The 54,435-nt window shown below is 64.4% G+C and carries 44 protein-coding genes and 1 pseudogene; 24 read left to right on the top strand and 21 right to left on the bottom strand.

The features are described from left to right. Positions 1-149 precede the first annotated feature (149 nt). Complete coding sequence (locus Q0817_RS15795) at positions 150-1,151, bottom strand: LacI family DNA-binding transcriptional regulator (RefSeq protein ID WP_298590338.1); 1,002 nt, start codon at positions 1,149-1,151, stop codon at positions 150-152. A gap of 255 nt (positions 1,152-1,406) precedes the next feature. On the opposite strand from Q0817_RS15795, the gene Q0817_RS15790 reads away from it, so the two are divergent. The 8 genes from Q0817_RS15790 to Q0817_RS15755 all read left to right on the top strand — a co-directional run bounded on the left by Q0817_RS15790 (position 1,407) and on the right by Q0817_RS15755 (position 8,952). Continuing rightward, positions 1,407-2,225, top strand: a complete 819-nt coding sequence (locus Q0817_RS15790; protein WP_298590335.1) for a substrate-binding domain-containing protein — start codon at positions 1,407-1,409, stop codon at positions 2,223-2,225. A 117-nt stretch (positions 2,226-2,342) separates the two neighbouring features. Continuing rightward, on the top strand, positions 2,343-3,023 hold the full coding sequence (locus tag Q0817_RS15785; protein WP_298590332.1) for an ATP-binding cassette domain-containing protein: 681 nt from the start codon (positions 2,343-2,345) through the stop codon (positions 3,021-3,023). 9 nt (positions 3,024-3,032) lie between these two features. Then, positions 3,033-4,034: an ABC transporter permease gene (locus Q0817_RS15780; RefSeq protein ID WP_298590329.1), complete on the top strand. Its 1,002-nt coding sequence runs from the start codon at positions 3,033-3,035 to the stop codon at positions 4,032-4,034. Beyond that, positions 4,031-5,077 carry a phosphotriesterase gene (locus Q0817_RS15775; RefSeq protein WP_298590326.1) on the top strand — a complete coding sequence of 349 codons (1,047 nt, stop codon included), beginning with the start codon at positions 4,031-4,033 and terminating at the stop codon, positions 5,075-5,077. Before Q0817_RS15780 ends, Q0817_RS15775 begins: the two co-directional genes overlap by 4 nt. Positions 5,078-5,097: 20 nt before the next feature. Next, positions 5,098-5,847 carry a glutamine amidotransferase gene (locus Q0817_RS15770; RefSeq protein ID WP_298590323.1) on the top strand — a complete coding sequence of 250 codons (750 nt, stop codon included), beginning with the start codon at positions 5,098-5,100 and terminating at the stop codon, positions 5,845-5,847. Further along, positions 5,847-6,791 (top strand): nucleoside hydrolase, encoded by a 945-nt coding sequence (locus tag Q0817_RS15765; RefSeq protein WP_298590320.1) that lies wholly within the window; start codon positions 5,847-5,849, stop codon positions 6,789-6,791. Before Q0817_RS15770 ends, Q0817_RS15765 begins: the two co-directional genes overlap by 1 nt. Then, positions 6,788-7,702: a ribokinase gene (locus Q0817_RS15760; RefSeq protein WP_298590317.1), complete on the top strand. Its 915-nt coding sequence runs from the start codon at positions 6,788-6,790 to the stop codon at positions 7,700-7,702. Before Q0817_RS15765 ends, Q0817_RS15760 begins: the two co-directional genes overlap by 4 nt. Further along, on the top strand, positions 7,699-8,952 hold the full coding sequence (locus tag Q0817_RS15755) for a M20 family metallo-hydrolase (RefSeq protein ID WP_298590314.1): 1,254 nt from the start codon (positions 7,699-7,701) through the stop codon (positions 8,950-8,952). The genes Q0817_RS15760 and Q0817_RS15755 overlap by 4 nt, the downstream gene beginning before the upstream one ends. 220 nt (positions 8,953-9,172) lie before the next feature. Here the strand turns inward: Q0817_RS15755 and Q0817_RS15750 are convergent, their stop codons facing one another. Genes Q0817_RS15750 through mobC form a run of 3 tightly spaced genes read right to left on the bottom strand, consistent with a single transcriptional unit; the run spans position 9,173 to position 11,848 of the window. Further along, positions 9,173-9,943 (bottom strand): hypothetical protein, encoded by a 771-nt coding sequence (locus Q0817_RS15750; protein ID WP_298590311.1) that lies wholly within the window; start codon positions 9,941-9,943, stop codon positions 9,173-9,175. Positions 9,944-9,947: 4 nt separating this feature from the next. Next, positions 9,948-11,462 (bottom strand): relaxase/mobilization nuclease domain-containing protein, encoded by a 1,515-nt coding sequence (locus Q0817_RS15745; protein ID WP_298590308.1) that lies wholly within the window; start codon positions 11,460-11,462, stop codon positions 9,948-9,950. Then, on the bottom strand, positions 11,459-11,848 hold the full coding sequence (mobC, locus tag Q0817_RS15740) for a plasmid mobilization relaxosome protein MobC (RefSeq protein ID WP_298590305.1): 390 nt from the start codon (positions 11,846-11,848) through the stop codon (positions 11,459-11,461). Before mobC ends, Q0817_RS15745 begins: the two co-directional genes overlap by 4 nt. A 214-nt stretch (positions 11,849-12,062) precedes the next feature. Here mobC and Q0817_RS15735 point away from each other — a divergent pair, with 214 nt between their 5' ends. After that, positions 12,063-12,392 (top strand): hypothetical protein, encoded by a 330-nt coding sequence (locus Q0817_RS15735; protein WP_298590302.1) that lies wholly within the window; start codon positions 12,063-12,065, stop codon positions 12,390-12,392. Between the two features lie 35 nt (positions 12,393-12,427). Further along, positions 12,428-12,574 (top strand): hypothetical protein, encoded by a 147-nt coding sequence (locus tag Q0817_RS15730; RefSeq protein WP_298590299.1) that lies wholly within the window; start codon positions 12,428-12,430, stop codon positions 12,572-12,574. A 209-nt stretch (positions 12,575-12,783) separates the two neighbouring features. On the opposite strand, the gene Q0817_RS15725 is transcribed toward Q0817_RS15730, so the two are convergent. Further along, entirely contained in the window at positions 12,784-17,763 is a 4,980-nt protein-coding gene (locus Q0817_RS15725) for a helicase-related protein (RefSeq protein ID WP_298590296.1), read from the bottom strand. A 113-nt stretch (positions 17,764-17,876) separates the two neighbouring features. After that, a complete protein-coding gene (locus Q0817_RS15720; protein ID WP_298590293.1) occupies positions 17,877-18,266 on the bottom strand; it encodes a TnpV protein in 390 nt (129 codons plus the stop codon). A 737-nt stretch (positions 18,267-19,003) separates the two neighbouring features. Here Q0817_RS15720 and Q0817_RS15715 point away from each other — a divergent pair. Both Q0817_RS15715 and Q0817_RS15710 read left to right on the top strand, forming a co-directional pair. Continuing rightward, positions 19,004-19,774: a hypothetical protein gene (locus tag Q0817_RS15715; protein WP_298590290.1), complete on the top strand. Its 771-nt coding sequence runs from the start codon at positions 19,004-19,006 to the stop codon at positions 19,772-19,774. Positions 19,775-19,948: 174 nt separating this feature from the next. After that, positions 19,949-20,380 carry a DUF732 domain-containing protein gene (locus tag Q0817_RS15710; RefSeq protein ID WP_298590287.1) on the top strand — a complete coding sequence of 144 codons (432 nt, stop codon included), beginning with the start codon at positions 19,949-19,951 and terminating at the stop codon, positions 20,378-20,380. 429 nt (positions 20,381-20,809) lie between these two features. Here Q0817_RS15710 and Q0817_RS20110 read toward each other — a convergent pair whose 3' ends face one another. The 3 genes from Q0817_RS20110 to Q0817_RS15700 form a co-directional block, all read right to left on the bottom strand. Further along, entirely contained in the window at positions 20,810-21,283 is a 474-nt protein-coding gene (locus Q0817_RS20110; protein ID WP_366139885.1) for a restriction endonuclease, read from the bottom strand. Positions 21,284-21,784: 501 nt separating this feature from the next. After that, positions 21,785-23,023, bottom strand: a complete 1,239-nt coding sequence (locus Q0817_RS15705; RefSeq protein WP_298590284.1) for an ABC transporter permease — start codon at positions 23,021-23,023, stop codon at positions 21,785-21,787. Further along, positions 23,023-23,976, bottom strand: a complete 954-nt coding sequence (locus Q0817_RS15700; protein WP_298590281.1) for an ABC transporter ATP-binding protein — start codon at positions 23,974-23,976, stop codon at positions 23,023-23,025. The genes Q0817_RS15705 and Q0817_RS15700 overlap by 1 nt, the downstream gene beginning before the upstream one ends. Positions 23,977-24,391: 415 nt before the next feature. Here Q0817_RS15700 and Q0817_RS15695 point away from each other — a divergent pair, with 415 nt between their 5' ends. After that, positions 24,392-25,525, top strand: a complete 1,134-nt coding sequence (locus tag Q0817_RS15695; RefSeq protein WP_298590278.1) for an excalibur calcium-binding domain-containing protein — start codon at positions 24,392-24,394, stop codon at positions 25,523-25,525. 88 nt (positions 25,526-25,613) lie between these two features. On the opposite strand, the gene Q0817_RS15690 is transcribed toward Q0817_RS15695, so the two are convergent. The 5 genes from Q0817_RS15690 to Q0817_RS15670 form a co-directional block, all read right to left on the bottom strand. Then, positions 25,614-25,853 carry a hypothetical protein gene (locus Q0817_RS15690; protein WP_298590275.1) on the bottom strand — a complete coding sequence of 80 codons (240 nt, stop codon included), beginning with the start codon at positions 25,851-25,853 and terminating at the stop codon, positions 25,614-25,616. A gap of 499 nt (positions 25,854-26,352) precedes the next feature. Next, positions 26,353-27,891, bottom strand: coding sequence for an NAD-dependent succinate-semialdehyde dehydrogenase (locus tag Q0817_RS15685; protein WP_298590273.1), 1,539 nt, complete (start codon positions 27,889-27,891; stop codon positions 26,353-26,355). 411 nt (positions 27,892-28,302) lie between these two features. After that, on the bottom strand, positions 28,303-28,731 hold the full coding sequence (locus Q0817_RS15680; protein ID WP_298590270.1) for a riboflavin kinase: 429 nt from the start codon (positions 28,729-28,731) through the stop codon (positions 28,303-28,305). A gap of 247 nt (positions 28,732-28,978) precedes the next feature. After that, complete coding sequence (locus Q0817_RS15675; RefSeq protein ID WP_298590268.1) at positions 28,979-30,709, bottom strand: BCCT family transporter; 1,731 nt, start codon at positions 30,707-30,709, stop codon at positions 28,979-28,981. A gap of 192 nt (positions 30,710-30,901) precedes the next feature. Next, complete coding sequence (locus Q0817_RS15670; protein ID WP_298590266.1) at positions 30,902-31,846, bottom strand: flavin reductase; 945 nt, start codon at positions 31,844-31,846, stop codon at positions 30,902-30,904. A 165-nt stretch (positions 31,847-32,011) separates the two neighbouring features. Here Q0817_RS15670 and Q0817_RS15665 point away from each other — a divergent pair, with 165 nt between their 5' ends. The 7 genes from Q0817_RS15665 (at position 32,012) to Q0817_RS15635 (ending at position 37,658) form a co-directional block, all read left to right on the top strand. Next, positions 32,012-32,683: a GntR family transcriptional regulator gene (locus Q0817_RS15665; protein WP_298590264.1), complete on the top strand. Its 672-nt coding sequence runs from the start codon at positions 32,012-32,014 to the stop codon at positions 32,681-32,683. Positions 32,684-32,807: 124 nt separating this feature from the next. Beyond that, positions 32,808-33,434: an amino acid synthesis family protein gene (locus tag Q0817_RS15660; RefSeq protein WP_298590262.1), complete on the top strand. Its 627-nt coding sequence runs from the start codon at positions 32,808-32,810 to the stop codon at positions 33,432-33,434. Beyond that, positions 33,431-33,982: an amino acid synthesis family protein gene (locus Q0817_RS15655; RefSeq protein WP_298590259.1), complete on the top strand. Its 552-nt coding sequence runs from the start codon at positions 33,431-33,433 to the stop codon at positions 33,980-33,982. The genes Q0817_RS15660 and Q0817_RS15655 overlap by 4 nt, the downstream gene beginning before the upstream one ends. Before the next feature lie 2 nt (positions 33,983-33,984). Then, a complete protein-coding gene (locus tag Q0817_RS15650; protein WP_298590257.1) occupies positions 33,985-34,737 on the top strand; it encodes an alpha/beta fold hydrolase in 753 nt (250 codons plus the stop codon). Next, entirely contained in the window at positions 34,730-36,211 is a 1,482-nt protein-coding gene (locus Q0817_RS15645) for an aldehyde dehydrogenase (protein ID WP_298590255.1), read from the top strand. The genes Q0817_RS15650 and Q0817_RS15645 overlap by 8 nt, the downstream gene beginning before the upstream one ends. A gap of 13 nt (positions 36,212-36,224) precedes the next feature. Then, a complete protein-coding gene (locus Q0817_RS15640; protein WP_298590252.1) occupies positions 36,225-36,431 on the top strand; it encodes a tautomerase family protein in 207 nt (68 codons plus the stop codon). Between the two features lie 162 nt (positions 36,432-36,593). Continuing rightward, the gene (locus Q0817_RS15635) at positions 36,594-37,658 is read left to right on the top strand and encodes an LLM class flavin-dependent oxidoreductase (RefSeq protein WP_298590249.1); all 1,065 of its coding nucleotides are present in this window, start codon (positions 36,594-36,596) and stop codon (positions 37,656-37,658) included. 480 nt (positions 37,659-38,138) lie between these two features. On the opposite strand, the gene Q0817_RS15630 is transcribed toward Q0817_RS15635, so the two are convergent. Further along, a complete protein-coding gene (locus tag Q0817_RS15630) occupies positions 38,139-39,008 on the bottom strand; it encodes a deaminase (protein WP_298590246.1) in 870 nt (289 codons plus the stop codon). 179 nt (positions 39,009-39,187) lie between these two features. Here Q0817_RS15630 and Q0817_RS15625 point away from each other — a divergent pair, with 179 nt between their 5' ends. After that, a complete protein-coding gene (locus Q0817_RS15625; protein ID WP_298590243.1) occupies positions 39,188-40,699 on the top strand; it encodes a HEPN domain-containing protein in 1,512 nt (503 codons plus the stop codon). A gap of 505 nt (positions 40,700-41,204) precedes the next feature. Here the strand turns inward: Q0817_RS15625 and Q0817_RS15620 are convergent. The 5 genes from Q0817_RS15620 to Q0817_RS15600 form a co-directional block, all read right to left on the bottom strand. Beyond that, positions 41,205-41,798 (bottom strand): recombinase family protein, encoded by a 594-nt coding sequence (locus tag Q0817_RS15620; RefSeq protein ID WP_298590240.1) that lies wholly within the window; start codon positions 41,796-41,798, stop codon positions 41,205-41,207. A 710-nt stretch (positions 41,799-42,508) separates the two neighbouring features. Next, complete coding sequence (locus tag Q0817_RS15615; RefSeq protein ID WP_298590237.1) at positions 42,509-43,192, bottom strand: pentapeptide repeat-containing protein; 684 nt, start codon at positions 43,190-43,192, stop codon at positions 42,509-42,511. A gap of 449 nt (positions 43,193-43,641) precedes the next feature. Continuing rightward, entirely contained in the window at positions 43,642-44,022 is a 381-nt protein-coding gene (locus Q0817_RS15610; protein WP_298590234.1) for a DNA-binding protein, read from the bottom strand. Beyond that, a complete protein-coding gene (locus Q0817_RS15605) occupies positions 44,022-44,633 on the bottom strand; it encodes a nucleotidyltransferase domain-containing protein (protein WP_277552079.1) in 612 nt (203 codons plus the stop codon). The genes Q0817_RS15610 and Q0817_RS15605 overlap by 1 nt, the downstream gene beginning before the upstream one ends. 361 nt (positions 44,634-44,994) lie before the next feature. Beyond that, positions 44,995-45,342, bottom strand: a complete 348-nt coding sequence (locus Q0817_RS15600; protein ID WP_298590227.1) for a hypothetical protein — start codon at positions 45,340-45,342, stop codon at positions 44,995-44,997. 199 nt (positions 45,343-45,541) lie between these two features. Here Q0817_RS15600 and Q0817_RS15595 point away from each other — a divergent pair, with 199 nt between their 5' ends. After that, positions 45,542-49,228, top strand: coding sequence for a P-loop NTPase fold protein (locus Q0817_RS15595; RefSeq protein WP_298590224.1), 3,687 nt, complete (start codon positions 45,542-45,544; stop codon positions 49,226-49,228). 106 nt (positions 49,229-49,334) lie between these two features. Here Q0817_RS15595 and Q0817_RS15590 read toward each other — a convergent pair. Next, positions 49,335-49,541, bottom strand: a pseudogene (locus Q0817_RS15590) (DUF4913 domain-containing protein); the annotation flags it as partial. A gap of 295 nt (positions 49,542-49,836) precedes the next feature. On the opposite strand from Q0817_RS15590, the gene Q0817_RS15585 reads away from it, so the two are divergent. Together Q0817_RS15585 and Q0817_RS15580 are read left to right on the top strand one after the other, a co-directional pair. Continuing rightward, entirely contained in the window at positions 49,837-51,783 is a 1,947-nt protein-coding gene (locus Q0817_RS15585) for a site-specific DNA-methyltransferase (RefSeq protein ID WP_298590221.1), read from the top strand. After that, entirely contained in the window at positions 51,783-54,251 is a 2,469-nt protein-coding gene (locus Q0817_RS15580) for a DEAD/DEAH box helicase (RefSeq protein WP_298590218.1), read from the top strand. Before Q0817_RS15585 ends, Q0817_RS15580 begins: the two co-directional genes overlap by 1 nt. The last annotated feature ends 184 nt before the right edge of the window (positions 54,252-54,435 follow it).

Here is a 54,435-nt window from a genome sequence, read left to right as displayed (position 1 = left end):
TCGCCGCACGCCAGAAGCCCCGAGAACGCTGACGACGTCGCCAACTCCCGCCTCATCAACATCCGTGCCTACCGGTTAAGTAGGACGAGTAGAAACAGGTGAGAGAACTCGTCCCATCCTGCCTACGGGCGTCTGTCCAGTGCAGGTGTTCACGACTCTGGACTGGATCTCCCGATGACCAACGACGGCTCCAGGCGGATGTTCGTCTCCGCCTCTGATCTCGGACCTTCACTGACAAGGCGCAGGATGGTGAGGCTCATTTCCTCCACGGGTTGCCGCACCGTCGTCAGCTCCGGATAGGCCAGCGGCGTCACCCCGATGCCGTCGAATCCGATGACACGGAAGTCCTCCGGCACCCGAAAGCCCTTCGACTGCAGGCGGCCGAGGAGGCCGAGAGCGATGACGTCGGCTGCGGTCACTAGAGTGCCGCGCCGAAAGCCCCTATCCACCAGCTCGTCAGCAGCCCTTTGCCCCCAACGGACGTTGAAGTCACCGAGCAGGATGGGAGCGTCGGGGAAATGTTGGCGAAAACCATCGAGCCGTTCGTGCGCCGATGATGACCGGGGGTCGGCCCCCACGAACACGACCGGTTGCTCCGACACCGCCACATGTGTTCGCACATGATCTCGGATCAAGGACATCCCGTGGAAGTTGTCGCAGCCGACGTACAGGGCTCCGGACGCGAGGACATGACGGTCCAGCTGCACGGTGACGACCTCGGCCATTGCCGTATCCAGACTCGCTCTGCTGTCGTGCTCATCGCAGGGAATCATGACCAGGGATTGCATCTGGCGGCCTAGGAATGACTGCACTCTGCGCTGCTCGGCTTCCAGGCTGCCGCCGGCACTGGTGACGAACAGGTCTATGCCCGCTGGCTCTGCTGCCCGACTCAGATGCTCGACGAGGGCGGCGAAGAACGGATTGTCCAGGTCTGGCACGATCAGCCCGACGGTACCGGTGTGCTGCTGCCGTAGCGCACGACCCAGCAAATTGACCCGGTATCCCAGTTCGGTGGCCGCCTGTAACACCTTGCCGCGGAGTTCCAGAGACATGGGTCGATTGCCGTTCAACGCGCGAGAGACCGTCGCGACAGAGACTCCCGCATGAGCTGCGACGTCTTTGACGGTGACGCGTGTCGTACGAGCCTGCACCCGTCCCCCGTTCGGCCGTTACCTAACCGTTATATGTGGCGTCTTCTGCCCGCAACAATGCACAGGCTACCGTCAGGGTACCTCGGTAATCGATTACCGAGTATCTGCTTGGAGGTAGCTATGAACCAGAACCGACGCTCGTCCGCCCCTCTTCGTCTTGGCGTAGGCCTAGCCGCTGTCGTGTCCTTGTCGGCTTGCGGCTCCGGGAGCGAGGAATCGTCAGCCGCCGGCGAAGGCGAGTCCTGCAAGATCGGCATGACGCAGATCAACCAGACAGCGGTCTTCTTCACGCAGATGAACGAAGGTGCGCAGGAAGCGGCCGAAGCTGCTGGGTGCGAGCTGACTATCGCGAATGCGAACAATGATTCGGCCACCCAGAGTTCGCACATCGAGAACTTCGTCTCTCAGGGGATGGACGGCATCATCGTCGTTGCCATCGACGTCAACGGCGTGACACCTGCCGTTGAAGCGGCCCAGGGACAGGACATCCCTGTTGTGGCCATTGATGCGGAGGTCGAAGGCGTGGACACCTTCGTAGGCGTCGACAATGAGGCCGCCGGCACCGAGGCCGCGCAGTGGATGATCGACGAGGGACTGGTCGACGGACAGAGCTACGGAGTCGTCGACGCCAAGAACTCCTTCATCCAGAACCAGCGCGAGGACAGTTTCCGCGCCGTCATCGATGACAACGGCGCGGAGTACACCCAGAGCGTCAACGGCGACAACGTCCAGGAGACCGCCGCCAATGCAGCACAGGACCTGATCACGGCTCAGCCGGATCTGGACTTCGTCTACACCACGGGCGAGCCCGCGACCGTCGGTGCGGTGGCAGCCCTGGAGGGCAGTAACGACACCCAGATCATCGGCTGGGATCTCACCAAGGAAGTGATCAGCGGCATCGACAGCGGACTGGTTCGCGCGGTGATCCAGCAGAACCCGAAGCAGGAAGGCGTCGAAGCCGTCAACGAACTCGATGCCATCCTCGGTGGCGCTGAGCCCAAGGGATTCATTGGCGTCCCGATCGAGATCGTCACCAGCGAGAACGTCGACGAGTACCGCTCCATCTTCCCCTGATCGACCACCCACCACCTTTGACCCGGAGGTTCATCGCAGATGACCCAAGCAACCACGGAGACGCAACGGCCTCCAGCACGCGTAGAGATGAGAGAGATCCGTAAGCGTTTCGGTGCCATGGAAGTTCTGCGGGGGGTGAACCTCCGGGTCGAGCCCGGCGAAGTGATTGGACTCGTCGGGGACAACGGCGCCGGCAAGTCGACGCTGATGAAGATGCTGGCTGGTGCCGTCACCCCGGACTCCGGAGAGATCCTCATCGACGGGGACGAAATGACCGGCTCCGGCCCGCGAGCTGCACGCACTCATGGAATAGAGATGGTCTATCAGGATCTCGCACTGTGCAACGACCTGGATGTGGCCGCCAACCTGTTCCTCGGCCGGGAGTTGTATCACCCGTTGACCCGGCGCCTGGACAGCGCCCGCATGCATGCAGAAGCCGCTGAGGATCTGGCCAAGCTACACATCCGCATCAGCGACACCACACAGGAAGTCGGAACGCTATCCGGCGGCCAGCGCCAAGCGATTGCGATCGCCCGGGCTGTCACGTTCGACCCGAAGGTTCTCGTTCTCGACGAACCCACGGCCGCTCTCGCGGCCAAGGAGGTCGAGATGGTGCTCCAGCTGATACGCGATGTCTCCGCCCGGGGCGTGAGCGTCATCCTCATCACCCACCGGCTCCAGGACCTCTTCGAGGTGTGTAACCGCTTCGTCGTCCTCTACGAAGGCATCCAGCACCGTCAGCTTGCCCCGGCCGAGACCGACCTGACCGAACTCGTGAACGCCATGATGGGGAAGTGATCTGAGGCAATGTCCACTACAACAGCCGCACCCGCCAACCGACAGAAGGCGAAAGGGTCCCGCTCCGCTTTTGCCACCAAGCACTTCGGTGTCCTGTCCATCAGCCTGGTCTTCGTCGTGCTTTTCATCTTCTTCTCCGTCCAGGCCGATGCGTTTATGAGCGCCGACAACCTCGTCAACGTCCTGCGCCAGATCGCTCCCACCGTGATCGTCGCGATGGCCATGACCTTCGTCATCACTACAGGCCAAATTGACCTTTCCGTGGGCTCCGTCCTCGGGTTGTCGGCCGCCGCGCTGGGGCTGTGGGCCTCCTCCGGGAGCGCCGTACTGGCCCTGCTGCTGGCTTTGGTGCTGGGCCTTGGCATCGGGATGCTCACCGGCGCACTGACCGCCTACGGTCGCCTGCAGTCGTTCATCGTGACGCTGGCGGCCCTCACCGCTGTGCGGGGGGTCGCGTTGCTCGTCACTGAGGGCTACAGCGCGCCGATCGAGTCGCCGCTGATCACGTCCTTGGGGCAGGCGAAGTTCCTCGGGCTCTACATCCCGACGTGGATCGCTATCGGCGTCGTGCTACTGGCGTGGTACGTCTTCGGCAAGACACGATTCGGACGCTACGTCATCGCTGTGGGATCCAACGCTGAGTCGCTGCGCCGCTCCGGTGTCGACATCCGACGGATCCGGATGGCAGTGCTCGGCATGACCGGAATCGCGGCCGCTCTTGCCGGCATCCTGACCGCGGCTCGTCTCTCCAGCGGATCGCCCAACTCAGGGACAATGTTCGAACTCGAGGTCATCACCGCTGTCGTTTTGGGCGGCACCAGCCTGATGGGCGGCAGGGGCTCGATCATTGGGTCGGCGATCGGGGCACTGACGTTGGGCATCATCAGCAACGGCCTGGTGCTTCTCGGGGTGGATGTCTACTGGGTGCCGATCGTGCAAGGCATCATTCTGGTGGTCGCCATCCTGCTCAACAGCAAGATCTTCAGCCGCTTTGCGGGGAACACCGCGTGACTGCGGTCATGACGGTGACCGGGCCTGTCAGCGCCGCCGAACTCGGTGTGACCCTGACCCACGAACACATCCTCAACGATGTCCGCTCCTGGTCCCACAGCACCACCTCCCGCGGGTGGGATCCTGCCGACTTCGCCACACGTCCAGTCACGCCTGACATCCTGTGGGACCTCAAGCAGGACCCTTTCGGCAATCAGGACAACTGCACACTGGACGATCACGAGGCCGCGATCGAGGAAGTCGCCCGGTTCGCCGCACTCGGCGGACGAACGATCGTCGAGACCTCCGGTCTGGGCAGCGGCCGCGATCTCGCCGGCCTGTCCGAAATCAGCCGGCGCACGGGCGTGAACATCGTCGCCGGCACCGGCTACTACTTGGAGGCCAGCCACCCGGCGGAGGTCGCCCACCTGGACAGCGAGCACATCGCCGAGCGGATTCTCGAGGACATCACCCACGGTGAGTCCGGGGTACGCCCGGGGATTATCGGGGAGATCGGGGTCAGCGCGGACTTCACCCAGGCCGAGCGACGCAGCCTGACCGGAGCGTTCCTCGCGCAGAAAGAAACCGATCTGCCGATCCAGGTGCATCTGCCTGGCTGGTACCGACTCGGCCACGAAGTGCTCGACATCGCCGAAGGCCTCGACGTGGCCATGGAACGAGTCGTCCTCTGCCACATGGGCCCCTCCGGTGCGGACTCGAGCTATCAGGAAAGCCTGTTGGCCCGCGGTGCCTGGCTCCAGTTCGACATGATCGGCATGGAGGTGTTTTACGCCGACCAGGGCGTGCAGTGCCCCTCCGACGAACAGAACGCCGCCTGGTTGGCGCGCCTGATCGAGCGCGGACACGCGGCCCAGTTGCTGATCTCTCAGGACATCTTCCTGAAGTCGCTGCTGCGCAGCCACGGAGGCCCCGGATACGGGCACATCCTGCAGTACTTCGTCCCCCGGATGCACCGGCACGGCATCGATCGTGGCACTACCGACCAATTGCTCGTCGACAACCCCCGCGCCCTCTTCGAGGGGCGCGTCACAGCCGCTGGCTGACCTACCTGAAGGAGACCCCGATGACCCGTGTTCTACTCGCCGGCGAGAGCTGGATCGTCCACGAAACCCACCACAAGGGCTTCGACCACTTCAACAGCACGACCTTCGACACCGGCGCGGACGCCTTCATCGCAGCCGCCGGTGAACAGGGCATCGAGATCGAACAAATGTATGGGCACGACGTCCCAGCCCATTTTCCTCGCACAGCCCAAGCCCTGTCGGCCTATGACGTCGTCATCATCTCGGACATCGGGTACAACTCCTTCGTGCTGACCCCGGAGACGTGGAAGAAGGGTGAGCGCAGCGAAAACTCCTTGGTGGCGCTGCGAGAGTGGACCCATGATGGCGGCGGCCTCATGATGGCCGGGGGCTACCTCAGCTTTCAGGGAATCCAAGGCATCGCCAATTTCGCCCGCAGCCCCATCGCCGACACCCTGCCTGTGACCATGATCGCCGGAGACGACCGGGTCGAAGCGCCGCAGGGCGCGCCGGTGAACGTGCTGCAGCCGGACCACCCTCTGGGACAAGCGTGCCTCGGGGCTCCAGCGCTGCTCGGCTACAACGAGGTCCACGCAACGCCTGACGCCTCAGTCATCGCCACCGTTGGCGACGACGTCCTGCTGGCGACGCGAGAGGTCGGATCAGGGCGGAGCCTGGTGTGGACCTCCGACATCGGTCCGCACTGGTGCCCGCAGGAGTTCCTGGACTGGGACGGCTTCGCACCGCTCGTGGGGTCCACGCTGCGTTGGCTGGCTGGGGAGGGCAAGTGATGACCACGCCGATCATCATCGACTGCGACCCCGGACACGACGACGCGGTCGCCCTGCTGCTGGCCGTCAGCTCTCCCGCCGTGGAACTGCTCGCCGTCACCACGTGCTTCGGCAACTGCTCTGTTGAAGACGCCACTCGCAACGCCATCCAGGTCCTCACATTGGCCGGCGCTACCGACATCCCAGTAGCCGCCGGCGCCGGCGGTCCATTGGATGGGGCGACTGCTCTGGGCAACTACGTGCACGGCGTCAGCGGTCTGGACGGGCCGCCCATGCCAGATCCGGGATTCGAGCCGCAGAGCGAGGACGCGGTGAGCCTGCTTTCTAGAACGCTTCGTGCCTCCATCGAACCGATCACGCTCGTGGTCACCGGGCCGATGACCAACGTCGGCAGACTTCTCCGGGACACCCCCGAACTCGCGGAACGGATCCGCGAGGTGATCTTCATGGGTGGTTCCACGGAACGGGGCAACCACACCCCTACGGCCGAGTTCAACACCTACGCTGACCCAGAAGCGCTCGACATCGTCCTGGCCTCCGGGGTTCCCATCCGGATGGTCGGTCTCAATCTCACCCATCAGGCACTGGCCACTCAGGACGTTGTTGACCGGATGGCGGCCATGACGCATGAGATCGGAAAGGTGTGCGCCGGGTGGATGGGCTTCTTCGGGTCCTCCTACCACCGCGTCTGGGATTTCGACGCCCCGCCGGTGCACGACCCTTGCACGATCGCGGCCCTCATCGATCCCGCGGCCATCGTCTGGTGCCCGGCCTTCCTGGCCGTCGAGCTGGACGGCACATGGACGCGCGGCACCACCATCGTCGACCTGCACAGGCGGTATCCCGAGCAGGCACCCAATGCCCAGGTCGCCATGACACTGGACACCGAGCGCTACTGGTCCCTGGTCCTGGAGGCCCTCGACTCCCTGGGCCGGCGGTCGTGAACAGCGCCGCGGGTCAGGTCTGCATCGTCGGTTCCCTCAACATCGACACGACGCTGCGGGTGGCCCGTCTCCCCGGAGCCGGAGAAACCGTTCTCGCCCGGAGTCGCCACAGTTCCCCCGGGGGCAAGGGCGCCAATCAAGCGGCTGCCGCGGCTGCGTTGGGAAGCCGGGTGCGCTTCGTCGGAGCAGTCGGCGCCGACGCACACGGTGAGCACGGCCTGGCCGCGCTGCAGGCTCGAGGCATCGACACCTCTGACACGCTCCGCGCGAAGGACACCCCTACGGGAACCGCAGTCATCCTGGTGTCGGACGATGGAGAGAATCTCATCGTGGTTGACCCGGGGGCCAACGCGGACCTCGATGAGGAGTGGGTCTCACGAACGGTCCGCTCCGGCACCGAGGACGTGCTGCTGGCACAGCTCGAAGTTCCGGTGCCAACGCTGCTGGCGGCGGCTCGAGCACGCACGCCGCATCGTTTCATCTTGAATCCTGCCCCGATGCCGGACCTCAAGACGCTGATGCCACTTCTGAAGCATGTCGACGTCCTAGTGCCTAACCGGACGGAGTTGGGTCAACTCGCCGGCAGGCCCACCCCGACCTCGATGGAGCAGGTGCAAGAGTGTGTGGCCCACCTCGCGTTCCAGGGGACGCTCGTGGTGACCCTCGGCGCCGATGGGGCCGCGATCTTCGATCCGACCGGCGCAATGGTCGAGTGGGTACCGGCGCCCCCAGTCGACGTGGTCGACACCAGCGGAGCCGGTGACGCTTTCTGCGGTGCGCTGGCTCACGAACTGGCCCAGCCGGGCACGACCATCTCGTCAGCTGTCCGGCGCGCGGTAGACCTGGCGGCAACCAGCACCCAGCACGTCGGAGCGCAGGTGTCGCCGGCCTTCGGAAGCGTGGTGTCGTGACCACGCACATGGACCCCGAGATCGATTTCATCCAACAGGGGCTCTCGCACCTGGCGACAGTGGTCGACCCCGACCTGCCTGGATGGTCACGGGTCGGGTACAGCGAGTACGACGTCGCCGGGCGGGCATGGGTGGCGACTCAGATGCGCGAGGCGGGTCTCCGCACGCACGTCGACGCTGTCGGCAATGTCATCGGCGTGCTCGAAGGCGCGGACTCGGCGGTCCCGGCCATCGTCATCGGCAGCCATACAGACACAGTGCCCGGCGGTGGCCGCTTCGACGGAATCATCGGTGTTCTCGGAGCCATCGAAGTGGTCCGCACGCTCCAGCGAGCCGGAATCCGCCTGCATCACCAGTTGAGAGTCGTCGACTTCGCCAACGAGGAAGGCAATGCTCAAGGGGTGAAGCTGGTCGGGTCACGCGCCATCGCGGGCGCCCTCACCCCAGAGCATCTCAGTGCGGCGGACGACACCGGCTTCACGCTGGCCGAGCTGTTGAGTTCCGCAGGACACGCCCCGGAGCGTGCGTCGAGCTGCCGATGGGACACCAAGGAAGTCGCGGCCTACCTCGAGCTGCACATCGAGCAAGGGCCGGTTCTGGAGCAGGAGGGAGTGGGCATCGGCGTAGTGACGCGAGTGTGTGGGATCAGCACCTTTGTTCTCGACGTCCACGGACGTCGCGACCATGCCGGCACCACACCGATGGAAACCCGCCAGGATGCCATGTGCTGTGCCGCCGATGCAGTACTGGCCGTACAACGCATAGCAGCCGCCGGCCGGGACACGGTCGGGACGGTAGGTACTGTCACCACTTCGAGTCCGCTCACGAACGTCATCTCCGAACAGGCACGAGTGACCGGAGAGTTCCGCAGCCCGGAGGGCACCGTGCTCGACGCGTTACAGGACCAGTTGGCACAGGAGATGCATCGGATTGATGGCAGGCACCGCACGTCCAGCTCCCTGAGGTGGGGGCACACAGACCTCCCGGCCATCATGGACGGCGATCTCTCCGGGATCATTGCCGATGCGGCCGCCCAGATCGGGCATGATGCCGTCCGGCTCTACTCCGGCGCCACTCACGACAGTGTCGAAATGGCGCGGCTTGCCCCGGCAGGAATGATCTTCGTTCCATCAGCGGGAGGACGGAGCCACTGCCCGGAGGAGTGGACCGATATCGCCCACATCGAGGAGGGCGTGCGCGTACTCACACAGTCTGTGCTGAACGTCGATGCGGTCCCCACCCGACGGTGACCTTGCGCGCTGTGCAGGGGCTTCCGGTTGAGTCTCAGTACGGATTTCGTCGGCACCCCGCCAGACGAGTGGCCGGCTGAGCTGCACCAGCAGGAGCTCGCACAACCCGCTCCAGGCGCAAAGCGCACTGACGTTCACCAGCCCGACGTGCGGGCCCGGAACGAACACGCGCGGCGGGCGATGAAGCCGCGGGTGGCACGCGGCTACCCCGTTCTCGGCCTCAGCTGAGGCCGAGATCGCGCTCTCGCCCTGCGCCACGCCCGGTGTTCTTGCGAGCTCTGGGACCACGTTCAGTGGATCGCGCTGCCTCTATGGGGGGAGCGCCCTGATCCCGCTCCGCAGCCATTCGGGCTTGCACCCCGTCGCGGCCCTCCTCGGTGCCGCCGAGGGCGGCCATGAGGCTGTCGGCCAGGCGCGCCCTACGGTCTCCTGAGTCCCAGAACTCTTCGGCCTCGGCGGCCGCGTGGCGGACGTCCGTGTCGTTCTGCAGGTCGCCTTGTGCGGCCACGGCGGCGTGGCGGGCGGCTTCGGCGTGGTCGCGTTGCGCATCGACAGTTTCGCGGGCGGTGGTCTTTTGCTCAACAGATTCCGTGCGCTGAGGCTCTGGGGTACGTTCCTCGAGGTAGTCCTCCACGCTCAGCCCGTGGCGATCCTTCACCTCCGACTCAATCCGTCCGCGTGCGGCCTTGGCGGCCTCGTCGTGGTGCTCCCACTGGCGGGCCAGCCCGTAGTGGCCGGCCATGTCCTCAGCTTTCGCGGTCTCCCAGAACCGGTCCTGGTCCACCGGCGCCAGCTCGGCGCGCATGATGGCGCGTTCGGCCTCGAAGCGCTCCTCGAGCTCGCGCCGCCGGTGCTGCTGTTCCATGACTCGTTGGCGGAGTCGTTCGGCGCGTTGGCGGGCCATCATCTCGCCCCAGCGCCCGGCCACGGCCATCGCCGCTTGGAGGTCCCGGGAGAGCAGCTCATTCACGCCGTCGGGTTGTGTGCTCATGTCGCTACAGCTCCATTCCGTGCTCTGGGCGGGTGTGGTCAACGTAGGGGCGCACCGTGGCGGTGGGTCCTTGGGTTTCCCGCAGCGCACCGCGCTCACGCGCGGGGCCAGCGTGGGAGGCCGAACGCGCCGGCGCGGAGGTCCCGACCTCCGGCAGAGGCTCGGCGACGGCGGCCAGGTGCTGCTCGAAGGCGTCGTTGATGAGCTGGGTCTCGCGCAGGTCTTTGTTGGCCTGGTGCATCTCGTAGAACGCCTGGGTCATCCGCAGCATCTGGTTCATGATCAGCGCCTGGGCCGCCGGGGACGGGGCGCGCGTGGCCGCCAGCAGGAACGCGGTGGTGCCACTGGTACGCAGCGGCGCCTCCAATGGGGTGGTGATCTTCACCCCGGATCGGTGCGCCGACCGGGCGAGCACGCGGGCGGTGCGTCCCAAGGGGCCTTGGCCGTCCTCAGTGGCATGGGACCACGCCGCGAACACCCCGGAGGCTTCGCGGGCCGCGTGCGCCCAGGACTGGTGGTCGTCCGGGGCGATGGTGACCAGCCGCCGGCGCACCTCTTTTAGTTCCCCGGCCAACCGTCGGGCGGTCTCCTCGTCCAGGGCCGCACCGGGGGCGTCGGGGTGCACGATGCGACGGTGCCGCTTGGCCGCCATCCACTCCTCGGATGCCTCTTGGGCGGACTCGGGGGTGTCCGGCCAGCGGGTCCGCAGGGACGGGAGGGTGAGGTCCTGGGCGAGCTTGCCGCCGCCGAACCACAGTGGCCGCATCCCTTTCGGTGGGCGCTCCGCCACGGAGTACCCGGTGACCACCGAGTCGGTGCCGGCGGCGAACCGGGGATGCACGAGCAGCTTCGCCCGGCGCATCAAACGGACGAACTGGGCCTCCGATTCGGCAGCCACCGCGCACGCGCGCACGGTGCGCTCCAGCGCGAACCGGGTCGGCTCCCGGGTGCTGTCCCGGACGAGCTCGCCCTGCTGCAGCCACCGTTCGGAGTGGTTGCCGAGCTGGATGAGGTTGAAGTCCTTCTCGATCCCCCGGGCGACCTTCTGCGCCCGGGAGAAGTCGTTGCCATCGGCCCACTTCGTCCCGTCCTCCCGGATCGTGGAGGCCATGATGTGGATGTGATCGTTGCCCTTGGTCGAGCGCCCGTGATGCACCGCAACCCACTGGCACGGAGCCTTGGCCCCAGCCTCGGTAAAGTCCATCTCGTCCATGAACCGGGCCGCGATGTCCGACCATTCCTGGTCGGTGACCTCCCGGTCCTGGTACGGGATCGACAACGAGCAGTGCCAGATGTGCTTGGTGTCTGCATCAAAGCCCAGCATCCGCCGGTTCAGATCCACCTCGCGGGCGATCGACACCGCGGCGTCCTCGTTGAGCTGCACATCGTCGTACCACGACATGATGAGCGGGGAGCCGCCCACCAGGTGCGGGTCGGTGTGCTCGTTAGACCGGCCCGGACCCACCAGGTACTTCATCAGCCCGACCGGCTTGTCACCCTTGGTGATGTTCGGGATCACGGCGCGAGCTCCTCGAGCTTCGCCAGCACTTCCTCACCGAACCGCCGAGCCTCACGCATCGTCTCGACCGCCTCCGGCAACACCTCACCGGTGCTGTTGGCGTGCCGGGCGATCTGGTTCACGTTGTTCGAGATCGTGGCCATCAGCCGGCGCATCGCTAGCAACTCGACCAGCTGGTTCCGCCGCAGCTGCACCGTCACTGGATCCGCCGAACCGAACACGGCCTCGACCATCAGCGCCGAGGGTGAAAGCCCGGTCTGCTGCTCCAGCACCATCAACTGAGCACGTTCGGCCTCGGACATGGACACCCGGACGTACTGGGTCTTGCCCTCGATCCGCTTCCGTCTCGACTTCCACACCCGACGCGGATTCTCCTGCTCCACCACAGCACCTCCTCTCCTTGCCGGCCCAGCGCAGCGCCCCCACACCGTGGGCCCCACACGACCAGTGTGCCACCGCAAAACCGGCAGGGCCAGCGGTGCACCCGTTTTATGGCACATAAAACATAGCTTTGCTCCGCTGGGGCACCACGGGTGCGAAGCGGCAGCTGAGCAGGCGTGGTCTCTGGAACGAACGGTGTGCGTCCGTTAACCTGGGGGCATGGCGAAGCTCACCGACCCCCAGCAAGCAGAAGAAGCCGCGCAGCGGCTGCTCAACGACCGGATGGACTACATCCGCCGGGCGATCACCGCACGCGGCGCCCTCGACGAGGCACGAGACGCGCTGAAGGAGGCAGAGAAGAACGACACCGCCGCGTTCCAGGCCGCCGTGAACAGCGGCGGCTGGACCGCCGACGAACTGAAAAAGATCGGGCTGGCGGCACCCGATAAGGTGCAGCGGGTGCAGCGCCGGCGGAAGACCACCCAGACCACCTCGGGCGCGCACTCCTCGTCCGCTCAGAACGACGGCGGCACTGAGCCGGAGCAGTGACGGCCAGTCGCTGGGTTCTCACAGCCAGCTACGGCGTGCTCCTGATCGTCTCCATCATCTTGGTGACCCGAGGCTCGAGAATCGGATTGTTCTCCGGCCTGATCCTGGTGGTCTCGCTACTCGTCATCTGGCGCGAAGCACGCCAGACTCGAGCGGACCGCGAGGTGGGCAACCGCGGCTGAGCTCCTGGCCCCGTGCCCACATGGGCACGGGGACCCCATCCGACCACCCACCCACAGCCGGCAGGTCACCTCCCCCGCGACCGTGGCACTTCCGTAACCGCCGACTGTGGACGGCTTCCCGCACACGTAGTCACCACGCAACAACGGTGCCCGCTCCCCGAATGGGGAACGGGCACCGTCCATCTGAACAGACCAAACAGAGCGAGTATTTACAGCTCCAAACCGCCCTGCCGGGGACGCTGCTCGTCGTACCGCCGCGCCACCTCGAGCGGACGCCCGGCACCGTTTCCACCACGCCCGGCACTGCTGCGACCCGCACTGGAAGCATCGGGGAAGTTGATGCGCATCCGCTTCTTCAACGCCTCCAGCTCCGGGTCCAGGGTCGGCTGCGGCGTCTCTTCCCCGCGCATCGCGCGCCCGATCCGTTCGACCTCCCACCGGGCGGCTTCCAGTGCGTCCTGGTGCTTGAAGGGCACGTCCAACGCCTCCCGGGCGTCCTCGACTTCCTGATGCGCGGCTACCAGCCGGGCTTCGCGTTTGGTCACTTCCTCGGGCAACTTCATCACCTGGTTCTCGAGCCGCTGGATCATCCCCACGCTCGGGTTCAATGACGTGGCGCGGGTGACTTCCACGGCGATACCGGGGGCGTCATCGATGCGCAGCTCGACCGGCGACGCACTGAGGTCGGCCAGGTTCCCTGGACGCTGCACGACCCGGATGTCGTGGCCACCGATGCGCCCGGCAACCCCGAGGTCGCTCTCCCCGCCCCGGGGCGGGCGCGAGGTGGCGTGCACCCCAGCCCACCGTTGCCACGCCTGCGCCGCGTCGGCGCGCTTGTCGTAGCTGGCCCCGTCGATGGTCATCCGGAACCGTTCACCGCCCACCTCATCGGTGGTCCGCTGCGCCGCTGCGCAGAGCACGGGGATCTCCTGCTCGAGTGCATCGGCGCGCACCTGGGCGGCGTCCTTGCGGAACACCAGCGAGGACTGGTTGCGGTGCCAGGCCCGGTTCAACCGCTCCAACCGGGCGAGCTCCTGATCGGCCTTCGACTTCTCCAGGATCAACGGATTGCCGCTGGAGATCGCCTTCACCTCGGCGAAGGACAGCGTGTTGTCCCCGACGTCTTCGATCTCGCGCACGTCCAACCGGCCGCGCATGATCTGGTCGATGAACTTCGACTTCCGCTCCAGGGTCTGCCACATGAAGGTGTCAAAGGACCCCCTCGTCACCACCTGCGAGATCGCGACCTCCGGGTTCTGATTGCCCTGCCGGATGATCCGCCCGTGGCGCTGGGCGACATCGGCCGGGCGCCACGGGGCGTCCAGGTCCACCAGGTGCACCGCCCTCGCCTGAATGTTCGTGCCCACCCCCATCTTCTGCGTGGACCCGATCAGCACCGCCACCTCCCCCGTGCGCGCGGCCGAGAACAACCGGCCCTTCTCCGCATCATTGCGGGCTTCGTGCATGAACCGGATCTTCTCCGCCGGCACCCCACGCTCAGCCAGCTGGGCGCGCAGTTCCTCGTAGACGTTCCAGGACTCCGATGGGGTGCCCAGGTCGCAGAACACGATCTGCAGGCCACCGCGGGTGGGGTGCTCCTCCCCGGTGGAGGGATCCGTGAACACGTCGTTCCGGTGGTCCTCGTACACGCGGGCCATCCGGTCCGCGGCGGCGCTGATCTTGGTCTCCGCCACAACCGAGCCCAGCTCCGGGTCGACCAGGCGCAGGTCCAAGGCGGCTTTGCGCCCGTCGGAGCTGATCTTGAGCATGTTGTCCTCGGTCGGAGGCACCAACCGGGCCTGGATCGCCTCGGCGCGGCGGCCGATCTCCCCGATGTAGTCCTGCAGCTGTGCCGAGGCCTCCACGGCCACCATGCGCGGCAGCCGCTTCCCGTCCTCCCGCACCACCAAATCCGGGGTCGGTAGTTGCAGATCCTCGGCGGTCTTCACGTCGGCGAAAGTGTGGAACATCTTCAACAGCTCCGGGACGTTCTGGAACTTCGCGAAGCGCTCCTTCATCTTGAAGCTGTCCCCGCCGGCCACCGAGAGCTCCATCTCGGACACCACCTGACCGAAGGTCGCCGCCCAGGTGTCGAAGTCGTGGATGCCCGCCCGCTCCAACAGCTCCGGGCCGAGGTAGCGCTGCATCACGTACATCTCCGTGACCGAGTTGGCGATCGGTGTGGCCGTCGCCCCGGTGATCACCCGGTCCCCGTGCTGGGATCGGAGGTACTCCACCTTGGCGTGCAGGTCGCTGGCGCGCTTGGACCCGTCGATCGCCGCGTCCTGGATGTTGGAGGCGGTGTCGAGGTTCTTGTACTCGTGCAGCTCATCAACCAACAGGTAGTCGATGCCGGTCTGCTCGAAGGTGATCCCCGGATCCGTCGCCCGGTCGGACTTGGCCTTGAGCTTCTCCTCCCTCGCCTGGAGTCGGGCCTCCATGCGCTTGATCGACATGGTGTCCGCCCCGCTGGCCGCTGCCCGTTCGTTGGCGGCCTCCAGCTCGGCCAGTTGGCGGCCCATCTCGGCGAGATCGTAGGCGGCCTTGGACTCCTCGGAGAGCTCGATGCGCTCGAACGCGGTGCGGGTCATGATGATCCCGTCCCAATCACTTGCCGCCGCCCGGGCCACGAACACCCGCCGCTTGTCCCCGGCCAGATCCTCCGAGGACGCCGCCAGGATCTGGGCCTGAGGGTAGAGCTGCAACCACTCCCGGGAGAACTGATCGAGCATGTGGTTGGGCACCACGATCACCGGTTTGCGCGCCATCCCCAACCGGCGCAGCTCCATCGCACCGATCACCATCTCGGCCGTCTTGCCCGCCCCGACCTCGTGGAAGAGCCCCACCGAGGGCTCCGAGAGCATCCGCGCCACTGCCGCCCGCTGGTGGGGCCGGGGGGTGAAGTTCTTCACCAGCCCGGGGAAGGACAGCCGTTCCCCCTCGACCGTGTAGTCGCGTAGCACGATGGAGTTGAACCGCCGGTTGTACTCATCCACCAGCCCGGTCGCCCTTCCCGGGTCCTCCCACACCCACTCCCCGAAGCGCTCCTGCATCAGGGACGCCTTCTCCTGGGCGGCGGTGGTCTCGGTGGCGTTGACCACCCGGCGGTTGCCCTCCGGGTCTGAGGGGTCCGGGTCGGTGACCTGCACCCGGCGCTGCTCCAGCAGCTTCTTGAAGATGTCTCCGGCCGCCATCCGCTCGGTACCCCAGTCGTTGCGGGCCGCGAAGACATGGCGGCTGGCCTTCACATCCCAACTCGCCCCGCTGATCCGATCCACCCGCGCAGCAGAGTCCCTGATGATGTGGCGCAAGAACTGCTCGTGGATCTCCGGAGACACCCACACGGCGCCGATCCGGGCTTCGATCTCATCGGCCCCCAGCGGGGCCGGCAGCACCGCCTCCAGTGCCGCGACGTTGGGCTGGAACCGGTCATCGGCGGCTGTCGCGGCTCGGGCGGTGTCCAGCTTCTCGCGCACATCCCCGGACAGGTACTCCGCGCGGGTCTCGTAGATCCCGTCCTCGCCGGGCACCTCGTAGACCAGCTCCCCTAAGGATTCCCGTGCCCCGGTCTCGTCGGTGCCCAGCAGCCGGGCGATATGGGGCAGGTCCACGGCGCCCAGCGTGTCCAGGGTGACGGCCAGGGCCTCATCCGGGGTGTCCACCCCGAGCACAGGACGGCGCGGTTGCACCTGCCGCTCCGAGAGCAGACCGGCCGCCACCGCGGTGCCCGCACCCTCGTCGAAGTGCTCCAAGCCCAGCACCAGCGGCCCGAACGGGTCCCTGCGCAGTAGCCGTACCGCCGGCGGGGTGACCCGGGCCAGGATGTCCGCCCCTGCCTCGTCGTACTTGCCGGTGCGGCGTTCAGTGAACCGGTTGATCGGCCCATATCGCCCCGCGTACGTCTCATAGTGGGCCGCCAGCTGGGACCTCATGGCGTCGAGCTCCGGGGTGTCCTCGACGTTGGCCGCCTCGAGGGTCAACACCGCCCGGGCCGCATCCCGCAGACCCAACAGAGCCCGCAGCTCGCCCTCCTGGGTGCGGGGAACCCTCAGCGGTGCGTGCACCCCCTCCACGGTGACCTGAGTGAAGCCCGCCTCCCCACGGTCGGCGATGTGCCCAATCTGCTCCTGCTCACCAGCCGGCACCAGGGCCGCGACCTCCAGGTCCTGCTCGCCCGTGCGTTCGGCCATCCCCCGCCCGGCGGCCAGGGCCAGTTCGGTGATGTCCGATAGCTGCTCGCGCAGCCGGGCCCCGGTGACCGCCAAGTCATCGGACCGCACGGTCAGCGTGGCGGAGCCGTACATGCCGTGGCCGATCACCGGCTCACCGAGCACCCGCTCGGGATGGGCGAGGAAGTAGGCGTTCATCCGCCCCTGCTGGCCATCCAGCTCCACCGGAGCGATCTCCACCCAGGACTGATCCAGCGGCTCCTCCCCGGGCAGGCGGCGGCGGAAGATCAGCACGTCGGTCAGCGCGTCCGTGCCGGCAGCCCGCCGGTGGGCGCCGGTGGGCAGGCGCACCGCACCGAGCAGGTCGGCGGTCTCGGCCATCTCCCGGCGGGCCGCGGGGTTCTGCGCGTCCAGGGTGAAGGCCGAGGAAATCACCCCGACCAGCCCGCCGGGGCGGGTCAGGGCCAGGGGCTTGAGGATGAAGTGGTTGTGCATCGAGTGCCCGGCCGCGTTGTGGCGGGGATCGTGCAGGGAATTCTTCGAGAAGGGGACGTTGCCCACCGCGGCGTCGAAGGTGCTACCGGGCATCCGGGTGTCGGCGAAGGACTCGGTACGGATCGTGGCGTCCGGGTAGATCGCCTGGGAGATGGCCGCGGTCACCGGATCCAACTCCACCCCGGTCATCTGGGCTCCTTCCGGGGCCAGGCCGATAAAGGTGCCGGCACCGGAGCCGGGCTCCAGCACCCGGCCGCCCTCAAAACCCAGCCCGGTCAGGGCGCCCCATACCTCGGCGGCGATCGCCGGGTCGGTGTAGTGGGCATTGATCACCGTGCGCCGGGCGGCCGCGTACTCGGCCTCATCCAGCAGCTCGCGCAGTTCGGCCCGCTCGGCCTCATACTCGCTGCGGGACTCGTCGAAGACCTCCGCGACCCCACTGGCACCCCAGGAACCCCAGCGGGCCAGGGTGGTGCGTTCGACCTCGGTGGCGGCCCGCTCCTCGGCCTGCAGGGTGCGCAGCACCCGCAGCGCTGCCAGATTGGCTCGGAACCTTGCTTGCGCCCCAGACGGGGCCAGATCGTCCTGGGTGCGGGGGACGAATCGCCCCGGGCCCACGGACTCTGAGGAAGCCGGGGCTATGCCTGTTCGGCGTCCAGCCGGGCCACCTCTTCCCAGTACTCCCGGTCCTCCCGGTTCAGCTGCTGCACGATCCGTAGCCTCCGCGCCACCCCGGACTCCTCCTCGTCCTCCTCCGGCTCCTGCTGCACCGACGGGTCCGGAGTCAGCATCTCCGCGCGCACGATCTCCTCGGCCTGCATCTTCGACGCGTTCAACCGCCCCACCTTCTCCAGATAGGTCTCCCCCACCGGATCCGGGCCGGCCAGCTCCATCATCAGCTCGCCCACCCGCTGCGCCGCCTCCTCCCCCAGCGCCTCGAACCACTGATCCGGGTCCGGGATCAGGGCGTACTCCGCCGGCGCGGTCGTCTTCCACGCTTCCTGCGCGAACTTGCCGTACGTGTTCATCACGAACCTCCTCGGGTTCCGGGAAGAGAAAGGCATCAATGCTCAGCTGCCCCTCAACTTGCTGTTTCTTGCGCGCTCTGGCCATGGGGCGTACTCCTGGTGCGGCGAATTGAACATGTTCACCGTATCCACAGCCCCGCAACCCTGGTGCCATCTTCGAGAACACGCACCAGCTAACCTCCATTATGTTGATATGTCAACATTTAGGTTGATCGCCTGTTACCCCCTCGCCCACAGGAGGGCCCCATCGCAGCGGCGCAGTCCCTGCAGTCAACCAGCACTTCAGCACCCCCTTGCTGTTCATCGTCATTGTGATCACCGCTGGTCTGGCTGAAAACAGAAGAACCGCTCCCGATGGGCGCGGTTCCATATCTCGCTGCTTCTTGGGCGCTTGCTACCGCGCTGAGCGTCATCCAGGGGCTACCAGATCCGAGTGCCCCGCGGATGTCGCACGGCAGCGGCTGGAAGAGCCCCGGACAGCGGTTGCCGGGGAGCCGCGCTCCGCAATTGTTACCTCGGGAAAGGTCTTGCACTGCGGCGGCTTCGTGTCTTGAATCTGCGGGGGCTTTTGCATCTGCGAATATAGAGCAATGACACCACCAGGACCCCCCGGGGACGGCTCACAACAAGTTCCGCCCCACCAGCCACAGCGACCATTTCCCGCGCATTTTGGCCATGGGTCGTCAACACAGACGCTTCCGCCTCAGCAGACCAAGGCGAAAAAGCAGTCGAACGTCGTGGGGCTCATTGCGCTGATTACAGCAGTGCTCGGCTTCATTTTCGCCTGCATTCCCGGTGCTCTCATCGTCGGCTGGATCCTGCTGCCGATTGCCTTTGTTCTGGGCCTCGTTTCCCTGTTCCTCAAGGACAAGTCCAAATGGATGGGCATCACCGCTGTGATCCTCTCGATCGTGGGAACGATTGTCGGAGTCGTCGTGTTCTTGACCGTCGTCACGACCTCTTTCGATGAAGCTCTCGGCAGCGGGAACACCACAGTCGTCGAACCGTCTGAGGACGCGGCTGCTGATGACGAGGCAGCCGAAGAAGACGTCGCCGAGGAAGACGCGGCTGCCGATGCAGGAACGCGCGAGGACCCCTACCCGATTGGCTCGGTCATCGAGTCCGACGATTGGCGCGTCGTAGTCAATTCCGTCACCCTCGCTGCCACGGACGCAGTTGTCTCTGCCAATCAATTCAACGAGCCGCCTGCCGAGGGGTCGGAGTACATGCTCGTGAATTACTCCACGACCTACTTGGGCGATGACCCAGATGGGCAGATGCCGGTTTTCGTCACAGTCGAGTACGTGACAACAGACAGTACGACGGTCAACAGCTTCGACAACTCCGTCGTCGCACCGGAGGCTATCGATACCACGAGCACGCTCTACACGGATGGCACTGCAACAGGAAATATCGCCTTTGAAGTGCCGACCGCCACGGCTGACCAAGGCGTTCTTGCAGTCAGTCCAGGCATGCTCGGAGACAAGGTATTCGTCGCCGTGCAGTAACAAATGCAAGAAAGAAGCAAAGCCCCGTTAAATTACCGAGAGCTAAAGGCCATCCTAGGCATCACATCGTGATTCATTGTTCGTTGTTTCCGGTTGGTAAGCGGTGGGCTAATCACTCGCGCTCTCGGTGCGCAGTCGTAGCATGTGAGCCATCATCACTCGCTGGAGAACCATATGAGAGCTATTCTTGCCGCCGTCGCGGCTGTCCTCGTCCTTTCCGGATGCGCCGCCGAGCAAGAGCAGCCAGCAACCGAGGCCTCGCCGACACCAACCGCAACAACAGCGTCGCTGAAGTCCTCGACAACCAAGCCTGCTCCAAAGACCACCAAGGCCGAACCGGCGCTCTCACGAGACGAGCAGATCGAACAAGTTTTCCTGGGTTCCGTGCGCGATGAATACCCGGAACTACAGTTCTCAGAAGACGGCGACCTGGTCTCTGTCGGCGAGGGACTCTGCCAGTTGTACGACGGCGGGGCGAAGACCTCGGACGTCAATGACTTTATTCTCACTGCAGCTGGTGTCGAATACACCCTCAACGAACTGGTCGCCATGCATGGTGCGGCCGTCGGTGCTTTCTGCCCTGAGCACATCGACAAGCTGGGCTGAGAGTAACCGTCACAGCCCACGCCTTCTACCAGGCGCATTCTGGACCTGATGGTCCAGCGTCGTGATGACCAGTGTCATTTTCCGGAGTCGGCTGCACAGAGTTCCGAAGTCCTCTGCACTGGGGGCTCAGGTACCGAGATCCAAGGCCCGGTGGAGCGACGAGCGGGCGACCTTGGTCTGGGGCGGTGCATCGTCGAGCCAATTGGCTCTTACTGGACAGGGGCCCTCAAGTGGCACGAGTCAGTTCTGGGATGAGTTTTGCAGCTAAGCCTCGTCGTCCGAGGTGCTGTGATTGAGACTGAGCTTCTCGCCCTTCACGTACTTCACTGCGATGTCTTCCTGATCGTCGGGATTGAAGCACTCAACTGCGTCGTGAGTCAGCTACATCTGCTGCCCAGAACTCCCATTCGGCCTTTATCAGGTTTAAAACTAAACCACCCTCCTCCAGTCCGAGCCCGCATGGGCAAACAGTTGGACTCCAAGCTCTTGGCCAGCACGCAATGCCTGGGGCGTAAATCCACGAGTTGAAAAGAACACCCGTGTTCGTCCCCTATAACGGGGCGCAGATGCCGCGCCCGCAAGTCGTTGAATGTCGGGGGCACCAATCGGCTTTCCGTGGTGCTTTACCTGCCCGACGACAGTCGGCCCCACCACATCTATGCCGCCATCGGCGCCACCGCTGGTGACTCTCGCGCCAGAGTGCCCATGGCGCACAAGCCATAAAGCTGCAGAACGCTCAGCAGCTTCCCACGACCTAGGGAAAGGAAAGTTGGTAACAGGTCGGACGCGTTGCTGGGTTGGCGCGGCTTGTCCTTTGACAACGCGTTCCTCTGCGACCTTTTTGTAGCGGGCAACCGCCTCTGGATCTGTAGGCGTCCATCGTTGCGCCCGCAACCTGCCCATATGAACCTCAGCTCGCGGACCCCGGATGAGGTACACAGTGGATGGCACCGCGCCAATCAGCGGAAATACGCCCATATACCAAAATGGGGCATAGCCGCCCGTTGCCTTGGAAACAACATCGACGAGAATTGTGACTACGCCAATAGCTCCTAAAACCCCAATTACGGCCCAGGATACGATCTTGTCGGCTCGGGTAAGATTGCGGCGATTCATGGCTCCATTATCCCGCATTCGTTCAACCCAACCGCAATAGCATCTCGCCGTAACCACTAGGACAGGGCTGCCGCATAGACAGGCAACTTCCGAGCTGGCTTGGTGGCCGTTATCCGGGCCTTCCGTCAACCACAGGACGCTCACACACCGTATTTCTGGTAACCCCACGGACGTCACGAACCACGCGCGGAGACCCCTGACTCCAGAAAGACCTCAGGCCCCGGGCGCTCGATGCACACGGGGCCTGAGCCGTTGACCGTCCACCAACCAGGAAGGCGGCCATGGGGGTTAATTCTTTGCCGTAGCCGGGCGCCGGCGCCCCAGGACAGTACGGGGGTTGAGCTTGTCGGTGTAGGCAATGGAGCCGTAGCGGAACAGCTGCACGGCCACCCGCAACACCAGCACCCCGAACACGAACAACTCGGCGATCACGATCCCGGCGGTGAGCGGGTCGAGGGTGCCGAAGCCGTTGCGCAGCATCGCGGTCACCGGGGCCGTGAGCGGGAAGAACGTGAACACCTGCACGATCAGCGCATCCGGGTCGGAGATGATGAGGCTGATGGCGTAGAAGGGGATGAACATCGCGAAAATCAGCGGCCCGAAGATCACCCCGGCGTCCTTGGCGGTGGGCATGATCGCCCCGATCGCCACCAGCACCCCGGTGAACAGCACGAATCCGCCGACCAGCAGCAGCAACGCCACGACCATGGTCCCCGCATCCAGGGGCAGCCGACTCAGGTCGAGGTCGGGGATGTTCATCCGGTCGCGGAAGAAGACGTAGCCGATCACCATCGGGGCCAGCAGCACCAGGATCTGCACCGCCCCGACGGCGAAGACCGCCAGGATCTTGCCCATCACCAAGGTGGTGGGGTTGACGGTGGTGAGGATCATCTCGGTGACCCGGTTCTCCTTCTCCTCCAGGGTGGAGTTGAGCATCTGGTTCGACAGCATCACGATCACCAGGAAGAACACCACCAGCAATCCCAGTGGGGCGATGGCCTCGGTGAACCCGCCGGTGACCTCCCCGTCGCGGAAGATCGTGGACTCCACGCTGAGCTCGCCGGCCGCGGCCGCGGCCAGACCCGGATTCCCGATCTGGGCCTGGGCTGCAGTGGTCAGCAGGGACTCGGCCACTGCCTCATAGGTCCCGTTGTCGAAGAGCCCCCGGTCGGCACCGGTGACCTCGATCGGCTGTTCAGCCGGGTCACTGGGGTAGGCGAAGTACGCATCCAGCTCCCCGGCCTTCACCGCCTCGATCGCCTCAGTCGGGTCAGTGGCGGGTTGCCCGCCGTAGCCGGCGGCCAACTCGTCCGGGATCGTCCCGGAGGCGTCCGTGTAGGCGAAGGTCACCTCGGCCTCTGCCTGAGCGTCCGCGGAGTCGCTGATCGAGGAGTTGGAGGTGAACGACAGGGCGAAGATGATCGCGATGACCACCGGCACCGCCAGGACCGCGATCCAGAACCCGCGCTTGCGCACGGTCCGGATGAACTCGAACCCGACGACCGTGGAGAGGTTGTGCTGCGCCATCAGGCCCCCACCCCCACGCTCTCGGGCTGGGTAGCGTCCTCGAGGCTGTCGGCGCCGTAGACCCGGATGAAGACCTCCTCCAACGAAGTGCGGGCCGTGGTGAACCCGGACACCGGCACCCCGGCGCCCACCAGCTCGGTCAGCACCGTGGCCTCATCGGCACCCGGCGCCGGGGCGAGCTCGGACACCTGCCCCTCCCCCACTGGCTGGCTGCTCACGACGGTGTAGTGGTGTGAAGCTGGTACCACACCGGTGTGGGTGACCCGGTAGGTGGTGCCGCCGAACTGCTCCTGCACATCTCGGACGGTGCCGTAGGCGTGAGAGGTGCCGTCCTTGAGCAGGATCACCCGGTCACACAGTCGTTCGACCTCTTCCATCTGGTGGGTCACCATCACCACCGTCGCCCCTGCGCGTTGCTGGTCTTCGATGATGTCCATCAGCAGCCGGCGGTTGACCGGGTCGAAGCCCTTCGTCGGTTCGTCCAGGATCAGCAGTTCCGGGGTGTTCATGATCGTCACCCCCAACTGCACCTTCTGTTGCTGGCCCCCCGAGAGCTTGTCCAGGCGGGCGGTCGCTTTTTCGGCCAGTCCGACGCGTTCGAGGTATTCCAGCGACCAGGACCGCGCCTTGGACTTGTCGAGGCCTTTGAGTCGGCCGAAGTAGGCCATGGTCTCGAGCACCGGCTCCTTCTTGTACAGCCCCCGCTCCTCCGGCAGGTACCCGAGCCGGGCTCCGTCGGCGGGTTCGAAGGGCTTGCCGTTGATGTGCAGGACCCCGGCGGTGGGCTGATAGATCCCCAACAGGGCCCGCAGGGTCGTGGTCTTCCCGGACCCGTTGGAGCCGAGGAAACCGAAGGTCTCCCCCGCGTGCACGTCGAAGGCCAGGTCGTCGATCACGGTGGTGTTCCCGAAGGTCATCCGGTAATCCTGAATGTGGACCAGCGGCTCACTCATGGTGTTCTCTTTCGCATACGTCCAGCCTACGGAGGCGCTGCCCACCGCCGCCGGAGCCTTGACTCTGGCACCTCAGGGGAATGCTCGGGCCAAGTCCGTGCTCCGCATGACACATCGGAGCCCTCCTCCTGCCCGGTCATCGGCACCAGCGGTGGTGGGGGCGTCCCTTCGCTCCGGGACACCGCGCTATCGCCCGGTGTCCTTCAGCCGGTCTCCTTGCACCGGTTATTGGTGGCAGCAGGCCGTTACAGGGCCGCACGAGAGCGTGTGGTGGTGACGTGCTGCGGCTGGACTGTCACATCCGCGGCCTGTTCGCTTTGGTGACCAGCCGGCAGGAAGATGAGAGACGCCTCGATCCCCGTGCCGGTCGCCTTCGTGATCCCCGAGATGACCCGGCCCCTCCCCCAGGAGCGACATGCCCCTCTTCCTTTCCGCCTCCCGCCGCGCCCGCGGCCGCACCGCCGCGGCCTGGACCTCGGCGGCCATGGCCTTGGCCCTGCTCGCCGGCTGCTCCAGCGCCCCGGCCGACCCCGGTGGCAGTCCCGCCACCACTGCGCGCACGGCGGCTGGCTCTCCCACGGCATCCAGCGCGCCTGCGAAGCCCGCGACTACTCCGGCGCGGACCCCGGCCGCGCCCGCGGCCGCCTCCTCCGAGGCTCTGACTGCGCTCAACGGGCTGAAGGTCGCCGCCCGGGGCACCATGTCCGACTACGACCGTGACGGCTTGTTCGGCGGGTGGATCGACGCCGACGGCGACTGCGAGGACACCCGCCAGGAAATCCTCAACCGCGACCTCGACGACGTCGTCTCCGCCGACGGGTGCCGGGTCGACTCCGGGGTCCTGGACCCGGATCCCTACACCGACACGACGATCAACTTCGTGCGCGGGCCGGCCACCTCCTCCGACGTCCAGATCGACCACGTGGTGTCGCTCGGCAACGCCTGGATCACCGGGGCCCGCAACCTTTCCCAGGACCAGCGCGTGGACTTGACGAATGACCCGCTGAACCTGCTGGCGGTGGATGGACCGACCAACCAGGCGAAATCCGACAAGCCCGCCGATCAGTGGCTGCCGCCGAACGTGGACTTCCGCTGCGAGTTCGTCGCCATCCAGATCGCGGTCAAGGCCAAGTACGACCTCTGGGTCACCGCCCCGGAGAAAACCGCCATGACCGAGGTACTCGCCGACTGCGAAGGCCAGGAGGTCCCGATCGCCGCGGTCCTCACCGACCTCGACGCCAACGTCCCGGCCCCGGCCGATGAGGCGCCCGAGCCGGCACCGGCCCCGGTGCAGAAGGCCCCTGAGCCGGCCCCGGTGGTGCCCGAGCCGGTCGTCCCCGAGCCTGCCCCGGTGGCACCGGCCCCGGTCGCTCCTGCCCCGAAGCCCGAGCCGGTGCCCGCGGCGCCGGCCGCCCCGGCCGCCCCGGCCGGGGGGTTCGCCAACTGCTCCGCGGCTAAGGCCGCTGGTGCAGCTCCGCTCTACGCCGGGTCCCCGGGCTTCGCCCCGAAGCTCGACCGTGATGGCGACGGCGTGGCCTGCGAGAGCTGAGTCCGTCCCCAACCAATACGGAGCCCCGCTTCTCCTCGTCCCAGCAAGGATCAGGAGGGCGGGGCTTCGCCGTGTCATCGGTCGGTACTCAGGAGCTCCAGGAGTTCCCGGGCTGCTGGGGCCGGCCAGCAGCGAACGCCTCGCGCACCGCGGACTGCTGTCGTTCGAGCGGGGCGGTCTCGGCCTCGGCGATCACCGTGACGAACGCCTTGGTGTCCTCTACCAGGGAGGTAATCTTCTCGGGGTTGTCCACTGCCCAGCTGTAGGCGGTGGCGTAGTCGACAGGCTGGCCAGCAGCCACGACGACACCGACTTCGGTGATCTCCACGGACACTGGTGCGCTCCTCTGCTGCGGTGAACTGCTGGGAGCTCAAGCGTAGTTGGCTCACCGGCACCGGCCTGGGGTGCCGCGCTGAGCCTAGGCGGACCTAGGTCCCTTGAACCAGTGACGGCGACGGCATGACCGGAGCGACTTGCCTAGCGATGATCGGCGCACGTACGGCGATCCGCACAACTTGGTCGCCTCGTCCGGGCATATGTTCCCAAGAAGGGCCTCGTCCTCACACAGCTCGCGGCGACCCCCCTCGGCTTCACATACACCCGACCGTGTCAGCAATGTGATGCCCTCATACCCGTGTTAGAGGCCGTGCGGGCCTACAAGAGGTGCCCTTACCGACCTCACCCTGTCCTCGCGAGCAACCGTTAATCGGCCATATGCAAAGCGGCAAGGGTCAACCTGCACCCACTGCCCACAGTCCACTTCAATTCCTGCAGCAGCCAAAAGCCGTGGGACCTGGTGTGCCAGGTCCCACGGCTCTTGTGCGTTCTCAGGCGGGGGTGCCGGTGCCGGGGGTCGGGACGGTGGCCCAGGGGTTCTCCACGCCGATGTACTGGGTGGTGGTGTACTCGTGCAGGCCCTCGGCCCCGCCCTCGCGGCCCAGACCGGACTGCTTGACCCCGCCGAAGGGGGCGGCGGCGTTGGAGATCACCCCGACGTTGAGGCCCATCAGGCCGAACTCGATGCGGTCGCCGATGCGCAGCCCGCGGGAGATGTTCTCGGTGAACACGTAGGAGGCCAGCCCGTACTCGGTGGCGTTGGCCAGGGCCACGGCCTCGTCCTCGTCGGCGAAGGTGACGACCGGGGCGACGGGCCCGAAGATCTCCTCGGTCACCGCGCGCGCATCAGTGGGGACGTCGCGCAGCAGGGTGGGCTGGAAGAAGTAGCCGGGCCCGTCCACCCGGGAACCGCCCACGACGACCTTCGCCCCGCGCTCAACGGCGTCGGTGACGAACTCCTCCACGGAGTCCCTCGCCTTGGCCTCGACCATCGGGCCCACGGTGACCCCGTCCTCCACACCGTTGCCCACGGTGAGGGCGGCCATCTTCTCGGCCAGCTTCGCCACGAACTCCTCGACGACGTCCTCGTGCACGAGCAGCCGGTTGGCGGCGGTGCAGGCCTCGCCCATGTTGCGCATCTTCGCGGCCATCGCCCCGGCCACGGCCTTGTCGATGTCGGCGTCCTCGAAGACGATCAGCGGCCCGTTGCCGCCGAGCTCCATGGAGGTGCGCAGCACGTTGTCGGTGGCCAGCTTCATGAGCTGCTTGCCCACCGGGGTGGAGCCGGTGAAGGAGACCTTCCGCAGCCGCGGGTCGGCCATGATCGGCTCGGAGACGGAAGAGGCGGACTTGGAGGAGACCACGTTGAGCACCCCGGCCGGCAGCCCGGCGTCCAGCATGAGCTGGGCGAAGTACTGGGAGGTCAGCGGGGTCAGCCGGGCGGGCTTGAGCACCATGGTGCAGCCGGCGGCCACGGCCGGGGCGACCTTGCGGGTGGCCATCGCCAGCGGGAAGTTCCACGGGGTGATCAGCAGGCACGGGCCCACCGGCTTGTGCGTGACCAGCATCCGCAGGTTGCCCTCGGGGGTGTCGAGGTAGCGGCCGTAGTCGCGCACGGCCTCCTCGGCGAACCAGCGCAGGAACTCGCCCCCGTACTTGACCTCCCCGGCCGCCTCGGCCAGGGGCTTGCCCATCTCCAGGGTCATCAGCAGCGCGAGGTCCTCGGCGCGCTCCTGCACGAGGTCGAAGGCGGCCCGCAGGATCTCCGAGCGCTCCCGGGCCGGGGTGCGGGCCCAGGACTCCTGGGCGTCGGCGGCGGCGTCCATCGCGGCCTGGGCGTCCTCCCGGGTCGCTGAGGCCATCGTGGCCAGGACCTCGCCGGTGGCGGGGTTCTCGACCTCGAAGGTCCCCCCGTCCGAGGCGGCCCGCCACTGGCCGCCGATCAGCAGCCCCGTGGGGGTCTTGGCCAGGACCGCCTCGATGCGGTCCTGCATGCCGGTGGCCGTGCGGGCCTTCTCCGTGGTGCTCATGTATCAGCCTCTCTTCGTCGACGCGCACCACGCCACCGGGCGCCGGTGCCGCTGCGCTGCGTCAAGGGGTTCGTCGGACGGGCGGGCAACAGCACTGGGGCCGTCCGCAGTTGGGGTTGGGCCCCCTGGAAGCCACTGCGGTGGAAGGGGCATCGGGCTTTGTACGTCCCGAGAGGATTCGCGAACCCGGTCATACCTTCAAGGATGTGCCTTGGTTGGCCGAGGCTCGTGGACCGACAGTGGAATGAGGTGCCGTGGTCAGGTGTGCCTGGCATCGCCGCGCCAGGCTCTTGCTGAGTCCGGTTCGACGCGCGAGGTCTGCTGGGTTCAGGGTGTGTCGTCCCGCTTCGCGTTCGGTTTGGAGGACTCCTGATACGCGTTGGATGGCCCACTTCGGGGGGCCCTGCTGGGTCATACCAGCGCCCTTTCCCTGGTCTTGGACTCCTGGGTGCTCAAGAGCCATGGGCAGTGAATGACTGCCCACTGCCGGGTGGCTTCGACGTCGCGGTGCAGCTGCTCCATAAGTGCTTGGACGGAGGGGAAGCTTTTCTGGCCCCGCAGCTTCGCGGTCAGCTCGACATGCATCGTGCGCCCGTAGAGGTCGCCGGTGAAGTCCAAGAGGTGGGCTTCGAGCAGCCGGGGGCCTTCGCCGGTGTAGAAAGTTCGGCGCCGACCGACGGACACCGCCGCGACGGCCCACTCCTGGGAATCGATTCGAACCTGCGCGGCCCACACCCCGTCCTCGACGTCGAGGTCGGAGATTGCGAGGTTGGCGGTGGGGAACCCGATGGTCCTGCCCCGGGCGTCTCCGTGCTCGACGATGCCTTCGATGACTGTCATGAGGAAGTCCTTTCTGGGTCTGGAAAAGGCTTTGAGGCTGTCGGTTCGTCGGCCCCGGACCGGAGCCGCTGGCCGCAGCACGCCCGTGGGCGCCTGGAAGTGATGGACAGGAGGGTGGTTTCCCATGGGAGGACGCGGAAGACGGTCGAAGCCTTGGACGGCCGTGCGGTCTCCAGGGGGATGGCTTCGACCGCCTTCTGCTGTGCCGGCGCTCAGCGTCCGTGAGGGGAACGGAACGTTGCCTGGCCTATCGGGTCTGGATTGCCGTCAGCGAGGATTCGTTGTTCTCCACGGCAGCGGACCCGTCGTGGGTGATGCCGGCATTAGCGCTCGTCCCGTCCCCGCTCTGCACAACATTTTGTCCCTGCTGAGGGTGCTCCGTGCCGGACGGCTCCGCGGTGGCGCAGTGACGTCCCGGCTGCAGGGGTACGATCAGCGGATCCCGGCGCAGAAGCATGACGATCGCAATAGCCAGGGCAAGGATCACGAAGATGAACGGTGCGGCCGAGAGGATCACTGCTGTCTGGAGTGCTTGCAGACCACCTGCGTAGAGCAGGACCGCGGCCATGGCGCCGGTGAGGATGCCCCACACGGCCAGGACGGAGCGCTTCGGGTACATGTCGCCGTCGCTGGAGATCACCGCCAGCACGTAGGTGTTGGAGTCGGCTCCCGTGACGAAGTAGAGCACGACGAGCACGATGGCCACCACGGAGGTCAACAGGGTCAGCGGGAGCTGGTCCAGCAGGCCGAAGAAGGCGGTGTTGACGTCCTGGGCGGCGGCCGCGCCGATCCCGGCGTCCCGGTTCATGTCCATGAACATCGCGCTGCCGCCCATGACGGTGAACCAAGCGGAGAACACCAGGGTGGGCACGCCGAGGACCACAAAGACGAACTGCCGGATCGTGCGTCCCCGGGAGATCCGGGCGACGAACACGCCCACGAAGGCGCCCCAGCTGATCCACCACGCCATCATGAAGTAGGTCCACCACTGCATCCAGGCCAACTCGTCCGCGGTGGTCGGCAGCATGAGGCTGATCTCAAGGAAGCCACCCACGTAGCCGCCCAGGGAGCGGAAGAAGATGTTGATGAGGTAGGTGGTGGGTCCGGCGATGAGCACGAAGAGCAGCAGCGCCCCCGCGATGACCATGGTCGTCTGGCTCAGGTAGCGGATGCCGCGGCTGACCCCGCTCATGGCGGAGAGCGTGAAGATCACGGTGATCACGGCGATGATGCCCACCTGGATGGGGATGCTCGTCAGCGTGGTGCCGGTGATCTGGCTGAGGCCCTGGCTGATCTGGGCGGCACCGAGGCCGAGGGAAGTCGTGGTCCCGAACAGGGTGGAGAGGATCACGAGGACGTCGACGGCCTTGCCGACCAACCCGTCGGCATGCCGCCCGATCAGCGGCCGCAGGATCGGGGAGACGAGACCCTTGTTGCCCAGCCGGTGGGTGGAGTACCCGATAGCCAGACCGAAGATCGCGAAGACGGCCCACGCGTGCAGACCCCAGTCCAGGAAGGTGAAACGCAGCGCTTCCACGGCAGCGTCCTGACTGCCGGGCTCAGCGAGGTCATGGGGCGGTGTGAGGAGGTGGGAGACCGGCTCGGCCACGCCGTAGGTGATCAGCCCGATGCCCATCACTGCTCCCAGCAGCATCGCGATCCAGGCGTAGGTGGGGTATTCGGGCCGGGAGTCGTCGGGGCCTAGGCGGATCCTTCCGTACTTGGTGACCGCCAGGAAGATCAGCAGCCCCATGAGGCCCAGCGGGATGAGCAGCATGGACCATCCGGTGGACTCGGTGACCCAGTTCAGGGCTGTCGTGCTGATCTCGCCCATCTGGGTGGGGAAGAAGCCTGCGAGGACGATGAAGACGACGATGAGGGCAACTGACACCCAGAACACCGGGTTCTTGGTCTTGCCGTCCGCACGGGCGTTCGGCGGTGCGTTCGTGGCGCCGTCCGCAAGAGTGTCCTGGGACATGGTGGGCTCCGTTTCTTGGAGAGACTGGATCGTCTGGGAGGGATCACGTGGGGCGGCGGTGCCCTGAGGTGAGCCAACGGTGGTGTGGCCTGAATTTGGACGAGCAGCTCCGGCCACTCATGAACGGTGCAGCTCCTATGGAGCCAGTCATCCACGCAGGGCGTGAAGGTCGGATCCGGGTTGTTGCTGGGGCTAGAGCTGCTCGAGGTTGTCGCTGTCGTAGAAGCGGCCGGCCTTGTAGATGATGGGGCTGGCCTCGCTCACCTCCGCGTGGCGGACACGGCAGATGAACACGGTGTGGGTCTTGGCCTGGAAGCGCTCACGGATCTCGGCTTCCAAGCACGCCGGGGAGTTGTCGATCAGCGGGCTGCCGCTGGGTCCGGGGTGCCAGTCGACCTCGGCGAACTTGTCAGGGGCCTTGGAGGCGAAGGTGGCGATGGTCTCCCGCTGTTCCGTGCCCAGAATGTTGATGCCCAGGTGGGTGGCGGCGAACAGGGCCGGGTAGGTGGAGGAGGTCTTCTGGATGCAGACCATCACCAGGGGTGGTTCCAGGGACACCGAGGCGTAGGAGTTCACGGCCAGTCCCCTGGGGGTGCCGTTGTCCTGGGTGGTGACCACGGTGACGCCGGTGATGAACTGCCGGTTGAAGGTCTTCATCACCTGCGGGTCCGGCTCACCGGAGAGGTCATCGAGCACGACCTCCTCCGGCTGCAGCGGAGTGTCGCTGAGGTGCCGGACCCCGAGGCTGTGGAGCAGCTCCGAGCCGTCCCAGGTCACCTCTTCGCGGCTGATCCGCCCGTCCACCAGGGTCACGTGGTTGGACCCGCGGGTCTGGACCCGGCGGCCGGTCGGCGGCACGCCGAGGAACGTCTCGGTGTGGGTGCCCGTGCTGGTCCAGAAGATCGCCGCGGTGTCCCCCTGGGTGACCACCGCGTCGATAGTCGTCACCAGATCGGGGAAGCCGGCCCGGACGGTACGGATCTCCTCCTGCAGCTGGGCCAACGTGATGGTGTGCCCGCTGGCCCGGCTCACCCGCACGTAGTCCGGGGCGGCAACGGTTTCCAGCGTCTCGACCTCCCCGCGGTCCCAGGCGGCCTGCCAGACGGTCGTGAGCGTTGCTTCGAGTTCCTGTTGCATGGCACAGAACGTAACCCGTATCACAGGATCAGGTCAATGGGTGGCAGTCACGAACCTCTAAACCCAGTAATGGCGCGGCTATAACCCGGTTTTTTGGCACTGCCCTTGACGGCTGGGTGCCATCCGCCTAGCGTCTGTTGCATGCAACAAGAGACAGATCGGGCCGTGAGGGTAGACGACGGCGCAGAGACTCCACTACTGGAGCGCGTCCGCCAGTTGGTGCTCAGCGGGCAGTTCCCGCCAGGAGCGCCGCTGTCCGAGGTCTTCCTGTCCCAGGAGTTCGAGGTCAGCCGCACCCCGATCCGGGAGACCCTCAAGCAGCTCCAGCACGAGGGGCTGGTGGAGATCCGACCCAAGGTCGGCACCTTCGTGCGGGAGCCCACCCGCCGGGAGATCGTCGAGCTCTTCCAGCTCAAAGAGGGCCTGGAAGGCCTGGCCGCCGGTCTGCTCGCCCGGCGTGGCAACGTCCCGGAGCTCGACGTGCTCGAACGCAACATCGCCGAATCCGACCAGGCGACCGCCGATCAGGACGCCACCCGGTACGCGGAACTGGTGCACGAGTTCCACCGCACGATCATCACCGGGTCGGACAACTCCAAGCTGGCCGAGCACTACGACCGGTTGATGAACCAGCTGGCCTACCACCGCCTGGTGCTGCGCACGGCCGAGCACCCCGGGCGCATCAAGGCCTCCACCAGCGAGCACCGTGTCGTGCTGGAGATGATCCGGGACAAGGACCACTTCGGCGCTGAGGCCGCCATGCGCAACCACGTCTACGCCTCCGCCCGGGAAGTCCTCACCGACTCCCGCACGGCCGGTCAGCCCCTTAATTCGTGACCACCGCCTCAACTACCGCCGGCTCTGCGCCGGCGCGAAAGGACCACGCCATGCGCTGCCTGGAGCTGTTCCCCGGGAAGGTCATGCCGCACTTCCCCCACACCCCGCACCTGGTGGGGGCGCGATGACGACCGTGTCGCCCCGCCTCCCCGAGAAAGCCGGCATCCGCAAGATCGTCCACTACCAGGAGGAGATCCTCCTGGAAAACGGTCAGGCCCCGGCCGTGCCGGTCGTGCGCGCCACCGTCGCCGCAGTGGTCTCCAACCCCTGGGTTGGGACCGGCCCGGAGACGGACCTCGCCCCGGCCACCGAGCAGCTGGCCCCGACGTTGGCCCGTGTGCTGACCGACCGGCTGCTGGAAAGCCTTGGCGGGGCACAGCAGGTCGAGGCCTTCGGCAAGGCCGCCATCGTGGGCACCGCCGGGGAGATCGAGCACGCCGGTGCGCTGATCCACACCCCGTACTTCGGCAATCTCGTGCGGGAGTTCCTCGAGGGCTCCTCGATCATTTGTTTCGCTGACGACCGTGCCGAGGCGGGCCAGGCTCTGGTCGTGCCCATGTGGCACAAGACCGTCGCGGCGACGCGTAGCCACTACCAGACCATCACCACCCGGGTCAGTGACGGGCCCCGTGCTGACGAGATCGTCGTCGTCGTCGCCGCCTCCACTGGGCCCCGCCCGCACCCCCGCATCGGGGACCGGGTCACCGATCCCGCCGTCACCTCCACCATCCTCGAAGGAGCCTCCGCATGAGCACCCGCAAGATCATCACCCTCGTCGAAGAGACCGTCACCGAAGGAGGCCGCCCCGTCGAACCCGCCGCACGCGTGGCCGTCGTGGCCGCCATCATCGCCAACCCCTGGGCCGGTCAGGGATTCGTCGAGGACCTCAACCCCGGCATCGAGGCCACCGCCTCCGAGGTCGGCGCTCTGTTGGCGGCCCGGGTGGTCGACGCCCTGGGCGCCCCGGTGGAGGCCTACGGCAAAGCCGCCATCGTGGGCCTGGACGGGGAGATCGAGCACGGCTCGGCACTGATCCACACCCTGAAGTTCGGCGACCACTTCCGCAAGGCCGCCTCCGCGACCACGCTGCTGCCGGCGGTGGAGAAGCGAGGGCCCGCCGGGGTCGTCTTCGACATCCCGCTCAAGCACATCACCGATGCCACCATCCGCTCCCACCACCAGAGCATCGAGCTGCGCCTGGCCGACGCCCCGCACCCTGGGGAGATCGTCATCGCCCTGGCAGCGGCCGCCCAGGGACGCCCCCAGCAGCGCCTGGCCCCGCTGAGCACCGAGCAGTGACCATGGTCCAGCCCCTGCCGATCGTCCTGCTCCACGGCGTGGGGCTGGACCACACCATGTGGGAGCCTCTCCGCACTGAGCTGGCCCGGTGCACCGACCGCCCCGTCGTAGCCTTAGATCTGCCCGGCCACGGCGCTCAGCCGCCCCTGACCGGCCCGGCCACCCTGACCGAGCTGGCCGAGGACGTCGCTGCCCGACTGCCCGGGCGAGCCCACCTGGTCGGGTTCTCCCTGGGCGCACTCATCGCCCAGCACCTCGCCCGGTACCGCCCGGAACTGGTCGCCACCCTGACCAGCGTCAGCTCGGTGTGCCGGCGCACCCCGGAAGAGGCGACCTCGGTGCACCGGCGACTGGAAGGAGCCCGGGCGAACTTCCCCAGCAGCGTGGAGGCCTCGATCGGCCGCTGGTACCCCGCAGACAGCGGGGTGGACGCAGACACCGTGGCTGACACCCGGAGCACCTTGCTGGCCAACTCCGTGGAGTCCTACCTGCACGCCTACAAGGTGTTCGCCACCGCCGACGCCGAGATCAGCCCCGAGCTGGGCAGCATCGAAGTCCCGTCCCTGGCGGTGACCGGGGAACTGGACCCCGGTTCCACCCCGGAGATGACCGGACGTCTGGCGTCGGCGACCCCGGACGCACAGGCCGTCGTGGTCCCCGGGGCCCGCCACATGCTCCCCGTGGAGCAACCGGGCGAGCTGGCCCGCATCATTCACCACTTCATCGAGGAATCGAGTCGAGAAGACCATGCCTGAGCGCTACGACCACTTCATCAACGGACAGTACGTCGCCCCGGTCGAAGGCGCGTACTTCGAGAGCACCAATCCGGCCACCCTGGAGACCCTGTACTCCGCGGCCCGAGGCACCGCCGCCGACGTCGACGCCGCCGTCCAGGCCGCAGACCAGGCTTTCCACGACCCGAAGTGGCGGGACCTGTCCCCCACCAAGCGCGGGCACCTGCTGCGACGCCTGGGCGATCTGGTCGGGGAGCACGCCGAGGAACTGGCCCGGATGGAGTCCCAGGACAACGGCAAGCTCCTGCGCGAGATGCGCGGGCAGCTGGCTGGCCTGCCGGAGTACCTCTACTACTACGCCGGTCTGGCCGACAAGGTCCAGGGCAGCCAGATCCCCACCAACTCCGTGCAGATGCTCAACTACACCCAGCGCGAAGCACTGGGTGTCGTCGGAGCCATCACCCCTTGGAACTCCCCGCTGACCCTGACCACCTCCAAGCTCTCCCCGGCCCTGGCCGCCGGTAACACCCTGGTCATCAAGCCCTCCGAGTACACCTCCCGCACCGTGCTGCGCCTGGCCGAGCTGGCCACCGAGGCGGGATTCCCCGACGGGGTCATCAACGTCGTCACCGGCTACGGCGTCGAAGCCGGCGCCCCGCTGGTGGACCACAGCGGCATCGCGAAGATCTCCTTCACCGGCTCCACCGCCACCGGCTCGACCATCGCGGCCTCGGCCGCGTCCCGGTTCATCGGGTGCACCCTGGAACTGGGTGGGAAGAGCCCCAACATCGTCTTCGAGGACGCCGACGTCTCCAACGCCGCCATGGGCGTGATCGCCGGGATCTTCGCCGCTGCCGGGCAGACCTGCATCGCCGGCAGCCGGGTCTTCGCTCACCGCTCCATCTACGAGGAGCTGCTGGAGAAGGTCGCCGACCGCGCCCGCAGCATCGTCATCGGCGACCCGATGCTCGAGACCACCGAGTTGGGCCCGCTGGCCTTCGCCGCCCAGCAGGAGAAGGTCAACTCCTACGTGGAGCTCGGCGTCTCCGAGGGTGCGACCGTCCTCACCGGCGGCGGCCGCCCCCAGGTCGAGCTGCCGGGCTACTTCTACTCCCCCACCGTGCTCACCGGAGTGAACAACGACATGCGCGTGACCCGGGAGGAGATCTTCGGACCCGTCGCTGCGATCATGCCCTTCGACACCGAGGACGAAGTCCTGGCCCTGGCCAACGACACCGAGTACGGCCTCGCCGCCGGGATCTGGACCCAGAACCTCGCCCGGGCCCACCGGATGGCCCGCCGCCTGGAAGCCGGCACCATCTGGGTCAACACCTACCGCGCCATGTCCCCGATGTCCCCCCGCCAGGGCTTCAAGAACAGCGGCGTGGGCATCGAGCACGGCCTGGAGTCCATGCACGAGTACACCCGCCTCAAGAGCGTGTGGATCAACACCGACGAAGGCCCCGTCGCGGACCCCTTCGTCATGCGCAGCTAGGAAGGAGACCCCGATGCCCCTGATCGACGTGTCCATCGCCGAAGGCCGCAGCCCCGAACAACTGCGCGCCCTCATCTCGGCCCTCCACCGTGCCGCCGAAGAGTCCGTCGGCGCCGTCCCGGAGAACACCACGGTGATCCTCCGGGAGGTGCCGACCACCCACTGGTCCAAGGCCGACCGCACCATCGCGGAACGTAACAGCGCCGCCGAACCGCGCTGACGGTCCCTGGGACGCGAGAAGAACCTCCTCAATAAAGACCACGTCATCCGGACACGCCCCCATCACGCGTGCAGGTGCGGCTCAAGGGCATTCATCGCAAAGCCCCCGAGCGGCCACCCCGGAACAGACCGCAGGCAGTCAACCTACAGAAGGACAACCACAATGCGCTTCTCCCTCTTCGTGCACATGGAACGCTGGGACGACCAGGTCAGCCACCGACAGCTCTTCGAAAACCTCGTTGACCTCGTGCACGTCGCCGAGGACGGCGGGTTCTCCACCGTGTGGATCGGCGAGCACCACGCCATGGAGTACACCGTCTCCCCGAGCCCCATGCCCCTGCTGGCCTACCTCGCCGCCGAGACGACAACCATCCGCCTGGGCGCCGGCACCCTGATCGCCCCGTTCTGGAACCCCGTCCGCGCAGCCGGCGAGTCCGCGCTGCTGGACGTCATCAGCGGTGGCCGCCTCGAGCTCGGCGTCGCCCGCGGCGCCTACCAGTTCGAATTCGACCGGCTCGCCGGCGGCATGCCTGCCGCCGCCGGTGGCCAGCACCTGCGCGAGATCCTCCCGGCCATGCGCGCCCTGTGGCAGGGCGACTACGCCCACGAGGGCGAGATCTGGCAGTTCCCCACCTCCACCAGCGTGCCCAAGCCGGTCCAGAACGAGATCCCCATCTGGGTGGCGGCACGCTCCCCCGAGTCCCACGAGTTCGCCGTCGAGAACGGCTTCAACATCATGGTCACCCCCCTCATGAAGGACGACCTCGAGGTCGCCGACCTCACCGACAAGACCAAGGCCGCGATGGCCAAGTTCCCGGACGCGGACAAGCCTGAGATCCTGTGCCTGCGGCACACCTACGTGCACAGCCCCGAGGACCCGGACGCCTGGCGTCCGGCCGCCGCGGCGATCAACCGCTACTACCGCACCTTCGATGCCTGGGCCGGGAACAAGACCACACCCACCAACGGCTTCCTCGAGCCCTCCCCCGAGGAGAAGTTCGCGGATCGACCCGAGTTCGAACTGGATAGCCTGCACAAGTCAGCGATGATCGGCACACCCGATGAGGTCATCGAGCGGATCAAGCACTACCAGGATCTGGGTGTCGACGAGTTCGCCTACTGGATCGACAACGGCATGTCCCACGACGAGAAGAAGAAGTCGCTGGAGCTGTTCGTCCAGCACGTGGTCCCCGCCTTCCAGGAACAGCCCGCCGCCGTGGCCCGATAACGACCAAGTTGGGGCATCCGGCACGATGACACCTGGGAGTCGATCCCGGAAGCCCCACCTCGTGACCACTTCTGCTGTAGTGCGAAAAGCGGCCTCGGCTTTTGCCGCGGCCGCTTTCTCCTGCCCACGGAGAAACCTTCGCCGCATAGCGGTCTGCCCTCTAACCGGGCCATATGTAAAGTAGAAATGATCTGGTCCGAGGTCTAGATGTTGCAAGAGGGCATGACGTTATTGGCACGGGCCAGCCCCCGGCCGTGGTGGCCGGATCACGCCGGGCTTCCACCGCCATCCGGGTCGCGCTCACGCGACTCGTCCGGGTACTTTTTCGGTGCTGCCATGACTCTCATCCTTCGGTGGCATGAAAGCCACTACCAGACTCGTCACGAGACACTCCTGAGGGCGGAGCGTGAAGCACGCGGTGCTCACGTCCTGCTCGACCATTTGCGGTGCAACCAAAGTGTGTTCGACCTCGTGGAGGTCCTACCTTCCCGTACGGCCATCGGCCAAGCGGATTTCCCAGTTGATGGTTACTGAGACTTGTGCGTTGCCGCCGTAGTCCGCCGTTGGTTCGATGGCGATGACTTTGCAGAGAACGTGTCCGTATTCATTGCGAACCACACCAATACACCCCACGTCGATCCTGGAAAAATGGCCTCCGTAGTCGAGCGCGTCAGGATCATCGATCTCGTCGAACTTTTCCGCGTAACGAGCTAGTGCGACGACGCCGGGCACCCCACCGTTCAGGTAGATGGCTGAGGCTCCGCAGTTGCTCCATCTGGTTTCCCATGAGGCAGCGTTGGGGTGCTCGTCGACACTGATAGTGAATCGGCCGCCGTTCGTCGTGAAATCAAACTTTGCGCCTGCGCTCATTCCCGTGCCGTTTGTGAATAGTCGTGTAAAGTTCCTGCTCGCCTCCCGCGCCTGCTCACGGAGGTCTGCCGGAAAATCTCGGAGCTGTACGCCATGGTCGCGCAGGTACTTCCATCCGAGGCGGTTGACCTGAGGGTTAGGGTCGTATTCGCCGATGTGGACGATGGTTATACCCGCCTCCGCGATGAGCTCTGCGCAAGGAACCCGTGACGTCCGGGAGTTCGCACACGGTTCCAATGTCGTGTAGAGCGAGGTTCCGGCAAGGTCTATGTCAGCCGCACGCGCCTTCTGGAGGGCTACTTCCTCTGCGTGGAGACCTTTAGCCTCTCCCCTGTAGCCAGTCGCTAAGAGGCTGTCTTCTCGAGCTATGACAGCACCGACGCGGGCGTTCCCGGGAGACTTCCGGGCCTCTTTGATCGATCGTGCCGCGAACGTGCGTTCAACTTCCTTCGGCAACTGAGTGTTCGTTTCAAGATTCATGCGCTCATGCTGTCAGCCCTATAGCAACTTATGAAACCTGGGCCGATCTGTCGTGTCGGGAGCGACCAATGCCGGCTGGCCGCTAAGCGGACGGCCAGCATCAGCTGGGGAGGACAAACCAAAACCTGCACGCGAGCGGAGTCTGAACGCGGAGTACCATCGAAAACAGCAAGAAATAAGTGAGCCAAACTACGACAGGGTGGACGTTGACCGACAATCCTCTGAATCTCGACGAGTCCGGAGAGTGGGCAGGTTTCTGGTGGTTGCCAGATGCCCCTGACGAGCAGGTCCCCGGCGTGCTCCGGTACGACCCAGAGGCTGGCTTGTCGCTCTCTTTGATTGGAGCGTTCGAAGATCGAATTACGTCGAACCCGTTTCCCGGCGTCACCGCGTTCCACGAAGGGAACCGGAACTGGGACGTTATCCACGGTGCAGCTGAGCAACGCGAGATCACCTTGCTAGGTTGCGTCCCAAACAGCAGCAAGAGGACCATCGGCGCGAGGGTGAAGAGCCCCGACAAGCAGACCATTACAGCGACGATCGCGATCATCGGTGCACGAGTCAGGGGACAGAATGACGCGGTGTTCTCCGCGGCCGAGGTTTCGGTGGAAGATCTCGGGCTTTGGGCGGCCTCCTCGGTGTTCGAAGGTTTCCTTGGCGCTTCCGACGGCAAGCCTGACGGAACCGGAAGTATCTCCGTGAAGCCCGTGGAGACGCAGACGGTCATGGTCGACGGAACTGAGTTCCGTCTGGTACACCGACACACACTGCCGTTCTTTGAACAGCGCAAGCATGGGACCGTCGGACGCATGCGCGACACAGCGTTCGTCCGAGTTGCTCCGACAGGGCTGTACTCCCTAAGCCGCGCACTGGAAACAGCAAGTCTCGTGCAGGATTTGATCGCTCTCGCGACGCACCGTGCCGCCGGCGTAATCTGGCTTCGGCTGGAGGTGGCTGGGACCAAATCTGCATCTTCAAGCGACCGTCCCATGCTACGTCGGAGCGCCGATGTCCTCTACTCGCCCACTGCCCGCGGCGACCACGATGCCAAGGCTGTCGACCACCACCGCGTCCTCTTTACCTGCGAATCGCTTCCGTTCCAAGAGATCGTGCCACGCTGGTGCGAGGCGCACGGTCGGCTGCAGGCGGCAATCAACATGATCTTGAGCCTCCGCTACGCGCCGGCTCGCTACGTCGAGAACAACCTTCTGACCGTGGTAGGTGCGGCCGAGGTGCTTCACCGCGGCCTCGGCATCGACGAGAAGCCCTTCTCTGCAGCTGAGTTCAAGGCGATGCGTGATGCCATGCTCAAGCAGGTGCCTGAGGAACACCAAGGCAGGTTCAAGGCAGCGATCCGCAACGACCCGACCCTGCGGGACCGGCTGTACGATCTCGCCGCGCGACCGGATCAGGACGCAATCGCGCGGCTGATGCCCGACGTGGACAGGTGGGCAAGTCGGACCACAAAGGCTCGTAACGACCTGGCGCACGAAGGAAAGACGCCGAATCACTCATTCGACGAGCTGATCGCCATCGTGGAGGTGACCACGGCGGTCGTGATCCTTAACGTGCTGCACGAGCTCGGGTTGCCCGGGGAGCGGCAGCGCGAGATCCTACAACAGCACCCGCAGCTGAGGGTGACGGCTAGCAACGCGCGCGAATGGCTGGCCGACCGATTGGCAGATTCGTGAAAAGACTCCCTACCGATTAGCGGTTTTACAATCTCGTGCGTCTGAAATTGCTCAGCCCTATGGGTCTTTCAAGTGGTCGCCGCTTCTGAACGCCTGCGCCGCCGTCTACGATTGGCACGCCTCGCCCATGTGAAAATGAAGCACAAGTGAGACAGCTGCGATGACTACCGTCATTACCGGGCGCGGGCCTCATAAAGCAAGTCGTTCCGGCAAAGCCGGCACTCCTGTACGTCGTCCGAGTTTGCCGGCAGGACGTTTATTCGTGACGGAACGTGGTGGAGTTCCGCTTCAGCGGGTAATTCAAATCTCGGAATTTACGAGACTAATCCGGCTTTTCAGGATCCAGGGTGTAGTCGCGGCCTGTGCACGATGTAGTGAGACAGAACCGTCCACGATGTCCTGAGACTTCACACGCCGCCACTCGCTACACCCTGGATCCTGAAGAGCCTGAAAAGCCCGCTCAGATACGGCATGTGCATCACGATGTCCACACGCGACAACGGCCTCAGATCGTCGTTGCTTGCGGGAGTTCCCGGATCCGCCGGTAGAGCGTGGCACGCGACATCCCAAGGTCTTGGGCGACCTGGGTCGCCGGCTCCCCGCCGTCGATCAGGCGCAGGGCATTGCGGATCTGAGAGTCAGTGAAGGTCTGGCGCCGTCCACCCAGATCCTTGCCGGCTGCCCTCCGTTTGGCCACCGAGTCGGTGATCCGCTCCCGCTTGATCTCCAGTTCCATCTGAGCCAGTGCGGCCATGACGGTGAAGACCATCGAGCCCATGGGGGTCGCGGTGTCCACGTCTCCCCCGCCGAGGTTCAGTACCCGCAGTCCGGCACCTCTCCCCCGCAGTGCCTCGGCGAAGCTCAGCATGTTTTGCGTCGACCGCCCCAAACGGTCCAGCGTGGTGATCACCAACGTGTCCCCGTCCTCGAGCGCGGCCACCGCCCGGTCGAACTGCGGACGCGACGCACGTCCTCCAGACACTCCACTGTCGACATACACGTCATCGCGCCGCACGCCCGCGTGCAAGAGGTCGGACACTTGACGGTCCGCGTCCTGTTGCCTCGTCGACACTCGCGCATAGCCGATCAGCTTCCCCACGCCCACCCCATCTGTCTCGCAACCAACATTGAGTATCCAATTCTAGGGGCACAGATAAAGCACAAAGATGCGAGACACTCGGATCCGCGGAAATATGCGGCAGCAAATTCCTCCGACGAGACGTCTCGCATCCCATAGCTTGCGAGATCCTCAGCTGGCATGGACCGCAGCAGCGCTTCTTCCCCCACCCAGGTGGCCAATGGCTGTATCGAGCAGAAACTAGGATGCCGAAGGCCTTTACCATGACCATGCGGTCGTCGAACGAGTCATCACCAATCTGAAAGCTGGGCGACAGGCCCACCTGCTGTTAGGGGCGTTCCCCGCCAACATCACTTGGCTGGCCATAGTTGCGACGGCATTCAATGTCAATCGCCCCGCAGGTGTTCTCGCCCCGATCGCTCCCGCCCGGGCCAGCATTACCGCGGTCCACGCCCAGTTCCTCCACATCCCAACCCGCATAGTCAGTCACGCCAGCCGTTGGCGCCTGCACCTCCCCAGATGCTGGCCATGTGAACTGCGCGGGAGAAGCCATGCACCAGCCGCCACAGAACTCCTACCTAAAGTGCATCATGATCCGAACTTGACCGCACGAAAGAAGAACCCGCAACGAAAGGGCCGAGCAAACCAGTGAACGCCGGACGCCCAAAAAATTCAATCTGCAGCTCAACGGATCTCACATCACTGCGAGGTCAATGTCATCGGACTCAACCTCAAGGGGAAGGCGTCACCACATTTTTGGCAGTCTGATAACTAATTACCTCATCAACATTAAATCCCGTGGGCCACATAGTATCAGAGTCCCATTTGACTGACGGATTTCTATCCATTCCCTTAAGATCAGGTGGTGCACAAAAACTCGCCTCATCTACCCCCAAAACACCAAAATCGGCGCCGCTTAGATTAGTTCCTCGCAGATCCGCTCTCCATAGACAAGCTTTTTTTAAGCAAGCGTGTGATATGTCAGCTTTTCTGAGGTCTGACGCCATCAACAATGCCTCCGTGAGGTCCGCGCCCACCAAACGCGACCCCCTGAAATCCACGTTGGTAAATCTAACACCACGCAGGTCAGCACCTTCCAAATTAATAATGTCAGAAGGCCAGGGCGCCTGTATCACTCTTGTTTCATTGATCCACGGGGATAATATACGGCGAACCCAACGGTTCCCCAGGCCCATTTTTTTCGTCCACACATTTGAATGGAGCCTAAAAATCGTGGCTACGGCGGAACGCGCTTCCTTATCCCCGCCCTTACGCCTGGGAGATCTTAGATAGGCGCACAACAGTTCTACCGCAACGTCTCGTTGCCCACCCTGCCTCGCCTGTTGCCACTCATTGGCTAATGCTTCAAGAGCATAAATACCTGCCAGCCGCACCGTCTCACTCTTGTGTGCCAATTGTTCAGCAATAGTAGTATATCTTTCTTGGCGCGCAGCTTGTCGTTCCCTGTGGTGAGTCAGCCACGCCGCAGCGAAAGCGATTACTGCGCTCGTTAGAACAGCCAAGCTCGCTAGAAGAGTGGCATGAGGCTGGGTTAGCTCGCCCCACCACGTTGGCCACGATGGGTCAACAACGAGCAGCATAGTTAAAAGCATTTGGGGCAGTCCCTACATATCCGTTGTCACCATGGGCGGGGTCTGCCCCCACGTTGCCTGATTCTCAACATGCGAAGATCGAGACGATCAAACCTTCTGCACGGGTCCAGAAACTACGTGCCAGCAGCTAAATAGCCGCAACCGTCAGTGACGATCTAGTCTCGCAATTAATGTAACTCGCAAATCATCGCTTGCAAGATGCATTCAGCAATAGTCAATTTCAGCACCCGACCCTACGGGCCACATAAAATTTACGATTGGGCATACTTTTCCTCGGCCGCGTCCAGCAGCTTACTGGCCCATTCAATGCACTTCGTGGCCTTGGGTCGAGTCAGGCTCTTGACGTTGTATCCGGCCTTTGTCTTTTCACCCAATAGGCGGCTCAAGGTGGTGCCGTCTCCTTCCGCCGCCTTCAGTACACTGACAGCGTCGGCATGGTTTTCTGACTTGGAGTGCCGGCCGAGAGTCAACAGGCAAAAGGCGTCCGAGGCTGCAATTCCCGCATGAATCGCGTTAGTAGCGATCACGTCAGCGTATGACTCAGCGTCGTTCAGTGTGTCGATAGTTCTCGCTGATTCCAGGAACGCGCGAGCATCTTCGAGGCGCGCGTTAGCGTCGGTGCGCGCTGTCATCAGGCAGCCGCCAACGTGTGAAGTTGTCGTGAGAGCCAATGATTATCTCCGAAGACGTGTACGCCATCGCGATCAATCGAATTGAAGATCGGTGCGCGGTGAACTTCGGACACCTCGTAAACCATCGGGCGGACGTCATTGCCGGTGAGGCGATACGCGTCGACGGCGAGCTCACTGATCGCTTCATACAGCAGGTCGCTGGCTCCGTCTGGGACGACAAACATCAGGTCGATGTCCGAATCATTGCGCATCTCGCGGCGGGCTGCGGAACCGAATAAAGTCACCTGCAATGGCTGCTCGCTCCACCGGGATATTTGGTCGGCAAGGAACCGGATGAATAGCTCCGTCGCCTTCGACGCCTCAATAACAAGGCCGGCAAGCATGTGCTGGGCGTTTAGTGAGTACTCGACTCGGTTGCCAAGGTGACCGGCGTCTACGACGCCGTTCTCTTCCAGTCGTTCCAAGCAACGGCGCACGCCGGAGACCGAAGCATGGACGCCGCGTTCGCGAACGAGAGCGCCCGGAGTGCTACGGGACCCGTCTGCCAGTGCCATGAGGATGTCGGCCTCAAGCGTGGGGCAGATGGCCCTCAGTGGGTTCTGCAACTGCATATCCAACCTCCCAATCGCTCACAATTGTACGCACTTTCTTGTTCTGCGGAAGCTTCTGCATACGACCAGCAACCTGGCTAGGAGCTGCCCCACCACCTGGCCCGGCGGTGCCCGAGTAAATTTCGGCCGCACACAGCACATGCATGCCCAAGCGGACGCACCATGGATGGTCGAAGACCAGCTGAGGGAGTTGATCACCCCCAGCCTCACCCCGCCACGGACTCGAGGGCCAGCCTGACAATGACAAGTTCAAAGTTCATCGATGAGACGTCTCGCGTCCCCCGACCTGCGAGACGCACCAACGCCCCAAAGGTTCCTAAGACTCGGTCTCACCCGCCGACGGGTCCCACCAAAGACAGTGTCAGCCGGTGAACCGTTCATAGGCACTCTGCCGGGAGGTGTTCAACGACCAGCCAACCCTGGCCCACGAGGCCTCGCTTCCCCGGGCGTCCCCCACGGCATCGCGCCGCGCCACGCCGGCCCCGCGCTCCAGCAGGCGCAGGAACCTCACTCGCTCCAAAGCGCGGTCGATGCTCTCCTCGGTCTTCGTGGCGGCCCACGCATCAGCGGCCATGCGCAGGAACTGGGCTACAGCCACCCCATCACGGTCATCCACCGGCACGGAATGATCGGCGAGGGCCGCCCCTAGCTCCCACGCGGCGCGCGGCGCCGTCACGCCTTGCTGTTCATCGTGCTCGAGCACGTCCACCTCCGAGTGTCATGAAACCCTGACGCTGCCAGGATTCCCTGACATCAGCACGAGGTCGAACACCTTAAGCCGGCACTAAGTCTTCGTCCTCCTTTGGCTCGCCGGTAGGACTGGGACCACTGGGAGGTAGACGTAGCTGGAATGGACAATCAGTAGGGACGTGGTAGGGGGCATCGGACCGCATGGTTAACATCAGCACATGCGTGACACTCCCCCTATGCCATCACCCGGATCTCCTAATTCATCTCAATCTGCGCCCGCGATGACGAGTCTTGCGCCGCAGTACGAGCCTCAACATCACGAGCTCTACTTCCAGATTCTGACTCAGGCGATCGAGGGCACCCCTCCATCGCGGAACCTTGCGCTCACCGGGGCATACGGGGCTGGAAAGAGCAGTGTTCTCCAAAAAATTAGTGAGACCTACCCTCGTCGGGTGGTTGAACTATCACTGTCTACCCTCGGAACGCCCGCAGAAGATCAAGCGATAGCAGGAGAGGAAAACCCCGCCGCCCACACAACGACTAACCGCATTCAAAAGGAAATCGTCAAGCAACTCCTTTATCAAGAGAGTCCACACAAGACGCCCAGGTCCCGGTTCCGTCGAATCACCAGTTTTAGAAAACGCCAGGAAATGTGGATTGCACTAGGTTTTGGGTTACTAATTACGGCATTCTTCTTTTTCACTGCGAGACCCGGACCGCTTGTGGAGGTGGCAGGCACTGAGCAATGGCAAGTTTTACTCACGACGTTTGCACTGTTCATTGCCTCCAGTGCGGTGGTCTACTCCGCACGCTGGTTGAGCAATGGTCGAATGACCATTGAAAAAGTGGCTGCTGGCCCAGCGACAGTCACTTTGTCGCCCCAATCAACCAGTTACTTCGACGAGTACCTCGACGAGATCATCTACTACTTCGAAATCAGCGAGCGGGACATCGTCATCTTCGAGGACATCGACCGCTTCGATGACGCGCACATCTTTGAAACGCTCCGGGCCCTCAACACGTTGCTCAACTCGGCCAAGCAAATTGAAAACAAGCCAATCAAATTCATTTATGCTCTGCGCGACAGCGTCTTCGAGCGACTCGGCCTCGACGACGAAGACACATGGAGCGATGAAGCACACACCGAAATCCGGCGGGCTAACCGTACGAAGTTCTTCGATCTCGTGGTGCCCGTGGTGCCCTTTCTGACACACCGGAATGCACGAGACCTTATGGCTCGCGAGATGAGCAGCGACGAGTACATGGTCTCGCATGATCTAATTGACATTGCTGCCCGTCACGTTGCGGACATGAGGCTTATTCGCAATATACGCAACGAATTTGAGGTATTTCGCCGCAGGCTGTTAATGATGGGTAGCACGGTACCCGGCCTCGATGTGGACCGGTTGTTTGCGATTGTTCTCTACAAGAACATTCACATGTCTGACTTCGAATCGCTCCGTATCGCAACTAGCAACTTAGACTCGCTATACAAGGCGTGGCGCCGACTTGTCAGCGTAAACATCGAAGAGCTAACGCAACAGGACCTGGAAATTCGCAATAATATGCGAATTACTGACACCGCTGATCACAGAGCTGCGCGCCTGGCGGAAAAGCTTAGGGATGCGGCAGCACTCCTGGCCCTAAGTTGGCAGCTGCCAAGCAGAAGCCCCCGGGAGGCTCAAATCACTGTAAACAATGTTAATGTCGACACGCTCGAAATGTCGACTGCTAATTTCTGGATTAAACTTGTCTCCGCTCAATCTGCGATCACGGTAACCTTGCCTTCACCGTACGGGTCGGCAGTCTTTAATTTCCCGCTTGAGGGGCTGCAAGAACTGTTGGGGGAAACACTGGATCCTCGCAAATGGGAGCAGGTCGATCGAGAAGCAACGTATAATGAACGTGAACGGATTGCCGCTGACATCGATTTCCTGCAACATCACGACTGGAACGGCCTCTACCACCGGCCAGAATTCACACTTCCAGTAGGCGACCTGGAAAACGATGGGGTCCGCACCTTTCGCCAGTTGACTCAGGAGATTCTAACCTCACATCTCGCCCAGGACTTGGTCGCCCACGGTTACCTCAATGCTTACTTCGGACTCTATGTGTCCCCTTTCTACGGGAAACTTCTTCGTCCGGACGCGCTGAACTACGTCATGCACCACGTCGACCGTGGTGAGCCTGAAATGCTGTACAAGCTAGAAGCAGACGACGTGGACGCCATCATCAGGGACCAGGGCGTAAGCGTGCTGGGCGACCGGAGCATGTACAACGTCTCTGTCATGGACCATCTGCTGACTACGCGGATCAAGGATGCGGATCGTGTGGTGCGTGAGCTTCTCACTTGGGGAAGCCAAGAACGCCAGTTCCTCGACCGGTACATGGCACACGGTCAGCGACCGCCGGCACTGATTAGTCTGCTCGCTCAATCGTGGCAGGACGTCTTCGCCTATGTAGTCGAACGCGCTCCTGTGGACGACAGAATGCGAGAGGTTATCTTCGATGCGGCGCTCACCGCCTGGGTAGACTCCGTCGCGTACAACCTTGACAGTCCCGTGCGTAAGTACATTGAAACCAATTACCCTTCCTTCCTGTCCTTAAGTAATCCCGCCAGCTCCCAGCACGCGGAGCATGCAATGGATGTAGTGGCCGCCGCTAAGGCTCAACTGAATAGCGTCACCCCACTCACATCTGAAGCCCGTAAGGCAGCAATCAAAACAAAGTCCTATGCCGTGACTGCAGAAAACCTGTCAACGCTCACCGGTAGCGAAGACATCGCTTTGGATACCCTGCGTACACGCAATGCAGATGTCTACGCCCATGCGCTTGAACATCTCTCCGGCTACGTTAAGGCTGTACGTACGTCGTCTGCCACTCCGTACACTGTTGCAACGCCTACTGATTTCACATCCATCATCAACGACGCGGCCACCCGTGACGCAGATGGGACTTTGGCGCTCATCGCGGAAGCTTCCCCAAACTGCACGGTGGAAAACATTACCGACGTAATCCCCGAGGCATGGCCTGCACTTGCAGGAAACACACGTGTGCCTTCGACATTTACCAACATCGACGCTTACCTAAGACAGATCGGTGAGATCGATGTCCATCTGGCCGCCGTCTTGAAGTCATCGGGCAGGATTGTCGACGTACAGGGAGCCGATCTCGACGCTCTGACCGGACTCGCCACCGCAATCATTAATGCGAACGAATCACTTCCTGAGGCAGCACTACGAGTACGTCTTGTCGACAGTCTCGGACTTGATTATCCCCTCCGCGCCACCTCCATCGAGCCCGAGTCCGGCGAATTGGTGGGTCTGTTGCTCGAACACAGGCTGATCACCGACGATACCGAGGCCTTCTCCCATGACCTTATGGTGGACTGGCCGACCCGAGAGGCAGCGATCGCGAAGTCAAGACAATTTGGCGAATTTATGACGCCTGAACACGCGCCAATCGAGCATTTGCCCGAATTGATGTCGAGCGCCCGTATTCCGAACCATGTAAAACGCAGGATTCTCGACAACCTTGCTGACTACACCGACGGCGCGGGAATGCGGACGTATCAAGCTATTACTGATTATGCAGTGCACTCTGGTTGGACCGCGGGTTACAACCAGATCGAAATCCTTCGCAACGGTGGTGTGGCTCCTGAATCACTTATCTGCCTCCTCGCAGAATCGGGCGAAACTATCAACACTGACAATTTACGTGAAATCCTCCGCAGAATTGGGGGTAACTACGCTGTCATCGCTGATCAAGGAACGCAGCGACCGAAAATCCCCGACACGCCAGAACACCGTGCCATTCTGAACCGCTTGAAGGACGAGGATGTGGTCGCAAGCTATCGGCCAGACAGGGATCCCTTACTACTCAGGGTTCACATGAAGAAGAGATAAGGTTTAGGCTAGTCCATAAATCTCATTACATAGCTCTGTGGCGACGAAGGTGATATGCGACTGCCAGACGCTTCGGGTTTCAAGGTGTTGTATGCGGCCGAGACGATCAATGGAAAAAATCACTTGGCGGCGAGATAGTAGTGAGGGGAAAGCTTGGGTGGGGGCGCTTTGGGGTGCAACCTTCAAAGGGTCCGTGGGCGTCGAAGAGGGTGCGCATGGTCGGTTCGACGTAGTCGCGCCACCACACAGCCGTGTCCGTGGCCGGGTCCAAGCGTGGGTGCTCCCGGGCCCGCCATAGGGCGCTCAGCCGGTACCCGGCCTCGGGTCAGCCTTCCGGCCTTCGTCGCGCAGGCCTACAGGCCGAGAACTGAGGGCAAAGTCATCAGGGTGACCTTGCTGGACCCAAGGCATTCCGAGCACCTCGTGGAGGTGCTCACCGATGTCCCTGCCCGCATCTGAGCGAGCTGTGCGGGTCCGTGCTGGAGGCCAGCGGTCTTGTGAAAAGCTGAGTACCAGACAGTTACAGCAATAAAGGGCCACGCTGCTTCAGCGTGGCCCTTGTACAGCCCATTGCCTCGTCAGGGATTGGGCTGGGTTGAAGGGCGGGCATGAAGTCACCGAAGGGGCGTCTTGAGCTGACGTGGATGGGCAAGGATGCGGCCCTGATTCCCGCGGAGCACGGGAAGTACGACTACCAGTGGGTGGACCGAGCCGACCCTCGCGCCCGCGAGGTGAAGAGCATCCAGGTCACCGGCAAGGTAGGAGAGCTCGAAGGACTCACGGGGGCCGGCGAGAACCTTCTTATCGCTGGTGAGTCCGCTGATGCGTTGCGGTCGCTGGGCACGGTGCCGGAGTGGTCGCAGAAGTACCGGGGCCAGGTGAAACTGGTCTACATCGATCCGCCCTTCAACACTGATCAGGCGTTCGAGCACTACGCCGATGCTTTGGAGCACTCGGTGTGGCTGACGATGATGCGTGACCGTATCCGCGACCTCAAGCCGCTTATGGCCGAGGACGCCTCGATCTGGGTGCACTTGGACGACGCCGAGGTTCACCGGATGCGCGTCCTGTTGGATGAGGAGTTCGGGGCGGAGAACTTCATGGGCACGGTGATCTGGCAGAAGGCCTACTCCCCCCGCAATGACGCGCCGACTTTCTCCACGGATCAGGATTACATCCTGGTTTATGCGAAGAGTCCTGAGTGGCGAGGTAATCGGCTGGAGCGTTTGGCTTCCAGAGATGCCTTGTACAAGTCCACGGATGGTGATCCTCAGCCGTGGGTCTCTGGAGATCCGGCAGCCCCCAGCGCCTACAGGAACCAGCTGTGGGTCTATGCCATTCAATCCCCGTTCACGGGCGAGCTTGTTTACCCCGCCAAGGGACGGTGCTGGGGCCAGAATCAGGACTCCATCCATGCTCTGCTGGAGGAGTGGGGTGTGCCCTACAAACGCGTTGATATTGGCGACGATGAACGACGCGCCCTCATCTGCGGGGTGCCCGTCGATGAGGTCCGGCAAGGTGTGCCGGCGCTGATGGTCGACATGGACCTCGATGAAGCTGAGAAGGTGGCACGCGCCCGGCACGAACAGGGCAGTTGGCCTCGTTTGTACTTCACCAAGGGGGGCAACGGGGGGCTGAAGCTCAAGCGCTATTTGCACGAGATCAGCACTAGCCGCGCCACCCAGACCCTGTGGTTCCACGACGATGTGGGGCACAATCGGTCGGCCAAGCACGAGATGAATTTGCTGTTTCCCGAGGTCACGGCCTTCTCCACCCCGAAGCCCGAGCGGTTGCTCGAGCGGATCATCCACATCGCTACCAACCCGGGGGATCTGGTGCTCGACTGCTTCGCCGGGTCCGGGACCACGGCAGCGGTGGCGCACAAGATGGGCCGGCGCTGGGTCACGGTCGAGCTGCAACAGGCCACGGTGGACCGGTTCCTGGTGCCGCGTCTGACCAAGGTCGTCCGCGGTGAAGATCCCGGGGGCATCACGACCAAGAAGGAACGGGTGGGAGTTGCAGAGTTGCCGGAAGGGATCACTCCGGAGGACGCCCAGCTTTTCACCACTCTGCTCGGCCGGGTCTCGAAGGCGGTGAGTGGTCTGGATCCCCAGATGGTCAAGGCGTTGCGGACAGCCACCCGCACCAAGGAAGAAACCACCGTGCAATGGGCTGGCGGGGGTGGATTCACCCTCGCCCACATGGGCCCGTCCATGTATGAGGTCGACGACGAGGACGGGGAGGTGTATCTGTCCGAAGCTGCGGCCAATGGCGTTTTCTCCAAGGCTGTGGCCGGCCAGCTGCGGTTCTCCCTGACTCCGGATCACCCGGTGTTCTGTGGGGTCAAGCGCCGGTTGCGTCTGGCGGTCGTGGACGGGGTGGCCGATGAGCAGGTGGTCCGTACCGTGGTGGAGCACCTCGGCGAGGGGGAAAAAGCGGTGGTGGTGGCCAAGGGTGTGCTGTCGGAGGCCGAGCAGCTGTTGGGCGAGTTGTCCCCCGGTTCCCGGTTGCGTAAGGCTCCCGAGGATCTGTTCCCGAAGGCGACGGTGAAGTGATGTTCGAGATCACCTATGACGAGGCGCTGCTGCTGGAGATCGCCGCTCGCTTCGATCTGCGCGAGCCCAACCGGCTGGCTCTGGCCGAGGTGGTGAAGGCCGTCGTGGCCGCTGACGGGTCCTTCACCGAGATGGTGGCCGATCTGGCGACCGGTGTCGGCAAGACGTTCCTGATGTCCTCGCTCATCGACTACCTCGCCGCCCAGGGAGTGCGCCACGTTCTCGTGGTCACCCCCAACAGCACGATCCAGACCAAGACCCTGGCCAACTTCGATGAGGCTTCGGCCAAGTACGTCGCCGGGGCGGAGACCGTCCCGTTCGTCATCACTCCGGAGAACTTCCAGCGCACCGAGGTCGGCACCGTGCTGCGGGATCTGGAGCGGCTGAAGGTGTTCGTTTTCAACGTCCAGCAGCTGATCCGTCCCAGCGACAAGGTCAGCCGCCGGGTGCGAGAAGAAGACGAAACCCTCGGCAACGCGCTTTATGCCTACCTGGAGAACACCGAGGACCTGTTCGTCATCGCCGATGAGCATCACATCTACCACGAGAAGGCCAAAGCCTTCTCCAAGGCCATCCGTGACCTGCACCCGGTCGCCCTAGTGGGTCTGACCGCGACCCCGAATACGGCGGACATCCCCAAGATCGTCTTCCAGTACACCCTCGGGGAAGCCATCGCCGACGGGCATGTGAAGGTCCCGGTCATCGTCTACCGCAAGGACGGCACCAAGGACGAACGCACCCAGCTGGCCGATGCCTGCCAGCTGCTACGGGCCAAGGACGCCGCCTACACCCAGTACCGTGCCGTCGCCGGAGACGCACCGTCGGTGCGTCCGGTGCTGTTCGTGGTCTGCCAGAGCATCGAACACGCCGGGCAGATCGGACAGATTCTGGCCGGCCCAGGTTTCATCGGGGACCCCTCCGCGGTCCTGGAGATCACCTCGCAATCCTCCGAGGTGGCCCTGCAAGCGTTGGCCGATGTGGAACGTCCTGACTCTCCTATCCGGGCGATCGTGAGCGTGAACATGCTGCGCGAGGGCTGGGACGTGAAGAACATCGCGGTGATCGTGGCCCTGCGCAAACTGGCCTCCCAGACACTGACCGAGCAGATCCTCGGCCGGGGTCTGCGCCTGCCCTTCGGTCAGCGCACCGGCGTGCCCATGGTGGATCAGGTGGATCTGGTGGCACACGACTCCTACCAGGCGCTGCTGTCCCAGAAAGACGTGCTGCGCCGGCGCCTGCAGATCCCAGCCGCCCAAACCGAGGTCGATGCCCAGGGCGCAGCCACCACCACGCCCCCTACCGGCACTTCCTTCCCTGTCCCCCGGCCGGTCGCGGACCCGGGGTCCCTGTTCGACCCCCTGGCTGTGGATCCGAACCAGGGCGATCTGTTCTCCATGGCAGCAGAGCCCGATGAGGACCCCGCGGAGGCCACCCCGGTGCTGGTCCTCCAGGAGTCCCAGAGGCGACAAGCCATTCCTACTCCGGGGCCCCGGGTGCGCATCGAGGGCGCGCCACGCATCGTCTTCCCCCGGCAGGAAGCCAAACTCGTCACCGCCCGGTTCTCGCTCTCCGACGTCCATGACGGGGACGCCGAGGCCGCCGGCGCCCGGTTCATCCGTGAAGTCCCTACCCTGATCTTCCGCGACGCCCTCGACGCCCGTCGACGCAACGGAGACGTCGCCATTGTCGTGGATCCGCAAAAGAGCGAGGAAGCCCGACAGGAAGTGGCCAGCCTGGACACTGTCCGGGAGGAGCTGACCCAGGCGATCATGCGCCAACCCGAGGTCACCGCGGAGCGGCGGGAGAAGACCGCTGCCCGGCGGTTGGTTACCGCGTTCCTGCGCGGAGCCGGGGTGACCTCCACCGAGCAGGCAGCCGCCGAGTGGGGTCAGCACCGTCGCCAACAGGCCGTCGAAGGCATCCGGCAGCTCATCCGCACCGCCATCGGCAATCGGAAGCAGGAACGCACCTACGTCCTCACTCCCGTGCCCCTGCCCCTGGAACCGGTCCTGGTGGACCCGGCCGCTCCGCACGCCTACGAGGACGGTTACCGCAAGGGCGTGCACTTCCAGGGCTGGAAGAAGAACATCATGCCCACCGCCTCCTTCGACGCCAAGTCCACAGAATGGGCCCTGGCTCAGCTCCTGGACCGAGACGAGGAAATCACCTGGTGGCTGCGGGTTTACACCACCGGCCAAGCCTTCATCCACACCGACACCGGACGCTACTTCCCCGACTTCATCGCCATCGACAAACACGGCACTCACTGGGTGATTGAAGGAAAGTCCGATGACGACGCCCGGGACACGTCCGTGCTGACTAAGAAAGCTGCTGCCGAACGTTGGTCCCGCTTCATCCGCGACGAGGAACAATTCGGGGCCTGGCGCTACGTATTCGCCACGGAGACCCACATCAAGCAGGCAGCCGGCTCCTGGAACGGGCTTCTGACATCCACTGACCCTCAGTAGATCCATGAGCACGAGCGTCAGTTTTATTGCTGATTCATCAGTTCCTTGTTTCCCAGGGGGTCACCAGAGACGCCTGGGCATTAAGCAGTTCAGTCCCCAGGGACTGTGGTCAAGCCCCCGGGAGTGGTGTAGCGATCCTTCGTACGGGGATCAGGCCGTGAGGGCGGTCAAGGGATCGGGGTTC

It is taken from the genome of uncultured Kocuria sp. (assembly GCF_947500125.1).
In the GTDB taxonomy this organism is placed as follows: Bacteria; Actinomycetota; Actinomycetes; order Actinomycetales; family Micrococcaceae; genus Kocuria.
This window is presented reverse-complemented; position numbering and strand designations above follow the sequence as displayed.

What these genes read in the sequence shown, in the direction of transcription:
- Q0817_RS15630 (WP_298590246.1), bottom strand. Translation starts at nt 39,008, where the DNA reads ATGAATCTTGAAACGAACACTCAGTTGCCGAAGGAAGTTGAACGCACG.
- Q0817_RS15640 (WP_298590252.1), top strand. Translation starts at nt 36,225, where the DNA reads ATGCCCCTGATCGACGTGTCCATCGCCGAAGGCCGCAGCCCCGAACAA.
- Q0817_RS15710 (WP_298590287.1), top strand. Translation starts at nt 19,949, where the DNA reads ATGAGAGCTATTCTTGCCGCCGTCGCGGCTGTCCTCGTCCTTTCCGGA.
- Q0817_RS15685 (WP_298590273.1), bottom strand. Translation starts at nt 27,891, where the DNA reads ATGAGCACCACGGAGAAGGCCCGCACGGCCACCGGCATGCAGGACCGC.
- Q0817_RS15720 (WP_298590293.1), bottom strand. Translation starts at nt 18,266, where the DNA reads ATGAACACGTACGGCAAGTTCGCGCAGGAAGCGTGGAAGACGACCGCG.
- Q0817_RS15780 (WP_298590329.1), top strand. Translation starts at nt 3,033, where the DNA reads ATGTCCACTACAACAGCCGCACCCGCCAACCGACAGAAGGCGAAAGGG.
- Q0817_RS15635 (WP_298590249.1), top strand. Translation starts at nt 36,594, where the DNA reads ATGCGCTTCTCCCTCTTCGTGCACATGGAACGCTGGGACGACCAGGTC.
- Q0817_RS15605 (WP_277552079.1), bottom strand. Translation starts at nt 44,633, where the DNA reads ATGCAGTTGCAGAACCCACTGAGGGCCATCTGCCCCACGCTTGAGGCC.
- Q0817_RS15585 (WP_298590221.1), top strand. Translation starts at nt 49,837, where the DNA reads ATGAAGTCACCGAAGGGGCGTCTTGAGCTGACGTGGATGGGCAAGGAT.
- Q0817_RS15610 (WP_298590234.1), bottom strand. Translation starts at nt 44,022, where the DNA reads ATGACAGCGCGCACCGACGCTAACGCGCGCCTCGAAGATGCTCGCGCG.
- Q0817_RS15675 (WP_298590268.1), bottom strand. Translation starts at nt 30,709, where the DNA reads ATGTCCCAGGACACTCTTGCGGACGGCGCCACGAACGCACCGCCGAAC.
- Q0817_RS15680 (WP_298590270.1), bottom strand. Translation starts at nt 28,731, where the DNA reads ATGACAGTCATCGAAGGCATCGTCGAGCACGGAGACGCCCGGGGCAGG.
- Q0817_RS15735 (WP_298590302.1), top strand. Translation starts at nt 12,063, where the DNA reads ATGGCGAAGCTCACCGACCCCCAGCAAGCAGAAGAAGCCGCGCAGCGG.
- Q0817_RS20110 (WP_366139885.1), bottom strand. Translation starts at nt 21,283, where the DNA reads ATGGGCAGGTTGCGGGCGCAACGATGGACGCCTACAGATCCAGAGGCG.
- Q0817_RS15645 (WP_298590255.1), top strand. Translation starts at nt 34,730, where the DNA reads ATGCCTGAGCGCTACGACCACTTCATCAACGGACAGTACGTCGCCCCG.
- Q0817_RS15670 (WP_298590266.1), bottom strand. Translation starts at nt 31,846, where the DNA reads ATGCAACAGGAACTCGAAGCAACGCTCACGACCGTCTGGCAGGCCGCC.
- Q0817_RS15790 (WP_298590335.1), top strand. Translation starts at nt 1,407, where the DNA reads ATGACGCAGATCAACCAGACAGCGGTCTTCTTCACGCAGATGAACGAA.
- Q0817_RS15700 (WP_298590281.1), bottom strand. Translation starts at nt 23,976, where the DNA reads ATGAGTGAGCCGCTGGTCCACATTCAGGATTACCGGATGACCTTCGGG.
- Q0817_RS15660 (WP_298590262.1), top strand. Translation starts at nt 32,808, where the DNA reads ATGACGACCGTGTCGCCCCGCCTCCCCGAGAAAGCCGGCATCCGCAAG.
- Q0817_RS15750 (WP_298590311.1), bottom strand. Translation starts at nt 9,943, where the DNA reads ATGAGCACACAACCCGACGGCGTGAATGAGCTGCTCTCCCGGGACCTC.
- Q0817_RS15655 (WP_298590259.1), top strand. Translation starts at nt 33,431, where the DNA reads ATGAGCACCCGCAAGATCATCACCCTCGTCGAAGAGACCGTCACCGAA.
- Q0817_RS15650 (WP_298590257.1), top strand. Translation starts at nt 33,985, where the DNA reads ATGGTCCAGCCCCTGCCGATCGTCCTGCTCCACGGCGTGGGGCTGGAC.
- Q0817_RS15595 (WP_298590224.1), top strand. Translation starts at nt 45,542, where the DNA reads ATGCGTGACACTCCCCCTATGCCATCACCCGGATCTCCTAATTCATCT.
- Q0817_RS15770 (WP_298590323.1), top strand. Translation starts at nt 5,098, where the DNA reads ATGACCCGTGTTCTACTCGCCGGCGAGAGCTGGATCGTCCACGAAACC.
- Q0817_RS15705 (WP_298590284.1), bottom strand. Translation starts at nt 23,023, where the DNA reads ATGGCGCAGCACAACCTCTCCACGGTCGTCGGGTTCGAGTTCATCCGG.
- Q0817_RS15580 (WP_298590218.1), top strand. Translation starts at nt 51,783, where the DNA reads ATGTTCGAGATCACCTATGACGAGGCGCTGCTGCTGGAGATCGCCGCT.
- Q0817_RS15695 (WP_298590278.1), top strand. Translation starts at nt 24,392, where the DNA reads ATGCCCCTCTTCCTTTCCGCCTCCCGCCGCGCCCGCGGCCGCACCGCC.
- Q0817_RS15785 (WP_298590332.1), top strand. Translation starts at nt 2,343, where the DNA reads ATGGAAGTTCTGCGGGGGGTGAACCTCCGGGTCGAGCCCGGCGAAGTG.
- Q0817_RS15765 (WP_298590320.1), top strand. Translation starts at nt 5,847, where the DNA reads ATGACCACGCCGATCATCATCGACTGCGACCCCGGACACGACGACGCG.